Here is a 57,671-nt window from a genome sequence, read left to right as displayed (position 1 = left end):
AAGGTATATAAATAAATTTTTTGATCTGCTGCTAACAATACTTGATTACTAACGCCCCAAAGATATTGACCAATTGTACTTACAGAAATAGCTAAAACTAAAGTACTTGTATATACCATGCTATAGCTGTCATTTTGTGACACAGAATAATAAATACATAAAACAAAAACATATCCCAAAAGGAAATATGTAATAATGCGAAAATATTTTTCAATTGCACAATATATAAGTGAAATTTGATTGTTATTTCTTTTCTTTATTGGACCATATAAAGCAGCCTGTGCAACCGCTGAAATTCCAAAATCAAAATATGAAACTACCGATAACATTTGAGAAATAGAATACACTAATCCATTCACCTGTGATCCATATTCATTTAATATTAGTCTAGGTAAAACTAAACCAACTAAAACAGCCAAAATTTGATATATCAATATAGATATATTATTCCATTTTAATCTCTTATTCATTTAGGAATCCACACTCTCTTCCTCATTGCAATTATTTTATAAATCAGCATAATCGCTAAAGGATATAAAATACCCACTTGCACTAAGTTCTTTAGTAAAGAAAGACTTTCATTTCTAAATCCAGAGCAAATTATTGGAGTTATTATAATAGAAATATAGGCTTTAAAACTATATTCTTTTCCGCAATTGTCTCCAAGCAACAAAGCAAAAAAGGCTCCAAATAACACCATGTACAGCACACTACCATTTACATAAGTCTCTGCAAAAAGGTTAAAACCAGCTCCATACGTAATTTTTAAAATATTTTGTGACAAATAGTTACTTAAATATACTACCGGTACTCCTAGTATATTGGCGAGTTTTGTTGAAACTGATCCTAATAGAGCCGCTAAAAAACTATTTTTTACAGGAAAAGCAGATATATTTATCCCTAAAACAACAATAGTAACACCAAGACTTCCCCCCATTTCCATAATGAAACGTATAATCGGATTATTTCCTAGACTCATTGCACTTATAAATGTATCAACAGAAACATTTCCAAGTCCATATTGTCTTAAATCTACTACAGCACCAATTAAATATAATGCCAAAAAAGAAATCAAAAATAATTTTAGCATTTTCTTTATATCCATCTTTTTATAATAATTATGATGTAACCATAAAAGAACTAATAAATCATAGAACCAATTTCCTCTTTCTCCAGCAACACAATATAGTAATACAAAAGCTCCAAAAATTGTATAAATTATTTTTACAGTTTTATATTCACTTCCCAATAATATTCCTATAATAACAGGAAAGAACAATTTTTCTGCAAAATCTAAAATTGGGGGCAATACAAATCCTCCATAATAAAGAGAAGCATATCCATTTATCAAAGAGAATGAAATTGTAATAAAAATTTTTACAAAGGTCAATGGAACTACAACCCAGGCCAAACAAATAGATACCTTATAAACAACTAGCATTATATCTTTTCTTTGTTTCAAATTATTTTGCTTTTTAATTCCTAATATGAGTGTCATGCCAATTAATAGAGCTAAAAAGCACCATCCAGAATAAATAATTCCTCTATAGATTTCTACATTATTAGGAATTTTATAGTTACTGTATAACTTTGTTTTCCCAATTTCATTGTCTGAGTGAATCCCTAATGACCACATGAACGTCTGTCCAAAATTAAACAAAAAACATACCATCAAAATAATATGTTGAAGTCCTATTTTTCCTATTATTCTAAAAAAGCTATAGAAAGAAACCAAAAAAATGATATTAATCCACCAAGATACTAACACTATATTATAATTTTTTACATTTCTGATGGTATATAACACCCATCCAATAATACAGTTGATTAAATAAAAATATATAAGTCCAAACGACATATAATTCTTTTTCTTATTAATTACAAATTTCATTTTTTCTACCAACAACCATTCTTTATATAGTTTTAAATAATTCTATTTATAAATTCTTCCCACTGATTACAAATTTTAGTAACATTTAACAACTCATTAATTTTAACAGATGACAAAGAAAATCTATCTCTAATATCTTTATTCTCAATTAAACACATACATTTTTCATAAAGACTTTCTTCGTCTCCTACATTAATTAAATACCCATTATAACCATCTTGTATAAACTCTCGAGTTCCATATGCAGGACAATCTGTACATATAGACGGAATTCCTATCGCCAGTGCCTCTAACATTGCATTTGAAATCCCCTCATAATTTGACGGTAATACAAATACTGTAGCGTTACGAATCTCATCATGTATATTTTTTGAAAACCCTTTAAAAATAACTTTTTTTTCTATACCTAATTTTTTTGTTTCCGCTTTAAGTTCTTGTTCAAGAGGTCCTCTACCATACAAATGTAATTCAAAATCAGGCTCTTTATATGATATTTTTTTAAATGCTCGTAAGAGCATATCTATATTTTTCTCACTAACAAACCGTGCAACACAAACAATTTTTTTTTCACGTTCTTCTTTACATACTTTTGGTAAATTATTTTTTATAGGATTAAATATCACTTGACTTTTTTTTCTAATTCTACTTGAAAAACAACTTTGCGCATACTGCGTTTGAAATACAAAATAATTTCTTTTTCTAAGTCTAAATAAACAATTTCTAATCATTCTCCATTTAGTACTAGTTGGCTCATGATTTGGATCATTTCTCTCAGAAAGAATAAGATTGTGTTTAGTAAACATACAAGCTAAAATAGAAACAATGTTTGTCGCCCATAAGAAGGAAATAATTACATCAGGTTTTATTGTATTGAAATAATTACGAAGAGCAAAAATTCTAAAAAAATTTTTTTTGATTCCTTGTTCATTTTCATAATCATCCATTATATACTTGTACGTAACTTTATCATTTATTTCATAATCAATTTTATCTTCCATTGTTGTAACAATATGTACTTCATTTTTTTCCGCTAAAAAGTTTGTTAAAACAGATACAACTCTCTCTGCCCCACCATTTTCCAATGATCCAATTACAAATACTATTTTTTTCATAAACTTTTTTTTATCCTCCAAAATTTAGAAGTCAAAAATTGGTTTTTGTAAAAGAGCCAAAATTTTAATCTTTTTTTTATATCCAAACAACTAGACTTAACCAATAAAATATAATTATTTTTAAATTTCTTATAAATTTCTTTTTTTAATTGTTTTTGACTATTATCAGCCTGCATATATAATCCTATACTAAAATCGCAAATATTTCTTCGCATATATAGAGTAAATTCTGGATATTTTTCTTCGCACTTTTTTAACATATATTCTCCAGAAAAATAGGCATCTTCTACCTTTCTCTTCGTTAATTCCGAATGCATTATACTATTAGTATTAACATAATAATTATACAAAACATCATTAATCACTTGAATAGAATTAACTTTATCAATATAATCAGCAAAATATATTGTATCCTCGTTGTTCTTGCCTTCATGAAATTTAATTTTTCTAAAAATTTCGCTCTTATAAAGTTTCATGCATGCCATTGTTTGATAATTTTGTGTAACAAAAAAAGATTTCAATATTTTATCTTTACCATATACAATTTCATTCGTTAATGTACTAACATATACAACATTATCATCATTCTTTTTACAATATCCGCACTGAACTACATCAACTTTACTTTTAGATATAGCCTCAACCATTCTTTCAACAAAATTTACTTCAACCCAATCATCACTATCTATAAATGTAATGTATTCGCCTTTCATTTGCTCTAATCCGGCATTTCTGGCACTACTTAGCCCACCGTTTGGTTTATGGACTACCTTAACCCTTGCATCTTTTCTTTCAAACTTATCACATATAATAGGACAACCATCATTAGATCCATCATCAACAAGAATTACTTCTATATTGTTATATGACTGTTCCAATATAGAGCTTATACATCTTTCCAAATATTTTTCAACATTATAGATAGGTACAATTACAGATACCAAACTATTCATTATCCAATACCCCTTATCCAAAACCAATTGCTCTAAAATCAAATTTACACTCGCATTTTTATCAAAAATTATAATTCATTGAATCCAAAAACTCTCATCCGATTTTTCTAAATACATCAACCCATTTATTTATGATTTCATTATTATCCCATTGTATTATTGTTTCTTTAGCGCCTCTACTAAAATTTTCTTTTATGCTTTGATTGCTTGTAACATATTTATAAATATAATTAGAAAATTTCGACTTATCATAACATGGCACCAAAAAACCATTTACCTCATTATTTATAATGTCCCTGGGTCCACTAGGACAATCAAAAGAAATGCATGGAATACCATAAGACATAGCCTCAAGTAAAACCATTCCAAAACCTTCCATCTTAGATGTAAATACGAATAATTCTGCTTCCCTATAATATTCTTCTATTTTGCTTGTATGTGGAATTAATTCTACATTTTTTATTTTATTTTCTTCTATATAATTTATAATGTTTTCTTTTTCCTCTCCGCTTCCTATAATTTGTAATAAATACTCGTTTTGAGGAAATTTTTTATTAAACTCTTTCCATATATCTAATAGCATAATCTGTTGTTTATCTTTAGTTAATCTACCAACATTAATTACTCTATGACTTCTTAAAGAATTATCCACTATTTTATCAAAGGTCGTCATGTGTGGAATATAATAAGCATTGTATCCCTTTTCACGATATATCTGTGTATCCATCGTAGTAGGTACTGAAATAGCTTTTAACCGAGGATAGAGCCATTCTTTTATTTTTTTATATACGCTATTATATGCATAATAAGATGCATGCTCTGAAGCAACAATTCTTTCCCTATAACATTTGTTGGCTAAATATACCTCTAAACCATTTATCACAAACGCTACATACACATAATCAAAACTATTCTTTTTTAAATATCTTTTTAATGCACCTACAGATTTACAAATATTAATTGGCAAACTACAAATTCGATCAAATCGAGAATTCATATTCATATTTAATTTTGTATTTATTGATTGTAATTTCACCTTTTCGTTTAACTTATATGCAGAAATCGGTTCATCTTTAACTAAAATTGTCACATCATAATAATAGGATAATTTATCTGATAAATTTGCTATTACTCTTTCAATTCCACCATAAGCATTCATACTGTTAACATACATCAGTAGTTTATTCATTTTTTCTCCATTTTACAAATAAAGATTCGTCGAAGATACTTTAGTTGACTAAATGCCACTATACAAACATAAAATACAAAACTTATAGAATTTCGTTCATACAATTCTCTAAAATTTTGTAATCCTCCTTTTTGCATTTCTTTCAAGTTTCCTGAGAGACCACTTATCCCAAAACCTCTCCTTCCACCATCAAAACTTATGACCTGATCGGGGCTATAATAATAGTTATAATTCTCACATATTTTATAAAAGAATTGTCCGTCTTCACCATATTTACGATATTCATCAAAGCCACCAATTTCTTCAAAAATTTTCTTTTTAAATACTACCGTAGATGTTTGCGGAAACATCTTTATACACAATTCTTTTACCGAAGGTCTATACATTTTTTCAATTGGTTTTCCCAATATTTTAAGTACTTGACTTGTATGATTTCCCCCCAAAAAATCTATACTACTATTTTTTTTCAGAATTTCTACCTGTTTGGCAATTTTATCTTTAAACCATTCATCATCAGAATCGAGAAGTGCAATCCAATTCCCCTTAGCGAGCTTAATTCCTGTATTTCTAGCCGAAGAAACTCCTCCATTTTTCTTATTTATTAATTTAACTAAAAAAAAAGGAAACTTTTTCTTATACTGTTCTATACATTCTTTCGTGTTATCAGTTGAACCATCATTAACCACTAAAACTTCTTCAATATATTCACTTGCAGTTTGCTGTCTTACAGATTCCAACGCCCTTATAATTGTTTTTTCAGCATTATATGCTGGAATAATAACAGATATTGAAAAAGAATTTACTGTCGTTCCCATTTTCCAGTCTCCTTATTATATCTTTTAACAACCTTTGCAGGAACGCCAACAATCACAGAATAATCTGGATATGTTCCTCTTACAACTGCATTAGTACCAACCACACATTGCTTTCCTAAAACTGTTCCTGCCTGAATTGCAGCGCCAAAACCTATAAAACAATTTTCCCCTATTACTGTCTTTTTACAAATCATAGGTTGCTCCATTATATGTTTATCGATTTTTTGATATTCATGGTCAATATTAGTAATAAAAACATTTCCTGAAATTGTTGTTTTTTTCCCAATCACAAGCGGCGAATCACCCGAGGTAATATGAAAATTCTGTGCAATTGAGCAATCATCTTCAATGATAATCTGCCCACCTTTATGAGTTTCCATTCTGCATCCCGGATAAATTCTTACCCTATTACCCAATGAAATATTTTGAGTTCCAACCAAAGAAAGCGGTTTCCCCATATAACAATACGATCCTATATGTTTAAATTTATAAGTACGAAATAAAAGATTTAAATGCCAAAACATTTTCTTTATATCCATAATCGTCCACCTTTCATCCGATTATTAATATACTAATAATTTCATATACTTGCCAACTTTTAATATTATATATTGACATTATACTTTTTCTTTTCTATTGCCTGAATTTTAGAATCATCCCCCCATATTGCTTTTGAATCATATGGACGATCTGGAAATGCCCCATATTTTAGTTTAATGTCAAAATCATTTTCTTTGATAAATCTTTCAACCCGATCAGATAATCTTTCAGGACGTCCACAACAAATATTGATAATCCCAGTTACTTCTGTTTGTTCTACTGCCGAAGCTACTCTTTCACAAAAGCACTCATAATCAAGGAAATCAAACTGATTTAATCCCTGAGTAAATGGAAATTCTTTTTTACCCGCTTTACTAGCTTGAACTATTTTGGAAAAAATTGAGCATCCATCTTCTGTATTTCCAACAATATAAAATCCTCTCAACCACTGAAATATAACATTGTTATTCATACATTCTAACTCTACTATTCTCCTTAAAGCATTCTTACTTATTCCATACAAACTTTGAGGATTGCACGGTGTATTCTCATTTATGCTTCCTTCAAAAAAGCCCACCTCATGCATACTTCCCATTACAGCAACATGTTTTATCCCGCCTTTAATCATTTTAGATATAAATGACATATGATTCGGAAGATCGTTTATATGATTTTCCGATCCATGCACAAATCCATCACGCCAAGCCATATGTAATAAAACATCTGGTTCACCTAAAGTTTGATATGGATTTTCCATTGAAAAGATATCCCCAATCACAATCGTAGCCCTTTTATCTATAAAATTATCCTTAAAATCAGTCGCTATAACATTATAATTTTCATTCAAAAGCTGCCTTACTACACCTTTTCCCAAATATCCATTTGCACCAGTTATAAGAATTTTCATATCAACTTTTTCCTCCATCACTTTAAAACTTCTAAAATCCAATTCTCCAAAGAGTATTTTTTATACACCTCTTCACTTAGCTCCTCATATGGAGTATAGAAAAAATCCATGTCCAATTGTGGATCGTCACGTTTAATAACCAAAATATTCCTAGGATTATAGAAATCATAATTTACAATATCCTCATTCGTAGTAATAAATTTTCTTTTTAATCCCAAAATTTCAATACTACGCATTGTAAGACCATGTTGCCCACGATTTTCCACATCAATAACACATCTTGAATTAGCATAAATATTATATAGCTTCTCAAAGGGAAGCATTTCATATTTCAAATCATCAGAATTGACCTCTTTAAAAGATTTATTAAATAATTTATTTTTTATATATACTAATTTATGTGGCATATAAAAATAGCTAAAACAGTTTAATCCATTTTTATTTCCTTGTTCCATCAACCTTTTAACAATTGCTACTCGATCATCATGTCCAGTTCCTATAAAACTTAGATCATATTCTAACGCTGTATTATTTGCACTTTTTATATTCTTCGGTAAATATTCATCGTAATAATACAATGGAAGAAAAAAAATATTTTCCTTATTAGCTTCATAATCAATTCTATCAAATGTATACACTTTATCATAAAAACACCATTTTTTTTCTATGCCACGAGTATTCTGCTTATGCAATCCGTCCCACATATATAGTATTAATTTAGCACTAGAATACTTTTCCTTTAAAAGCTCTAATGTTTCTTTGGGTGTATATTCTCCACGAATCACAAGAATAAAATCATATTCTTTCTCTTTTAAAGCCTCCAAACTTTTTGCATAATATTTGTTTAAAATATTTTGATAAAATCTAAAGCCTAATCTCCCTAATGTTTTCGCTATAAATCCTTCATTAGGTTTATCATGGATATAATCAACTTGAGCTCCCATTTCCTTCATTTTACTAATTATTCCATTTGAATATCCTGGCAACGCAATTAAAAGTATTTTTTTCTCCTGGAGATTTTCTAATTTATTATCAAACACTATTTTTTTTTTATCATTCTCACTTTCTGTTTTCACAATCGAACCATTAAAATCAATAGCCCAATAATTTATTCCTTCATACTTCGAAACTGTATATGAATAACAATTATTTCCAAATGCCTTATTAACCAATCCACCAATTTTTCCAGGAATCACACTAGTTATACCCACTAATGGATTGAGCATACTGCTAACCACTATGTTTTTGTTATAAGAATCAGCAATCATTTTCACCATATTAGAAGTTCTTACCCACTCTTCATTCTGCGGAATTAATACAATAGCTTTTTCACGCCAACGATTAACTAGCATTATTTGACACAAAAACTCACAAAGATTATCAATATGTAACATTGATCTCTGATTATCTATATTAGGAAATACAGGTAACTTCTTCGCCAATTTTGCCAAAGTAGGATAATTTCCTTTACTTCCTCTACCATATATCATCGGTGGACGAAGTACTATTACTCGAAACGTCTCATCCGCCAAACATCTTACTGCTACATCCGCTTGAAGCTTTGAATCGCCATAAAAGTTTGCAGGCGAAGGCACTGTATATTCATTAATAATTTTCTCTTTTCCATATGGAGCTGAATCTCCATAGACAATCATAGATGACATAAATATAAATTCTTTTACACCATCTTTTTTTGCTTTTTTGGCAACTTCTACAGCAAGATCTGTATTCACAACATAATACTTTGCTTTCACAGCTTCTGATACATTTCCCACATCTGCATGAGCAATTCCAGCCACATGGTATACAATATCATACTCCGAGAAATCACACTCACGCCAAGTATCATCAAGCATATCTATTTCTTCTATTTCAAAATTATTGCCATATTTTTCAGATGCATAATTTTTAAACGATTCTCCAATGTAAGAGCCAGCACCAGTAATTAAGACTTTTTTCATTGCAGATAAATCAACCTCTACTGGTTCTCCAAAGCCAATATGACCAATTAATTCTTTGTCTGTCTTTCCGTCAGTATAGTGCCGTTCCGCCTTTGCCATTTCACCAGTTCCGCCTTCAACCACTGAATCATCGCCGCCAAATACCCCAACTGACCCCAAGAAACATTTCAAATCCATCGCAAAGCCAATTTTCTGTGCATATTCTCCATCAAGCTTTGCTTTATCCGAAATTTCCAGTTCGTCACGTCCATTAATCTGTGCCCACCCAGTAAGTCCTGGTTTTACATCATTTGCTCCATATTTATCTCGCTCTGCTGTCAACACATCCTGATTCCAAAGTCCTGGACGCGGTCCAATAACGCTCATATTGTTCACAAAAATATCCCAAATCTGAGGCAGTTCATCCAAACTATGTGCTCGAATAAACTTTCCAACTTTTGTAATATACTGATCCGGATTATCAAGCATATGGGTTGGTACATCATGGGGTGTACTCATTTTCATGCTTCTAAATTTATGCAATTTAAAATACTTCTTATTTTGTCCAAGCCGTTTTTGAGTAAAGAATACAGGACCTGGATCATCAATAAAAATAGCAATAGAAAGTCCGATAAAAATTGGTGACAGTACAAGTAATCCACCAAAAGACAATACTACATCAAGTGCTCTTTTTACATACTTCTCATAAAACCCCGGATGACACTCACTATCTCCAATTGCTTCAAAATGTCCTCTTACTCCATCAGCATTTTCTAAGTCATTGTCGTCTTCTATAAAAACAACTTTTTTTCCTTCCATTGGATTTTGTTCAGAAGGTTCATCTTTATATACAGAGTCATCTTTTTTCATCTTTGCCCATATTTCCATTCCTGCAAATACAGTTCCAAGCATTGTTGCTGTAATTCCTATGAATTTCTTTATTTTCTTGTCACCAGACATAGCCGCATTACTCCTTGTCGCTTCCAATTTTTACATTTACAAATCAATACCCCTGAATTATTTCTCCCGCTTCTACTTTATAATTTGATTCAACATGCGCACCAGATTTTATAATTGCGCCTGCATTTACATGCACGCATTCTTCTAGTACTACATCATGATCTACAATTGCACCAACAGAAATGATGCAGCCTCTTTCAACTACAGTATTTGCATTTATAACAGCCATTGGTTCCACTATAGTTCCCTTTGAAATAGATGCACTTTTACTAACATAAGCAGTAGGATGAATCAACACTGGAATGGGATATCCGGTTTCAATTAATCTCGTAATCATTTCATTTCGAAATTGATTGTTTCCTATTCCTACAAATGCATTTGGGAATTCCTTTATAAAAGAAGCCATATCTTTTATCTTTCCAATTGCCTCTGGGCTATTGTCATCTAAAAATTTAACATTATCATACCCACACGCAGCAGCCACCTCTGCTACAACTTTTCCGTGACCGCCTGCGCCTATAATCAATAACTTTTTATCCATATATTTTTTTTATTTATTTCCTGCTGCTTTTTCATACAGCTTCTTGTATGTCTCCCCATGCAGTTTCAAATCATCCTTCGCCGCATGATAAGTCGGCACAACCTCTTCCACATAACTTCTGATATCCGGATCATTTCCATAAGCCACAACAGCCAGTTTCTCCATCTGCCGCAGGAACTCATCCGTATCAAACGGAATCGGCTTTCCAATATGAATCAGATCATTATCCGTCTTCGTCAGACCTTCCTCTGCCATCAGCTTCTCTTCATAAAGCTTCTCGCCAGGTCTAAGTCCTGTATACTCAACTTTAATATCCACATCCGGAGTCAATCCAGACATCTTAATCAAGTTTCTAGCCAGTGTATCAATCTTCACCGGAGCTCCCATATCAAGTACGAAAATCTCGCCACCTTTTGCATAAGTTCCAGCCTGAAGCACCAGACTTACCGCCTCCGGAATGGTCATAAAGTAACGGATAATATCCGGATGGGTAACTGTTACCGGACCTCCCTTGGCAATCTGTTTCTTAAACAGCGGAATAACAGATCCATTACTTCCCAGCACATTTCCGAAGCGCACTGCCACAAACTCAGTCCTGTATTTCCGCTCACCATTTGCCCCTGGATTTTCACAAGTCGCTGCCACCTGAGCAAGTGCTTCCTCGCTGTCTTCATAGTGGCTTCCCAGTAATGGAAGCAGATCTTCTCTTCCGGTTCTGCTGATCTTATCCATGGTCTGGATAACCATCTCACAGAGACGCTTGCTGGCTCCCATAATGTTGGTTGGATTTACAGCTTTGTCTGTACTGATCAGTACGAAACGCTGACAGCCATTTTTCAGAGCTGCATGAGCAGTTTTATAGGTTCCCATTACATTGTTCTTGATTGCTTCACATGGGCTTGTCTCCATAAGTGGTACATGCTTATGTGCAGCTGCATGATAAACAATGTCTGGCTTGTATGTTTCAAATACATCATTAATCTTTCTGGTATCGCGCACGGAACCGATCAGTACCACCAGATCCAGATGTGGATATTTGGAACGAAGCTCCTGTTCAATGTCGTAGGCATTGTTCTCATAGACATCGAAGATTACCAGTCGTTTCGGAGCGTGGGCTGCGATCTGACGGCAAAGCTCACTTCCAATGGAACCACCACCACCAGTTACCAGAATGGTTTTTCCACTGATGTAGCGGAAAATTTCTTCCATATTTACCTTAATAGGATCTCTTCCAAGAAGGTCTTCCACTGCCACGTCTTTCATTTTGCTAAGAGACACTTCTCCAGTGACGAACTGATACATACCTGGAAGAATCTTCATTTCACATTTGGTTTCTTTACAGATGTTCAGGATATCTCTTCGCTCTGCCGCACTTGCGCTTGGAATTGCCAGAAGGATCTGGTCGATTTTATATTTCTTTGCACTTGCGAGAATGTCATCACGACCGCCTACAATGGGCACACTCTCCATATAGCGTCCCCATTTGTTCGGGTTATCGTCAATAATACAGCAGACCTTTCCCTTTGGCTCTTTGGCACGTTCCACGTCGCGGAGAATGATCTGTCCTGCCTGGCCGGCACCGATCAGCATAATGTGATGCAGCGGACCTTCCTCTTCCTTCTGTTTCCGTGTTCTTTCCAGAAGGATAAATCTGTATGAAAAACGGATTCCTGTAATCAGGCAAAATTGAATAATGGTTCCGAAAAGATAATAGGACATTGGCATTCTCTGAATGACAAATGTGATTCCAATTATCTGGAACAGGAATGTAATTACAGTAGATAAGCAAATTCTTAACAGCTCACTGTAGCTTGCGAAGCGCCATACGCTGTTATAGAGACGCAATGCCCAAAAGACAAAAACAGAGAATACTGTATACCATGGTGCAAATTTCAGATAGGCAGACAAATATTCTCCGGGTATTGCGGAGTATGTACAATCAAAGCGGAACCACAGTCCGAGAAAGTATGCGGCGTTTACGGCGATCACATCATAAATCATCAGGTAAAGTGCGATTACCTGCCAATGCTCCAACTTTCTTTTTTTGCGTTCGGTTTTTTGTTTTCTCGTTGTCATTTCTTAATCATACGGACGGAGTTACCTCCCCCCAGTCCTTTCCTCCCATTTTTTCATAACTTTGACCACTTACCAGATAGCTTCCTGTCTGGTGCTTCGGCGACTCCCAGGATATCTTGGGGAAGTCCGGAACCCGCACCGGCGGTGGTCTGCCGAAAAGCCTGCGTCACTGGCGCAGCCTCTTTGCCCGGTTACCCGGTTTTATAGATAAGAGCGTTCGTAACGCTGCTTATTATCATTTTTATCTTTGTTGTCAATAATTATTTTGTTCTACTTCCGCGAAAAAAACTGTCCTGGCATTTCCTGCCAAGATTTCTGGCGTCATTCAGGAAGCGGTTTCCCTGATGACCATTTTCACAGAGGAATTCATTTCCCTTCCGGCGAACCTTGCCGCCGCAGATGGCACATTTGTCTTTCAGTCCGTCTGTTCTGGTTTCCAGTACCAGAATTCCTTCTGCCCAGGCTTTGTACTGCAGGTTGGTCCGGATCTTACTGCTTAAGTGAAGCGGAGAAAAATTGCCGCTTTTTACCATTGCCATCCGGGTGAAGTTCTGGTCGTAATCTGGGAGGACAATGATTCCTGCCTGATTCTCTTTGCAGAAGTTCAGGATTTCACGGCTGACCTGGTGGGCGTAGTGCTCGGACAGGTTCTTCAGGTGCATGTAGTACTTCCGGTTGGGCTGTGGGCTATTGTCTCCCACTGTGTTTGGTCTGGATTTCTGTATTCTGGTCTCCAGCAGCTTGCAGCGGTGGCGGTACGCATCTCCGCCCCGGCAGGTGTGTACAGCCAGCTGATTTCCCTGTTCATCCAGAATGCAGCACACTGCGAAGGTGTCTGTGTTTGTAAAGCGGACACTGCACAGGTTCGTGCCTTCTGCCATTCGTTCTTTGGCAGTGCGGGCATCGCTGTTCTCCTGTTTCACCGGGATATTCAGCAGGTAGTGCCTGCCCTCTTTTACCAGGGTGGGCGACATTAGCTGGCCATCTTGGGGAAAGGGGCGTCCTTTCAGGTTGCAGTCTGTCCAGATCCATTTCTCACCGTTCCACAGCTTCAGGCAAATGGATCTGTCGGTGAGGTCGGAATACATTCCTTTGAAAAAAGTAACCTTGGCTTCCAGCTTCTCAGGGAATCCGGACTGAAGCTCCTGTGTGCTTTTCACTGTGGCTGATGCTTTGTTGATGGCGGCGCGTCTCAGGTAGACAGGTACTTTCCCCATTGGTAATGGGTTGGTGGGCTGTCTGCCGTCCCGACCGGTCAGGGTCAGGAGCTCCAGGCTGCGCTGTATGTCGAAGAGGCTGCTGTTCCACAGTTCTTCATGCTGTCTCAAAAGGTGGTAGTAAAACTCCACCACGTTCTGAAAATATTCTTCTGTTCTGTCCAGCCATATAGGCTCCGGACAAACCAGGCGCATGCGCCAGGTTCGGATGCTGTATCCTGTTTTCATAAATTTTGTCTGTGATTTCTGCTGGTTTCTTTCGTAATATTTCAGTAATGCGACGGTCATCCAGGCAGTTTTTCTGCTTTCTTTCCCATCGTCGTTTTACATTCTATCGCGAATAACAGGGAAAGTCAACCAATTATAGCGACTATAGACTTTTTTTGTCGAATTATACCATAATTTGTTCCAAATTCACCTTTTTCCCATTAGTTTTTCAAAGGGATTTTTTCGATATAAAATAATTGAGTGGTCAAATAATTGGTACATACTTATAGAATAAGGAGGCAGCTATGTGCAGAAAAGGTGAAAACATACGCAAACGCAAGGACGGGCGCTGGGAAGCCCGTTATATCAAATACCGTGATCCGGAGGGAAAAATCCACTACGGTTCCCTCTATGGCAAAACATATGGCGAAGTAAAGGACAAGCGAAACAAAAAAATTGCAGAAGTGCCAGGCTATGGATATCTGGTGCGAAATACTGGCATTTTGAATTACCAGGCTACCTTCGAAACAGCCGCAGAACATTGGAAACAGGAAATCCGCTATACCATCAAGGACAGTACTTTTTCCAATTATGAAGCGATCTTGAAGAATCAGCTTCTTCCGGAGCTTGGCAGCTCCCAGATACGGAAAATCAGCAATTCTCAGATCACGCAGCTTATTCATAAGAAAAAAGAGCTGGCATTGTCTGCAGGAACCATTCATGTAATTTTAAGCGTACTCCGCAGCATTTTGAACTTTGCAGCAAAGGGAGGCGTCTATACCAGTGAACCAATCCGCTACCCCCATTTGGCTGGCACCAGCCAGGAGGTGCAGATTATGAAGCTTGCAAACTATAACCAGCTGGAGAAATTTCTTATTGACAATATCAGCGATTTTCATTTCGGTCTGCTGCTTTGCATGCATACCGGCATCCGTGTAGGCGAACTCAGCGGCCTGCGCTGGGAAGATGTGGATTTCGCCCAGCACAAAATCCGCATACAGCGTACTGTGATCCGCATCAAAAATCTGGATCAGACCGCCAATCCGGACACTGGAAAAATCCCAAAAACCATTCTGTATATCGGTCCGCCGAAGACAGAACATTCCAACAGGGAAATTCCATTGCCAGACAAGCTGCTTTTTTATGCGAAACGTTTTCGCAAAGATGGCTCCGCATATATTTTGTCTGGAACTGCCAGATGCATGGAGCCGCGGGTCATCCAACGCAGATATGCAGCGCTGCTAAAAACATGTGAAATTCCCCCCATTAAAATCCATGCTCTCCGGCATCAGTTCTCCTGTCGCTGGGTGGAACATGGCTTCGATACCAAGTCCCTGTCCGAAATACTTGGACATACTTCCGTGCGAACCACACTGGATCTGTATGTGCATATCCAGGCGGAAACGAAGCGACAGTATATGAATCAGATGATGGAGCAGGCAATATAACAGAATAAACAATTTCAGAAAAGGCAGTTATACCAGAGAATTCTCTTGTGAGAGACCTCTGGTGTGACTGTCTTTTTTGCTGTCTGGAAAAGGTGACCGGATACTGAAAAATCTCAATTTCTAAAATAAGGGGTCTTTATTCGGGGTCGATAGTCCAAATTGTACTGATTTTCTGCTTGTTTGTAGCGCAAATACGCATTACTGAAATAATGCGACTTGGAGGTCATCTTTTTTATTGTTTCCGGTTGGGTGGTGGGTTATTCAAATTCGCTTTTAAACCACCCATTAAACATAGTTAGGGCCGGGAACGATCAGGTAAGTGATGTCCCGGCCTTTTGTGTTTAACTCATCTTTCAGTAGCCTTTTCAAACAGGCTCTAATATTATTTTATACCTAACTCATCCATAATTTTTTTCCGATAGGCAGCATCTTTTGAAGCTTTCAGACAGTCATCTGTTCGATTCGATGTCAACAAAATATTAATCAAAGAATCCATCCTCTTTTGAGTTTCTTCGCTTCCTTCATTTATACCAGCTTCACGTCCGCGCAACTCTCCAATTCTAATTCCATCATCCAATATCATCTGTCCCAGTCTCGTCATAACCATCGCCTCCTTAATCTCATCAAGCTCTATTCCATCCAGAAATTTATCTGCCAGAGTATACAACATAGCCATCACTTTATCCGCCATATCATTACGCTCTTCTTTCGCCATTAGAATTCCTTCTTTAATCTTATCCTTGCGGCTCATCTGGCCACCCATAAGTGGTGTCATACCAAGCTGTGCGATGTCATCTTCTGTAAAATCCAAGAATGTAAACTCAGATTCACCCGCCTTTCCTTCTTCTATATCCTCATTTTATCACAATATAATATAAAAATCATCTTAAAAGTTTATAAATTCATCAAAAAAAGAAGCAAACCACGTTATATAATGATTTGCTTCTTTCTATATTGATATCCCTCTCACCAGAGGAATCTCATTCTCTTTACTGCTGTGTAGTAGTACCAGCTGTGCCTTCGGTTGTAGTTCCATCTGCAGCAGTGGTATCTGTCGCAGCCTGTGTCTCGGCTGCTACTGTACCTGGCTCGGTCACAGCTTCTGTGGAGGTGCTGTCAGTGCTTGTGCTTCCACTAACCGGTGCATCAGCCTCCTCCTGCGTTACCACCTCGCCGTTGCGAACCTTTTCCATAAGGCTCTTAGCCTTATCAACAGTGTTATAATCCGGAACCATAACATATGCCTTCTGGCTCATGGAATATGGCTTCTCAGTAGCACCGGTACCATTTACACTGTAAGAAACGATTGTCCAGTCGCCGCCGTTGGTAAGCTGCTGCTGAAGGATCTGTGCGATCTCCTCATATGTGATGTTAGTACCGAAGCATCCATCCAGGCTGGAAAGAATGGAGGAATAGCTGGTAAGGATTTCCGGAGAAAGTGCCTTCTTCACAACACCACGGATAACCTCCATCTGGTTCTTACCACGCTGGCGGTCACCCTCCTGGAATGCGTAACGCTCTCTTGCAAAGATAAGCGCCTGCTCACCATTCACATAATTCTCACCCTTGTTAAAATGATAACCCAGAATATTCTTGGAATCAAAATCATAATCTGAATTAACGGTAATTCCGCCAAGTGCATCGATTACCTTCACAAATCCACCGAAGTTAATTCGGAAGTAATAATTAATGTCAATATCATACAGCATTCCCAGAGTATCCATACACACATCGATTCCATAAATACCGGCATGTGTCAGCTTATCCGGTGCACCTCCGGAAATAGAAAGCGGTACAAAGTAATCACGAGGTGTGGAAACCAGCAGGATCTCATGTGTATCTGTATTCACAGTGGCAATAATATTTACATCGCTTCGGCTCTTAGCTGTCATCTCACCTCTGGTATCAATACCACTGAGATAGATGGTGTAAACCTTACCGCCATTAGCAGTGGTGATCGGCTCTATAGGGGTGGACTCTTCTGCGGACTGAATTGTGGATTCAACATCTACCGTTCCAACCTCTTTTATCTTGGTGCTGAAATCTGTGTATCCGTCCATATCCTCGTATACACTGAGATATCCGCTGTTCAGCAGCATGGCATTTACTTCGCCGTTTAGGATTCCGTCAGCAAGCTCGGTCAGACCTGCGTACTCTTTCGTCTGTACCTCTGTGCCGAATTCGCTGTTCAGGTGTGCTACAGCGCCATCTGTGTTCTCACGGTCAAGTGAGGAAAGAATACCATAAGTATATCCGGCAGTTGCCTCTACAGAATCAGCGGCATCATCGCTCTTTACGTAAACAGCCATCTGTGTGACCTCTGTAGTCTCACCGGAAATATTGCTGATGGCAGATCTTGTCTTATTAATATAAAAACCGCCGAATGCCAGAATGGCAATCATGATCACTGCCAAAACAGTTCCGCCAATAAAGCGGCCTGTGTATCTGGTATGCCATACCAGCAGCCAGATTATCGCTGCGATCACCGCAAGTACAATGCCGATGATCAGCATATAAATGGTCGGGATCATCTTGGTCATTGCCAGAAGTCCCATAAAAACAACAGAAAGCATAATGACGATGATGGTGATCACCGCGCCTGGTATCCAGTCGTTTCTTCTTCTCCTTCTACTCATCTTTTAGCTCCTTTTTTATTTCTTTTGTCATTAAGGGCTGCTGCTTGCTTTATAGCCAGCCCCATCAAAAGCATATCTTATATTTTATACGCTGACAACTGGAAAATCAAGTTAAATAGTGTTATAATACGAAAGATTTATAAAATTTTTTTATGAAAACGTTATAACTTCCAGGACGCGGACAGGAATATGACGAAATCAACCGTATCCGGCAGGATAAATATTCGCCAGATGGTTGCAGACCACAATGGGCGGCATGTTATGCAAATATCTTTTAAATGCAATATTCTGCCAATTTAAGGAGGAATTACAATATGACAAAACAAGAGTTTCAGGAACTGACACAGAATATTGTTCTTCTGGACGGCGCTACAGGTTCCAACCTGATGGCAGCCGGTATGCCGAAGGGTGTATGCACAGAGGAATGGGTGCTGGCGCATAAGGATGTGATCCAGAATCTTCAGAGAGCTTATGTTGAAGCGGGAAGCAATATTATCTACGCTCCTACTTTTGGCGGCAACCGTGTAAGCCTTACCATGCATGGTCTGCAGGACCGTATGGAGGAGATCAACCGCACTCTGGTTTCCTATTCAAGAGAAGTCGCTGATGCGGCAGACCATAAGGTTTACGTTGCTGCGGATATTACCACCAGTGGTAAAATGATGGCTCCTGCCGGGGAGATGACCTATGAGGCAGCTTTCGAAATGTATCAGGAGCAGATTGGAATTCTGAAGGATTCCGGCGTGGATCTGATCGTTGCTGAGACCATGATCAATATCGAAGAGACTCTGGCCGCTGTGGATGCTGCTTCCACAGTTTGCGGGCTGCCGATTATGTGTACCATGACGGTAGACGCAGACGGAAGTATTTTCAGCGGTGGAAATGCTATCGAGGCTGCTGTTTCCCTGGAGGCTGCAGGTGCAGATGCTGTGGGCGTGAATTGCTCTGTTGGTCCGGATCAGCTGGTTTCTGTTATCCGCAATATTAAGGAAAATGTTTCCATCCCGGTCATTGCCAAGCCGAATGCCGGCATGCCGTTCATTGATGATAATGGAAACGCCGTTTATTCCATGAAAGCGCCGGATTTTGCCAGACATGTGAAAGCTCTGATTGATGCAGGTGCCGGTATTGTAGGGGGCTGCTGCGGTACCACACCGGAATATATCAGGGAAGTAGCGAAGATGATCGGACGATAAAATACATAAGCCACTGTAGAACGTCACAACTTAGTTGACGCTCGGTAGTGGCTTTTCTTCTTGATCTCCGAAATCACTCTGATGTTTCTTCGATATTTTCTCCGACGTTTCTCCGATGTTTCTCCGATATTCCCTTCGGAGTATTTTACACTCACTTCACCTTAATCGCTTTCTTCGGGCACATTTCCTGACAGCAGAAGCAGCGAATACACTTCTTATAATCATAAACAGGCGGATTATTTTTGCCATTTCGAAAATCTACCGCCTTGCCAGGCACAGGACAGCTGTTTACACAGATTCCACAACAGATACATTTGTCAGGCTCAATGTATGGTTTCTTCTGAAAAATATTCAGAGCCTTGGCAAGCTTTGTCCAGACATTGTTTCGTACTTTCGTGCGGTCCACATTGAAATTGGGATTGCCGTATTTTTCTATTAAGGCTTCCATCGAAATTACATTACAAACCACATCAATACCAATCTGCTTTTTATCTACAGAAACCTTTGCATTCTGGCGCTGCTTCTCGCGCCCAGTTATTTCACTTCCTTCATCACGCACTGCTGATGCCGAAGGATTCTCCTCAACTACCACAACCTCAATATTTTCTTCCCTGCAATTTCCCAGTCCCATCTTCTCTCCATGGTAATTGGTAGGAACCATCTCCGGTTTCAGATAAACCAGTCTTGCAAACACACTGTCCAGTGCCACCGGATCTGTGGACATCAGAATCAGGTTCATGGCTACCGGATCTCCGGAGCCCGGTCCATTTCCCTCCATTGCAGTAATTCCATCCATAATATAAAATCTTGGCTTCACATACTGGTTCAGATCAATAAGCATCCGGGCGAAGCTGTCCGCACTGGGGTATTTGGTATGACCAATGGCCTTATTTTTCCCATATACAAATCCATAGCTGTTTTTCACTGCTCCTGTAATTCGCTCCAGAGCGTGGGTTTTCATTTTGGAAAGAGAAATCACACACTCTGCTTCCAGCAGTTCTTTCGGAAGGATAAATTCTTTCGCCTGGACACCATCCGGATTTTCCACACGCACGCCTTTCGTATAATCAATAGCCGGAATCTGGTATTTTTCCAGATAAGTGTCCATTCCGGTGCCCTGGATCACCTGTTTCGTAGTTCCGTGGCCACAGGAATCTGCAAGCACAATATTCTTATAACCTTCCTCACGTAGAATCCTGGCAAAGGCACCCACCACAACCGGATGCGTGATGACCGCTTTCTCCACTTCTGCTTTTTTCAAAAGGTTAGGCTTCAAAAGGATTTTTTCTTCTTTATTTATAAGGTTGTCCAGACCTCCCAGCTGAGACAGACCATTTTTCATAAGTGTATAAATTCGTTCTTCGTCGTAAGCTTCACAGGGAAGCACAATTACTTTGCTTTTTGTGTTCATGTTTCTACCCATATTTTCAAACATACAGCCTGTAATCTGTATCTGCATGTCTGGTGCTCTCGTTTTATTTTGTAATTATTCTGCAATTCTTCACACATACATGCACGCCTCAATACAGTCGCAGAAGATAAGCTAAGATCACATTTCTGCGATGCAAACCGCCCTCAGTGCCTTCCTCACTGGTAATATACATGCCGGTACCACAGACAATGCATCTACCCCCATCTGCAAAAATGTCTCCGTCAATCTGGTATCTGCCGCCAGTTCCCCACAGAGACATACTTTGCAATTCTGCGCGTGTCCTGCATCTACAATCATCTTTATCATTTTCAAAATTGCAGGATGATGATCATCATATTTCTTCTGTAAAAGCGGATTCTGACGATCCATGGCCAAGGTGTACTGAGTCAGGTCATTGGTTCCGATTCCCAGAAAATTCACCCGCTTCGCCAGTTCTTCCCCGATCATCACTGCTGCCGGAGTCTCCATCATAATTCCAGTCCGGATTTCCTTAAATGGTACACCTGCTGCCTTCAGCTCTTCTTTTACTTCCGTCACCAGAGCTTCAACCTCATCCATTTCCTCTTCCGAACAGATCATAGGGTACATCATCCCCAGATTGCCATACCAGCTCGCACGGTAAATGGCACGGATCTGGGTTTTAAACAGGTTCTTCCGATCCAGACTGAGACGGATTCCCCGATTACCCATAAGAGGGTTGGTTTCTACCGGAATTTCAAGATAGGAAGCCTGCTTATCAGCCCCGAGATCGGCGGTGCGGATAACTACCAGGCGGTCGCCCATAGTCTCAGCAGTTTTCTTATATGCCTGAAAAAGTTCTTCTTCCCCGGGATAATTCTCCCTGCCAAGATACTGGAACTCGCTTCGTAGCAGTCCGATTCCCTTTGCCCCATAATAAAGGGCGCTGTTTAAATCATCCAGACTGCCAATATTCGCGTAGATTCCCACTTCACGTCCATCTTTCGTAATATCGCCCTTGTCTTTCAGCTTCAAAAGGGATTCCCGCTCTACCAGATCTGCTTTTCGGCGAATCTCGTATTCTTTTCGTACCTCATTATCCGGTTCCAGATAGATGGTTCCCGTATATCCGTCAATAATGGCAATGCTGTCTTCCCACTCTTCTTCTGACTGTGGAATCCCAATACCTGTAACACAGGGAATATCCATATTTTTCGCAAGGATCGCAGCGTGAGAGGTAGCAGAACCTTTGCGGGTGACAATACCCAGAAGCTTCTCCTTATCCATTTCCATCAGTTCTGCAAGAGAAAGGGCATCTGCTGCCAGAATGACTGGTTCCTCTCCCAGATCAATTTTGTTCTCATCTTCCCCGAGAATTTCCAGAAGGAGACTGGAGATGCGGCTTACATTGTGGATTCGTTCCTTTATGGTCGGATCGTTCAGCCTGGAAAAAGTACTCTGCATCTCATCTCTTGTGGTCTGCACTGCATAAGCAGCAGTCACCTTTTCCCCTGTGATCATACTCTGTACCGCACGGAGAAAGCTGCCAGAGCCCAGAAGCTCTGCCTGCTCCAGGATCTGATTTGTTCCATTTTCCCCATTCACTTTCACAATTCTATCCAAAGGTTGGGGTTCCATATCCAATTCAGGATCAGCTGTGTCCATTTGCTTTTCTGACATTCTGTCATACTCTTCCTTCAAGGTCTGCATCACATGCCGACGAGCCACATCAAAATTCTTCAGTTCCTTTTTTACATCATCTGCCTGATGCTGTCGGATCTGATATTCACCTTTCCGATAAAACCTGATTTTCCCAATAGCAATCCCCGCAAAGGCGGAAGCTCCCTTGTATATTTCCATTTTGTTTCTCCTCTAAAAAACTCATTTATTTCTGTAAATAATAATCACACACTGGCGAAACTTTGTCAATATCAGTGTTGTTTTCTCTGGCCCCGGAAACATATATGTGCAAGCATTCTCCACCTCCAGCGACCTCTCTCCTTTCTCCGCAGTGCAATCCTGCCCGGTAGGACTTTTCTATTACACAAAAAAAGAGCCTGCACAGTGATTTATCCGTTTTTCTCCCGAATGGTTCACTCACAGGCTCTTTCCTGATGTTATCCTTTTACTGAATTAATTCAATTAATCGCAGGCAGCCTTAAACTCAGTCCAGTTCTTATTATACTGTTCCTCAGCTTCCTGACTTACATTCTTAATACTCTCACCGCTTGTTACACTGTCCGGAACCACCAGGCTCTCGTCTACCAGCTCGTCTGCTGCCTTGTTGGTGCAGTAGTAACCGATATAATTGAAGCACTGTGCAGCAACCTCCGGTCTTAAAATGTAATCTACAAACTGGTAAGCTGCATCTGCATTGGGAGCCTCGCTTGGAATAAACATTCCCATAACACCGAAGCCAAGACCTTCCTCCGGATAAACCACTTTCAGATCCGGGTTCTCTGCCAGAGCTGCAGTTACCTGGGAGGTGTAAAGGAACGCTACAGAAGCCTCTCCGTTCAGCAGTGCATTCTGGGTGTTGTCATCCTGGATCATACGCACATTGGGTGCCAGCTCTACCAGCTTTTCACCAGCTTCTGCAATGGCATCCACATCTTCTTCATTCATACTCTTACCCATGGTGAGAAGAGTAATGCCGTTGATCACACGGTAGTTGCCAATCAGCGCTATGCTGTCCTCCAGAGACGGATCCCACAGATCAGAATAGCCCTTAATGTCAAGATCAACCTCCTCCGGATCGTATACGATCAGCGGAATACCTGCACCATATGGTACGGTGTACTCGTCCTTCTCATCATAAAACTGTCCCTGATAAAGAGGATTGATGTTGCCCCAATTGGAGATTTTGTCTTTGTCAAGCTTGGTGGCAAGACCCTCTTCCACGATTTTCTCGAGAATGTAGTCATCTGCGATTACCACATCATAGTCTCCGCCTTTTGCCATGGAAACCTTCTCCAGCATGGTCTCGTCAGTGTCAAAGTTGGAATATACGATCTTACAGCCGGTTTCTTCCTCAAATCCGTCCAGAACCTCCTGCGGGAACATTCCTTCCCATGTATAGAGGACCAGCTCGGAGTCAGCTGCGTATACAGGTGACAGACTGCCACAGATTGCTGCTGCAGCAAGAATTACCGCAAATACCTTTTTCTTCATAATCATTCTCCTCTTCTTCAAAAACACAGCCGGCTTCTGCCAGCCACGTTTCCGTTTTTATAAATTTCCATGTTTACTCTGCCTTGATCTTCGTCCACAGCTCCGCATATTTCTGCTTGATTTTCGGTTCCTGATAGCGGAAGATCTCGCTGTTTGGATTTTCAAAATCCGGGATGTAGGAGGAAACGCCCTCATACTCTCCGGTGATCATAGTTTCGTAAACACTCTTTACAGGAGAAGTATAACCTACTTCTTCCGTATTGGAAAGAGCAGATTCTTCATTTAGCATAAAATTAATAAACTGATGGGCAAGCTCTGTCTCATTGCAGTCCCTTGTGATAACCATTGCATCATACCAGTTGTTGGTTCCCTGACTCGGTGTGAAGTAATCCATATTCGGATTTTCGCTTATAATATAAGAAGCATCTCCGGAATAAACAACTGCCATAGCCTTGTTTCCGGAAATCATATTGTCAATGACGTCATCACCTGCGTAAATCGGGTCCATGGTATTTCTCTGGTCAACCAGCCACTGGTAAGCTTCCTGAATCTGATTCTCATCTGTAGTATTCATGGAATATCCAAGAGCCTTCAGTGCTATCATAAAGGAATCCCGCTCAGAATCATACATGTAAATATTTCCTTTATATTTGGTATCCCTAAGAAGATCCCAGCCCTCCTGAAGATCTGCCGGATCAACCACAGTCGTATCATAAAGAATACCAACCGTTCCCCAGAAGTACGGGCAGGAATAACGATTTCCCGGATCATAGCTTTTATTCATGACCTCATCCATCAGGCTGCCCTTATTCGGGATCAGATCCCAGTCAATATACTGTAAATAATCCTCTTTAATCAGACGCTCGATCATATAATCCGAAGGGATCAGCACGTCATAGGACTCACCGCCTGAAAGCTTGGTGTACATCATTTCGTTGGATTCGAAGGTTTCGTAAACTACTGTACAATTATATTCCTGCTCAAACTGTGTCAGAAGATCCAGATCCATATATTCTCCTGCATTATAAACCTTCAGGACATGGTTCTCCGCTGCACTGCCTCCGCACTTGATCAGTCCGAAGCCAAGGGCGAAAATCAGCAGAAGAGCGATCACGCGCTGAATCTTTTTCGCATGCTTGCTGGCATGCTTTTCCAGGAGCTTTGGAAGCACGTTGGCAAAAACCATGACAAGCACAATGACCAGGATTACAATTGTGGACAGGGCGTTGATGGTAGGGTTGATTCGCTTGGTCATATTATAGACCACAATGGAAATATTCTTTACACCGTTTCCGGATACAAAGTACGAAATTACGAAATCGTCAAAGGACATGGTAAATGCCAGCAGCGCACCGGCGAAAATGCCATCCTTGATCATGGGCACGATTACCTTGGTCAATGCCTGAAACGGGGTTGCTCCAAGATCCATGGCTGCATTTGCCAGGTTCGGGTCAAGGCTTCGCACCTTAGGATAAACACTGGTGATCACATATGGCGTACAAAAGGAAATGTGCGCCAGAAGCATGGTAAAGTACCCTTTCCGGAAGCCCAGTGAAGAAAACAGAAGCATCAATCCGATTGCGGTAACAATATCTGGGTTCAAAATGGGCAGGTTGTTGATATTTAAAAGTGTTTCCTTTAACACCTTCCTGGACTTGGAAAGACCAATTGCAGTGATGGTTCCCAGCACTGTGGAGATCACAGTTGCCAGGATGGCGATGGTCACAGACACGTAAACCGCTTTACTGACTTCTGTATTATGCAGCAGCTCTGTATACCATCTCATGGAAAATCCCGTAAACCTGGTCAGGGATTTGGAGGAATTAAAGGAAAAAATCATGGTCACCAGGATTGGCAGGTAAAAGAATACCAGACAGATGGCCACATAAAATCTCTGAAAAAAGCTTGTTTTTTTCTGCATGATACTCTCCTATTCTCCTTTTTCCTTGTCCATCCGCTTCATCAGACTCATGGAGATCAAAATGATCACCGCCAGAATCATGGAAATGGCACTTCCAAAATTCCAGTCTCCAACTGAGATAAACTGGGACTCGATCAGGTTACCGATGAGCATGTACTGTCCACCTCCCAGAAGCTTCGGGATAACGAAGGAGGAAATGGCAAGAAGGAAAACCATCATAATACCATTTACCACCCCTGGCAGGGACAGCTTCCAGATTACCTTCCAGAAGGTCTGGAAACGGTTGGCTCCCAGATCGTAGGCTGCCTCGATCAGGGATTTGTCCATTTTATTTAAGGAAGTATGGATAGGAATGATCATAAAGGGCATAAAGTTGCAGATCAGACCTACCATTACGGAAAAATCCGTATACATCATGCTGATAGGTCCCAGTCCGATTTTTGCCAGAAGATTGTTGATGATTCCGTTATCTGCAAGAAGATTCATCCATGCATAGGTACGAAGAAGCATGTTGATCCACATTGGGATGGTTACCAGCATAATGAGAAGTCCCTGGACTTTCTCAGAGCATCTTGCAATGATCAGGGCAAGGGGATAGCCAAGCACCAGGCAGATAAAGGTGGTGAGAAGTCCCAGCCAGAAGGATTTCAGGATTACATTCAGGTAGGTAGCTTCCAGGAATTTGGCAAAATTCCCCCAGGTGAAGGAAAGTGTCATTACTTCATTTCCTTCTGTGGTGAACGCATACAGGGCAATGAGAAACAGTGGGATCACAAGGATAACAATTGCCCAGATAAAGTAAGGAATGATCAGTCGCTTAAACTGTTTCATCAATAAGCTCCCATTCTGTACATGACGTGAATGTCTTCCGGTCCGAATTTCAGTCCTACCTGGCGGCCCACTTCCGCATAATCGGTGGTCTGAACTTTATAGGTGCGCAGTTCTGTTTCTACGAGAATTTCGTAATGAACGCCTTTGAAGGTGACGTTTCGGACAACACCGTTGATTTTCGCCTGAGATGGTTCCACAATGTCAAGGTCCTCAGGACGAAGCACAACCTCGATTTCTTCATTATCCTCAAAGCCTTTGTCCACACATTCGAATTCAAATCCGTCAAACTGAACCAGATAATCTCTGATCATAATTCCTTCTATAATATTGGACTCTCCAATGAAGCCTGCTACGAAACGGTTTTCGGGCTCGTTGTAAATATCGGTAGGAGAACCGATCTGCTGAATTTCACCGTTATTCATAACGACCACGGTATCAGACATGGAAAGGGCTTCCTCCTGGTCATGCGTAACATAAATAAAGGTAATTCCAACCTCCTGCTGGATTTTTTTCAGCTCGATCTGCATCTGTTTTCGTATTTTCGCATCCAGGGCACCAAGAGGCTCGTCAAGAAGAAGGATTTTCGGCTCATTTACCAGAGCACGGGCAATGGCAACTCGCTGCTGCTGTCCGCCGGAGAGCAAGGTGACATCTCTTTTTTCGAAACCCTCCAGACCTACCATTTTCAGCATTCTGGTGACTTTCTGGGCAATCACGTCCTTGTCCACTTTTTTCAGATTCAGACCGAATCCAATATTCTCTGCCACATTCAGATGGGGAAAAAGGGCGTATTTCTGGAAAACGGTGTTTACCTCTCTCTTATATGGAGGCAGCTTGGAAATCTCAATTCCGTTAAACAATACTTCGCCGCCGCTTGGCTCCTCGAAGCCTGCAATAATACGAAGGGTTGTGGTCTTTCCACAGCCACTTGGTCCCAGAAGGGTGAGAAACTCGTTCTCATAGATGTCCAGATTGATTCCGCGGAGAACCTGCTGGTCATCAAAATTTTTTGTGAGGTTTTTCAACTCTATGAGTTTGTTCATTCGTGTGCTCCTTTCCGTCCCTAAGTGGAAATATCCATATATTTCCTCATGCCGTGAAAAAAACGGCTTTTATCAGGTGATTTTTTTCGCTGATTCCTGTGAGCAGACTACTTATACTTCCTCTTTAACTTCTTTATAAGAGAGTAAACAAGAAGGATCACCACTGTAAAAGCCAGCATAATCGTACACAGGGCATTGATTTCCGGCGTGACACCGGTTTTGATCTGAGTGTACACCTTAATTGGCAAGGTAGACAATCTCGGACCGTTAATAAAAATACTGATTACCACGTCGTCCATGGACATGGCAAAGGCAAGCAATGAGCCGGACGCAACAGCTGGCATGATCAGTGGCAGCGTAACGTCAAGAAAGGCTCTCATGGAAGTAGCTCCAAGATCCCGGGCAGCTTCCTCAAGGGAAGGATCCATGCCCACAAGTCTGGCTTTTACTTCCATCAATATATAAGGAATGCAAAATACCGTATGTCCGATCAGCAGAGTAAGCATTCCGAAGGGCAGGTTCAGCATGTAGAAAAATGCCATCAGCACCATACCCAGAATAATTTCCGGTATCATAAGGGGCAAAATGGAAATGTACTCCAATGCGCCTTTTGTTTTCCAGTGAATCCGTGACAGGCCTACAGCGCCTAAAGTTCCGATAACTGCTGAAACCGCGCAGCTGGCCACGCCAAGGATCAGGCTGTTTACCAGTGCTTCCATCATGGCACTGTCTGCGAAAAGCTTTTCGTACCACTGGAGGGAAAATCCGGTGAGACGGACAGGCAGCTTGGACTCATTGAAGGAGAAAATGATGACTACGGCTACTGGGAGGTACATTAAGAAGAAAATGATACCAAGGTATATCTTCTCAAAGCGGGTGCTCCTTTTCATGCCAGAGCCTGTATTTCTCTTCTTTCCAAACTTTTTAACTAATGTATCGTTTTTAGCCTCGGCGCCTTCACCTTGCATTTTCGGATCCAGCACTTCTATTTCATTATTTTGTATTTTTATCATCCCAGCCCCTCCACTTCTTTCGCATTGGTGACCTTGCGGTATAGCAGGATCATCAAAGTGGTAAGGATCATCATGATCACTGCCAGAGCTGCCGCAAAGGGCCAGTTATTTCCCCGGGTCATCTGGTCCTGGATCAGGCTTCCTACTAGCACAACTTTGTTTCCGCCCAGAATATCTGCTATGAAAAACAGTCCCATAGATGGAATAAAGGTAAGGATCACGCCGGACAAAAGTCCCGGCAGGGTCAGCTTAAAGCTCACTGTCCAGAAGGCCTTCGCCTTACCTGCCCCCAGATCACGGGCAGCTTCTACCAGTGACCAGTCCAGTTTTTCCGCACTGGAATATACTGACAGAATCATAAATGGCAGTAACACATATATCATACCAATGACGATTGCCGGGTAGCTGTACATGATTTTCAGCGACTTCTCGATCAGGCCAAGCTTTTTCAGCACAAAATTCAGAACGCCTTTTTTCTGAAGGATGATGATCCAGCCGTAAAGTCTGATCAGGGAATTCACCCAGAAGGGAAGCATAAGAAGAAGCATAGCTTTCTTTTTGCCGCCTGCTGGTAATTTCGCCATAAAATAGCCAAAGGGATACCCGATCAGGGTAATAAAAACAGTACTTGTAATAGCCAGCTGGAAGGACTGGACAAAGGTATCCAGGTACACTGGTTCCAAAATCTTCCTGTAATTATCCAGTGTAAAAATCCACTGTACACCGTGGACTTCTCCGGGAGTGGCAAAGCTTAAGGCAACCATATAGATAAGAGGACAAGCCACAAAAATCAGGGTAAAAATGTAGAGTGGCAGAATCATCCAGATGGTGGCGCGGGTATGCCTGGTGGATGCAGCACTCTTGCTATTGCCGCGGATATTCTTTGCAGATGCAGATTCCTGGCTGTTGCCGTGGCTGTTCTTTACAGGTGCAGATTTCTGGCTGTTGCCACGGCTGTTACTGAGACCGCCCATCACTGATTTCCTCCTGACATATCAGCAGGCTCTTTCGTCTTAAACTCCCGATCTACTACAATTGCATTTCGCGGATCAAAATACCATTTTATCTGCTGACCTGGCTGAATGTTTGCATTCATGCCAAACCGGCTGGCTGTGATTTCTGTGCCGTCAGACAAAGCAAGCAGAACTCGCAGCTGACCTGCAGCGAAATTCTTCTCCTTCACAGTTGCGTGAAGATGTCTGCCAGTTCCCTCAGCTTCATTTTGCTCAACTACATTTTCCATTTCAGCTTCATCCAGCAGAATATTTTCACTTCTCACTGCAAGGGTGAGCTGCTCTCCCACCTTTACAATCTCTTCTGTATAAACGGAAACAGTGTCATTACCTATTTGAACCTGTGCATAAGAACCATTTATTTCTACAACTTTTCCTTTTAAAATATTGGCATTTCCCACAAAGGTTGCCACATAACTTGTCTTCGGATGGTTGTAAATCTCATCCGGAGTGCCGATCTGCTCAAACTGCCCCTGATTCATTACCACGATCCGATCGGACATATTAATGGCCTCTTCCTGGTCGTGGGTGATATAGATAAAGGTAATTCCAAGCTTCTTCTGCAGTCGCTTCAGTTCCAATTGCATCGTCCGTCGAAGCTGCAGATCCAGAGCTCCGAGAGGCTCGTCCAGAAGCAGTACACGTGGATTATTTGCCAATGCTCTTGCAATGGCTACACGTTGCTTCTGTCCACCGGAGAGCTCCGCAGGTTTTCGTTTCTCGAAGCCTTCCAGCTGAACCAGCTCCAGCATTTCCTTAACCTTTTTCTTTATATCCGCTTTTGGTACTTTTCGTATTTTCAGACCATACCCGATGTTATCCGCCACGTTCATATGGGGAAAAAGGGCATAATTCTGAAATACCGTGTTCACATCTCTCTGGTTTGGCTCCAGATTCGTCACATCTTTCCCCTCCAGCCATATACTTCCGCTGTCCGGCTGCTCAAGTCCTGCGATGATGCGAAGAGTGGTCGTCTTGCCGCAGCCGGAAGCACCCAGCAAGGTGACGAATTCCCCCTGATCAATTTGCAGATTGATTCCCTGTAGAACATATTCTTCTGATGTAAAACTTTTTTTCAGATTTCTTAATTCAAGAAATGAGTCAGACATTTGTCTCCTCCTTTCTGGAGCGTGTTTGAAAATTATTCCTGCAGGCTTCCACAAATTGTGACACGCATTTTGAAGAAAGCCTTTTTTAACACGCTCTGCTGTAATGTTAAGTGAAGTACGAAAAAAATACGGGATACCCCTATAGCCATACATTCAGAAAATCTCTATATAAACACGGTGCATGTTTATATAGCGCCATTACTGTATATTGCTATATCGGTAACCCGTATTCCCATATAATTCTTCAAAAAAAGGTACAACTTTTCAAAAAAGCCTGGGGCGGAATAACCTGACATGTACCTCATCTCCTTTGTTTGCAATCAAGGTGTATTCTATCATAGAATGAATCATTTGAAAATAGTTATTTTCCCATTGATAACATATTTTTTCATTTTCATTTAACAGATCAGGAGCAGAACCAAATTGGCTCTGCTCCCTTGCAAAATGTTATCCAATATTATATTTTTTACGTATTTCTTCTTTATCTTCTTCAGATATTTTAAGTGCATCCATAGCCTGATCCACAGACCAGTTCATTGTTTCTGTAAGAGTTTTAATTGAAGAAACCAAACTCTCGCAAACTCCTTTTTCATAATTTCTCTGTGCTACATCGTCAAGAACATGTCCCACATCTGTTACCTCACTTTCTAAATCCATTTCCATTTGGATTCCAAAATCGTCCTGCAAAATCATCCTTTTCTCTGAAGCATTCCGTTTATCTGAAAGTAAAACTTCCAACATTCGCAGGATGCCAGACGCTTCTTTATCATATGCATCCCCAAGGCATATAATCACATTTGTCAGAAGATCGTAATTTTCTTCTTTTTCATGTACATTTCCCATCATATTTTCCTCTTTTAGAGAATACCGATTAATTGTATTTTTTCGGTAATTTGGAGGATTTATACATATGAATACGTTATATACCTTCTTTATCTTTTCGTAATGTGAGTTTGTAAAAACCGTTCCATACTGTGAAGAAACCATCCTACAACAATAATAAATGCTACGCTTAATGATGGGATACCCAGGATAATAATTATTCTGAGGTTCCACATTAATGATCAGACTCAATCGATTGTCAGTGCCTGGTATCAATGCACTAAAGCGAATATCATAGGTTACTGTTCCTTCCGCTATGGTCGTATCTTCAGTAGATAGTCCTTTTATCAATTCGGGAGTTTCTTCATCCGGATATACTGGAATTTCAGAAACATACAAATCTCCTTCTATGTATTTCTCTGCAATTTCCTGTATTGCACACTCCCTGTACTCCTGCAGACAGCTTTTCATAATCCATGCAAGAATAATCTTGTTTGACAATAATTTCTTACATGCGTTATCATACGCTGCCTTTTCTCCTGCGGTAGAAAGCATTTTTGACAATTTGTTTGGTACTTTCATTCACCACAAGCCTTTCTTTATGAACTTTATCTACATTTTTATAATAACACATACTGCGTTCTTAAATCTATAAAACTTTTATTAAAAATATTAACCGCCTTTCTTTATTCACACTATCCATTTAAAGATATTTATTGAGCTTTTTCCAACACCATGATACAATAGCTTCAAGGGTTTTTACTACATTTGAGGAGGTTTACCATGAAAGAAATTACAGCTGTAAAAATTAATCCAACAGATTTTGCGCCCTTTGGCACCTACTGTTCCATGACTGAACCGGAAGGTTATCCTTTACAGGGCGAAATCCACAAATTTTATCCCGATCGTATCTCAGGTACCTGTATGGGAAGTATGGGATTTTCTCCCATTGCCGTACGCAAAGATGAGCGAATCGTTAAGATGGCAGAATACCACACAACCACCTGGGAAGGCATCGTAGCTCTGGATGATGATATGATCATTCATGTTGCTCCTGCATCTGCCGGTACACCAGTCCCGGAACTTACAAAGGCCTTCCTTGTTCCCAAAGGATGTATGGTAAAGATCAATGCCGCTATCTGGCATTTATGTCCTCTGCCAGTAAACAACGATGTCCTTCATGCAATGATCATTTTACCGGAATGTACTTATGCCAATGACTGTACGGTAGTTGAGTTTGAGGAAAAAGACTGGTTTAAAATCGTATAATCAGAATTTTCACCCACGATAAATCAGAATTTTTACCCAAGATTTTCAGAATTTTTACCCAAGATTTTCTTGACAAATGGCTGCTTATAACTTAAAATATCTTTTGTGTCTGATAAGTGTATAAATTTTTATACACTTATCATTCCATAAGCTGGAATAGCTCAGTCGGTAGAGCACTTCACTCGTAATGAAGGGGTCGTGAGTTCGAGTCTCATTTCCAGCTTTTTTTATTTGCATCAATCGGATATTTCTGATCTGCTTCGCTACTTGCTTATTGTAAAAAGATTCAAAAAGACTGCATTCCTCACATCTGAAATTCAGATATGTAAATACAGTCTTTTTTGCTATTTTATTACTTATTGGCTATTTATTTCTCATTTGCTATTTCTGTCTGCTTTGTTATTGTCATTTTTTACTGTGGCTCTTTTCTTCACTGTTTCTGCCTTTTTCTCTGCCTTGACAGCTTCTTCTACTTTCGTAGCTTTTTCTTCCTTTACTGACTTCTTTGCTGGAGTTTTTGCCTTCACAGTCCTTACCATTTTTCCTGCAGTCTTATCTTTCGCAGTCTTATCTTTCGCAGTTTTCGCTGCGGTCACTTTCTTCCTGGCTGGGGCTTTCCCGGGAGTGCAGCTGTAAATGCTCACACCAAGTGCCGGCAGCTTCACCTTAATAGAATACTCCCGTTCATCGCACTCTTCTGCTTTTGCTGTCTTCACACGAGAATTCACTACACCCTCTCCGCCGAATTCTACTGCATCGCTATTAAAGATTTCTTTATATTTTCCTGCAAAAGGCACGCCCACCTGGTAATTCTCGTAGGGTATTGCGGCGAAATTACAGATTACAAGCAGCGTTTCCTCTGGTTTCTCTGTCTTACGCAGGAAAGTGATCACATTCTCCTCGTATTTCATCAGCTGAACCCACTCAAATCCGTCATACTCATCATCCATCTGATAAAGAGCAGGCGAACTCTTATAAAGGGTATTCAACGCCTGAATGCATTTGGCAAGTCCCTCCGGCATATCAGTCCCCGGTGCCATCATTTTACAGCCAGGATGCACCATCATATAGGAATAAGCCTCTCTCACCTGTGCCAGCTTCTGCTTCTCATCTCCCGGAAGTTTCGCCATAAACTCATTCAGGCTTCCCACATCTCTGTTTCCAAGAGTCAGAATATAATGCTCAGAATATGCATATAAGGTGGACAAAGTCAGCTGGTCATGATAATTCTTCCGCAAAATCGGATCTACTGACAGATAGAATAGGAAATCTCTTGTCCATCCGCCACTCCACTTATAATCAAACCCAATGTGATCATTCTCCACACTGTCAGTCAGCTCCGGCCACAGACCATCCTCCTGTGCGATCAGAAGTGCTCCTGGATCACGCTTCTTCACAATGGAATTCAGATGCTTCAGAAATTCAATGGCAGGAAGGTTCTCATTGGAGCCATACATATTCGGCGTCCATCCATCCTTTCTTCCATAATCCAGATAAAGCATGGCATCCACATCATCCATACGAAGACCGTCCACATGGAAAACCTCCAGCCAGAAACAGGCATTGGAAATCAGGAAATCCATTACCATAGGGCTGTCATAATTATAAAGCATGGTGCCCCACATCGGGTGGACTGCCATTTCCGGGTCTTTCACTTCATAAAGGGGCGTTCCGTCAAATTTCTCCAGACCACCTGCGTATCTCGGGAACTGAGCCGGTGACCAGTCAAGGATCACGCCTATTCCCACCTGATGAAGCTCATCTACCAGCGCTGCAAAATCTGCTGGTGTGCCATAACGTGTGCTGACTGCAAAGTATGCAGATGTAGGGTATCCGTCTGAGCCATCCTCCAGAAATTCCATAACCGGATGAAGTTCCACATGAGTATATCCCTTTTCTTTCGCAAAAGCCACCAGCTCTTTTCCTGATTTCCACTGTCCCAGACTTGTCTCATAAATGGAAACCGGCTGCCTGCGGTCATCGTATTTCTTACGTTCAGCCATCCAGCCGCTGTCGTTCCATGTAAAATCAGAAACATCTGCCACAACAGAATTCCACAACGGTGCAGGCTGGGTTCTGTTTCCATAAGGATCTGCCTTCTGAAGGAGCACATCCCCTTTCGCCTTAATTTCATAACGATAGGCATCTCCCGCCTTTACTCCCGGGATAAAAAGTTCAAAAAGGCCTGACATGGGCATCTTATGCATGGGGAGTGCTCTGCCATCCCAATTATTAAATTCACCAACCACACTTACCCGAACTGCATTTGGCGCCCACACTGCGAAATGAGTGCCTGCTACCCCATTCATCACCATGGGATGTGCGCCCATTTTCTTATATGCCTCATAATAAACGCCGCCAAGAAAAGCCCTCTCATCATCCTCTGTAAGAAGCCCGCCGAAAGCATAAGCGTCCTTAAACTTCTTCGTCTCTTTCTCAAATTCTATCTGAAATTCGTAATCCGGAATCTTTCTTCCCGGGATCAGCACTGCATAATAGCCAGCCTCGTCCTCCAGCTCCATTTCATATTTCTTGCGCCCTATAACCACTGCCGCAGCTCTGGCTTCCGGAAAAAAGCCCTGTATCAGCACACCATCCGGTGTCAGTCTCGGTCCCATCACATCTCTTGGCGCTGTCTCTTCCCCGTATACAACCGCTTCAATTTCTGGCCAGTCCATATAATCATATACTGTTTTGCTCATAAGTCTCTCCATTTCCCCGCCAATTTTCACGGACTGTCGGATTTCCAGAAAATATGTTAATATTGTTATATTTTTTCCGTCGATCCGACCATAATTTTGATATTTCTATTTTACCATTTTAAGCTGGAAAAAGAAAGAAATTTGTTTGACAAATACACCCCTCTGCGTTAAATTATTGGTATATGATTTTGAAAACACCTAAGGAGGATTTTTCAATGAGTAATCGAAACTACGACGTAACTGCACTTGGCGAGCTTCTCATCGATTTCACAGAGAATGGAACCAGCGCGCAGGGCAACCCGATCATGGAAGCGAACCCGGGCGGAGCTCCATGTAATGTTCTGGCTATGCTTGAGCGCCTTGGCAAGAAGACCGCTTTTATCGGAAAAGTTGGAAAGGATATGTTCGGAAACCAGCTGAAGGCTGCTGTTGAAGAAGTTGGAATTGATACAAGAGCTCTTATTATGGATGAAGAAGTACATACCACACTGGCATTTGTCCACACCTATCCGGATGGAGACAGAGACTTCTCTTTCTATCGTAATCCAGGTGCTGACATGATGCTGACTATGGATGAGGTTCCAGACGACCTGATCCGCGATTCCCGCATTTTCCATTTCGGAACTCTCTCTTCTACCCATGAGGGCGTACGTGAAGCTACACGTCATGCCATTGAGGTAGCAAAAGAAGCCGGCTGTATCATCACCTTTGACCCCAATCTGCGCCCGCCACTCTGGAAATCCCTTGAGGATGCCCGCGTCGAGATTGAATACGGTCTTACCAAATGTGACGTTCTGAAGATTTCTGACAACGAAGTGGAATTCCTTTTCGATACCACAGACTACGACAAGGGTGCTGCACTGATCGAAGAGAAATATCACATTCCGCTGGTTCTTATCACCATGGGTAAAGACGGAAGCCGTGCTTATTACAAGGGACGCCGCGTAGAATGCGCTCCATTCCTTCAGGAGCACACCATTGAGACCACAGGTGCCGGAGACACCTTCTGTGCCAGCATCCTGAACTATGTTCTGGAGCACGGTCTGGAAGACCTCTCCGACGAGAACCTGATGGAAATGCTTACCTTCGCAAACGCAGGCGCATCTCTTATCACTACCCGCAAGGGTGCTCTCCGCGTAATGCCAACTCGCGAAGAGGTTGAGGAATTTATTGCAAAGAATGGCAGATAATCTACATAAAAAATAAAACATATAAACAATAAAAACAGGAACAACTAATTCTTCCGAATTAGTTGTTTCTGTTTTTATTATTAAAATATTTTTTATTCTATTGTTAAATATCCAGGTTGTGTTTCCTTACCAAAGCTGATATAATTATTATATGGGTGTTGCCATAACGGTAGGCGGTTAGTCCTTCAACAGAGGGACTGTGACCCTCTGATTACATAGAAACCCTAAAAGGGAATTCAGTGGAAAGGAGGGCTAAGCCAATGAGTATTATTGACTTTATAGCAGTTGTAAGCTTCGGCTTAACCTGCTTTACAATAGGATACACATTGGGTAAAGATGTAAATAATACACAAAAATAGCCGCCCTGTCTGTAAACTAAGCGGCAATTTTTGCTAACCAGTATATGGACTAACCGTCTATCGGCAACACTCTTTTTCTATACTTATATTAACATTCTGTTGTCTTAATGTCAATTATCTGTATTTGAATTTATTTCACCACGCGAACCTTTGAAACACCTTCAATAGCCTTCAGCGCATCTAGCGCCTCTGCGGAAGCTGCACTCTCCAGATCGATCAGAGTATACGCATACTCACCTTTACTCTTGTTGGTCATGTCTGCAATGTTCAGGCCCTCAGCACCAAGGATCTTGGTCAGCTGGCTGATCATGTTAGGAATGTTCTTATGTGTAATGGCAATACGTCCTACTGCTACGCAGGTACCCATATCACAGTTCGGGAAGTTTACGGAGTTTTTGATATTACCATTCTCAAGGAAATCACGAACCTCCTTCACAGCCATAACTGCACAGTTCTCCTCAGATTCCTCTGTGGATGCTCCAAGATGAGGAGTTACCAGAATGCCCTCATGACCTGCAACTGTATGGTTGGCAAAGTCCGTTACATACTTTTTCACCTTGCCGCTGTTCAGCGCCTCAATCAGCGCATCCTCGTCAACCAGAAGGTCACGGGCAAAGTTCAGAAGTACAACACCGTCTTTCATCTTATCAAAAGCCTCTTTGTTGATCATCTTCTTTGTGGAATCCAGAAGCGGTACATGTACAGTGATATAATCGCACTTGCTGTAAATCTCATCTAAGCTCTTGCTGTGCTTAATAGTACGGGAAAGGTTCCATGCTGCATCGATGGAAATGTATGGATCATATCCATAAACCTCCATCCCAAGGGAAGCTGCTGCATTTGCCACCATGCTTCCGATAGCACCAAGACCGATGATACCAAGCTTTTTGCCCATGATCTCACAGCCTGCAAACTGTTTCTTCTGTTTCTCAGCAAGCTTATCAATATCTTCCTGGTCTTTTTCTCTCTGTACCCACTCAATACCTCCCACAATGTCACGGGAAGCAAGAAGCATACCGGCAAGAACCAGCTCCTTTACACCATTTGCATTGGCTCCAGGAGTATTAAATACGACGATGCCTTTCTCTGCACACTCTTTCACCGGAATGTTATTGACTCCGGCTCCGGCACGTGCGATCACAGCAACACTCTCCGGCAGCTCCATGTCATGCATCTTGGCACTTCTTACAAGAACTGCCTGGCAGTCATCCAGAGTATCTGCTTTTTTATAATTATCATCAAAAATGTCCAGGCCTTTCTGGGCAATAGGATTCAGGCAATGATACTGAAACATCAGGCATTTTCCTCCTCAAACTTTTTCATGAATGCAACCAGCGCTTCCACACCAGCCTTTGGCATTGCGTTATAAATACTTGCTCTCATACCGCCAACGGTTCTGTGGCCTTTCAGGTTCACAAGACCTGCCTTGGCAGCCTCAGCAACGAATTTCGCATCCATCTCTTTATCTCCTGTTACAAAAGGAACATTCATAAGAGAACGGTCTTTCGGAACAACGGTGCCATGGAAAAGCTTGCTGGAATCAAGGAAATCGTAAAGGATCTTTGCTTTCTCCTCGTTGCGTTTCTTCATCTCTTCCAGACCGCCCATTTTCTTCAGCCATTTGAAAACTTTACCGCATACGTAGATGCAATATGCATTCGGTGTATTATAAAGGGAACCAGCGTCTGCATGTGTCTTATAGGTAAGCATGGTAGGTGTTCCCGGAAGAACATCTTCTGTGATCAGATCCTCGCGGATAATGGCGATTACCATACCTGCAGGTCCGATGTTCTTCTGAACGCCGCCATAGATAATACCATATTTGCTTACATCAACCGGCTCGGAAAGGAAACAGGAGGATACATCTGCCACAAGTGTTTTGCCCTTTGTATTTGGAAGCTCTTTGAACTTGGTTCCATAAATGGTGTTGTTCTCACAGATATAAACATAGTCTGCATCCGGGCTGATCGGCAGATCGCTGCAATCCGGAATGTAAGAGAAAGTCTTATCCTCGGAAGAAGCAATCTTGTTTGCTTTTCCGTATTTCTGTGCTTCCTGGTATGCTTTCTTTGCCCACTGACCGGTTACAATGTAGTCAGCAACCTTATTTTTCATAAGGTTCATTGGGATCATGGCAAACTGCTGGGAAGCGCCGCCCTGAAGGAAAAGTACCTTATAGTTGTCCGGAATATTCATCAGCTCACGAAGATCCTTCTCAGCTGTGTCAATGATTTCCTGGAATGCAGCACTTCTGTGGCTCATTTCCATAACGGACATGCCGGTACCATTGTAATCCATCATTTCATCTGCGACTTCTTTCAACACCTCTTCTGGAAGGACCGCCGGTCCTGCGGAAAAATTGTACACTCTGCTCATTTCTTCACATCCTCCTCATCAAATACCTCGTCTAAACTTGCTCCTGCAGGAACCATAGGATATACGCTTAAATCCTGGTCGATCCAGCAATCGAGAACTACCGGACCCTCTGATGAAAGCGCCATCTTAAGTGCAGGCTCTACTTCTTCCATCTTCGTAACACGGATTGCTTTTGCTCCCATTGCTTCAGAAACTTTCACGAAGTCCACACCATCATTTAAGATGGTCTGAGAATATCTTTGTTCATAGAACAGAGTCTGCCACTGACGTACCATTCCCAGAACATGATTGTTCAGAATGATCTGGACAAGAGGTTTGCCGCAGCGAACTGCCGTGGCGATCTCGTTCATGTTCATACGGAAACAGCCGTCTCCTGCTATATTTACCACGGTTTTGTCCGGGCAGCCCATCTTTGCTCCGATTGCTGCGCCAAGGCCGTAACCCATGGTACCAAGCCCTCCTGATGTCAGGAAGGTTCTCGGCTCCTTAAATTTGAAATACTGGGCAGCCCACATCTGGTGCTGTCCTACATCTGTGGAAACGATTGCATCTCCACCTGTCAGTTCATAAAGCTTCTGGATCACGTAGGGTCCGGTAAGCTGGGAATGATCGTAATTCAGCGGATACTTAGCTTTCATATCCTGAATATGCTGTACCCATTCATCATGGCGCTTTTCCGGGATTTTCACAAGGAGAAGCTTCAGCACTTCCCTCAGATCTCCGATCACGGAGGCATCAACTGCAATATTCTTGTTGATCTCCGCTGCATCTACATCAATCTGCAGGATCTTTGCCTTCGGTGCGAAGGTCTTTGTATCTCCTGTCACACGGTCGCTGAAGCGTGCACCAAGAGTGATCAGAAGGTCACACTCACACATTGCGTAGTTGGAAGTTTTGGTTCCATGCATTCCAACCGGACCTGTGTAAAGCTCATCCTCTCCGGAAAAAGCCCCTTTTCCCATAAGGCTGTCGCAGACCGGAGCCTGGATCTTGTGGGCAAGTGCACGGACTTCTTCAGATGCATCTGCGATCACAGCACCGCCGCCAACAAAAATAAATGGCTTTTTCGCTGCTGCGATCATCTGGGCTGCTGTATCCACATCCTTCGGACGGATGGTGTCAACCTTCGGCTCTACGGCTGTGATGGTGTGACGGATATATTCACATTTTGCTGCGGTTACGTCCTTTGGCACATCTACGAGTACCGGACCAGGACGACCGCTTTTGGCGATGATAAAAGCTTTGCGGATGGTGTCTGCGAGCTTTGTTACATCTTTGACAATATAGCTGTGTTTTGTCACAGGCATTACAATGCCTGCGATATCAACTTCCTGGAAGGAATCTTTTCCAAGAAGGGCAGTTCCAACATTACAGGTAATTGCTACCACAGGAACAGAGTCCATACACGCGGTGGCAATTCCGGTTACCAGGTTGGTTGCACCTGGGCCGGAAGTTGCCAGACACACTCCGACCTTTCCTGTCGCACGGGCGTAACCGTCTGCCGCGTGGGAAGCTCCCTGCTCATGGGAAGTAAGTACATGTTTGATTTTATCACTGTATCGGTAAAGGGCGTCATAAACGTTCAGAATAGCTCCGCCTGGATATCCGAAAACGGTATCCACACTTTGCTCCAGCAAACATTCTATGATGATCTCCGCTCCTGTAAGCTGCAATTTCATTTCCTCCTGGTATATTATACTGTAAAATCCCGGACATTTGCTATGAAAGAACCATGCTTTCATGAACCATAATTCTATTCACATGTCCGGATAAGAATCTTATTATTTCGCTTTCGGAACCTCGAGGATCGCACCGCGGTTTCCGGAAGTAACCATTGCTGCATATCTTGCCAGGTATCCGGTTGTAACCTTCGGCTCTCTCGGCTGCCATTTTGCTTTTCTTGCTGCAAGCTCTTCATCAGAAACCTTCAGTTCCAGCTTCAGTTCCGGAATATTGATGCTGATGATATCCCCTTCCTCAACAAGGGCGATGGGACCGCCTACTGCTGCCTCTGGTGAAACATGTCCGATGGAAGCGCCTCTGGATGCACCACTGAAACGTCCATCTGTAATAAGGGCTACAGAAGAACCAAGTCCCATACCTGCGATTGCAGAGGTAGGATTCAGCATTTCTCTCATTCCAGGACCACCCTTCGGTCCTTCATAACGGATGACAACAACGTCACCTTCTACGATCTTGCCGCCTTTGATTGCTGCGATTGCGTCTTCCTCGCAGTCAAAAACTCTTGCAGGTCCTTCATGAACCATCATCTCCGCAACAACTGCAGAACGTTTTACAACGCTTCCGTCTGGTGCAAGATTGCCCCGAAGTACAGCAAGTCCGCCTGTGGTGCTGTATGGATTGTCGATCGGGCGGATTACTTCCGGGTTCAGGTTTACACAGTCCTTGATATTCTCGCCTACTGTTTTTCCGGTTACAGTCATGCATTCTGTGTGAAGGAGTCCCTTCTTATTCAGCTCGTTCATAACTGCGTATACGCCGCCTGCTTCGTTCAGGTCTTCCATGTAGGTAGGGCCTGCAGGTGCAAGGTGGCAGATATTCGGAGTCTTTGCACTGATTTCATTTGCAAAGCTGATATCGAAATCCCAGCCAATCTCATGTGCAATTGCCGGAAGATGAAGCATACTGTTTGTGGAACAGCCAAGAGCCATATCTACCGTAAGGGCATTCAGAAGTGCCTCTTTTGTCATAATATCTCTTGGACGGATGTTGCGGCGGTACATTTCCATAACCTGCATTCCTGCATGCTTTGCAAGACGGATACGCTCGGAATATACAGCCGGGATGGTTCCGTTTCCTTTCAGTCCCATACCAAGAACCTCAGTAAGGCAGTTCATACTGTTTGCAGTGTACATACCGGAACAGGAACCGCAGGTCGGACATGTTTTGTTCTCACACTCAGTCAGACCTTCCTCTGTAAGCTTGCCTGCTGCGTAAGCACCAACAGCCTCAAACATGCTGGATAGACTTGTCTTGTGTCCGTTTAAGTGACCAGCCAGCATCGGGCCTCCGCTTACGAATACGGTAGGAACGTTGATTCTGGCTGCTGCCATCAGAAGTCCCGGTACGTTCTTGTCACAGTTCGGGATCATAACAAGAGCATCAAACTGGTGAGCCAATGCCATGGCCTCTGTGGAATCTGCGATCAGGTCTCTTGTTACAAGAGAATATTTCATACCGATATGTCCCATTGCAATACCGTCACAGACAGCGATTGCAGGGAACATGACCGGAGTTCCTCCAGCCATTGCCACGCCAAGCTTTACGGCCTGTGCGATTTTATCCAGGTTCATGTGGCCTGGTACGATCTCATTATAGGAACAAACGATTCCTACTAATGGACGCTCCATTTCTTCTTTTGTCATTCCAAGGGCATTGAACAGGGAACGGTGAGGTGCCTGCTGTGTGCCTGTTTTTACTGCGTCACTTCTCATAACTTGTATCTCCTTTTTGCTTCATAGCCGGGAAAAATGATCCATTTGCTTTTTGTTTATTTCGAATTCTAAATTTCCTTAGCGATCAGGTCACCCATCTCTTTCGTTCCAACCAGAGTGCATCCCTCAGACATAATGTCACCGGTACGGTATCCGGCAGTCAGAACCTTCTGTACAGCAGTCTCAACTGCATTTGCTTCCTCATCCAGATCCAGGGAAAAACGAAGCATCATGGCTGCGGAAAGGATGGTTGCGATCGGGTTGGCCTTATTCTGACCTGCAATATCAGGTGCAGAGCCATGGCTTGGCTCATAAAGACCAAATTTTGTCTCGTTCAGGCTGGCAGAGGAAAGCATTCCGATAGATCCTGTCACCATGCTGGCCTCATCAGAAAGAATATCGCCGAACATATTCTCAGTGAGAATAACATCAAACTGCTTGGGATCTCTCACCAGCTGCATTGCACAGTTGTCAACCAGCATATGCTCAAGAGTAACTTCCGGGTAATCCTTCGCTACCTCTTCTACTACTTTTCTCCAAAGTCTGGAGGAATCCAGAACATTTGCCTTGTCAACGCTTGTTACTTTTTTGCGGCGTTTCATGGCAATGTCAAATGCCTTGATGGCAATTCTGCGAATCTCGTTTTCGTTGTAGGAAAGGGTATCGATGGCTTTCTTTACACCGTTCTCTTCTACTGTTTTTCTTTCGCCAAAATAAAGACCGCCTGTAAGCTCTCGTACGATGATCATGTCAAATCCGTCTCCAATGATCTCATCGCGAAGAGGGCATGCTGCACGAAGTTCGTTGTATAAATATGCAGGGCGAAGGTTTGCAAAAAGATTCAGTGCCTTACGAATGGCAAGAAGTCCTGCCTCCGGGCGTTTGGATGGCTCCAGCTTATACCATGGGGATGTCTTGGCATCTCCACCGATAGAGCCCATAAGAACTGCATCAGAAGCTTTCGCTGTAGCGATTGCCTCGTCTGTAAGCGGTACTCCATGTACATCAATGGAAGCTCCGCCTAAAAGTACTTCAGAATAAGAAAAAGTATGTCCATATTTCTCACATACTTTGTCCAGAACTTTTTTTGCTTCTGCAACGATTTCCGGACCGATTCCGTCTCCGGGGATCAGTGAAATGTTGTAATTCATAATAATTTCCTCTCCTTCGTTTCTGAATGCCAGCGGAAAATCACCTCTCGCCTGACACCAATGGATAATTGTTATTATAATAACGCACTTTCTTTAATATTTCAACATGTTAAAGTAAAAAACTGTCAAAAAACTGCCTTTTTTCCCATTCTCAAAAAACATTCACGGAAGAAAAAAGGCCCCATCCCTTTATGGAATGAAGCCTGTTCTTAGTTTCTGTCATATTCGGATGAATCTGATTATGCAGAAGCCTGCTCTGCTTTCTCAACTTCGGCAATTGCCTGTTTCCTCATAGGGATACGGCAGTTCTTATTGTTACCGAACTCTACGATCACGTCTTCTTCTGTCATGTCGATGATGACACCGTAGAAGCCGCTTGTAGTTACAATACTGTCACCTACAGCCATATCGCTGAGCATCGCCTGTACTCTCTTCTGCTCTTTCTTCTGAGGTCTGATCATCAGAAAATACATAATACCGAAAAGTACAACCAGCCATACGATGGTAAATCCCATACTCATTCCGCTTGATGCGTCCATTTGCTATTCCTCCTGTATCTTACTATCACGCCCTGTCTTTTTCACCAGCGCATTATAGTATATAATACACAAAATAATTTGATTCTTCAAGTATTTTTCCGATTTTTTATATTAATTTCATTTACTATATCTGCTGTTAATTTTTCCCTCTTCAAAACCAGCCAGTCGCATTTCTTTATATTCTGCAAAATTGCCCTGATCCAGTGCATCCCTGATTTCCTCCATCAGGTGATTGTAGAAGTAAAGATTGTGAAGCACGCAAAGGCGCATTCCCAACATTTCTTTCGCTTTCAGAAGGTGGCGGATATAGGCTCTGCTGTAATGCTGACAGGCAGGACACTGACATCCCTCTTCGATTGGGGACGGATCCAATTCATATTTCGCATTAAACAGATTCAGCTTGCCGCGATTGGTGTAAACATGTCCATGACGTCCGTTACGGCTTGGATATACACAGTCAAAGAAGTCGATTCCTCTTGCGACTCCTTCCAGAATATTAGCAGGAGTACCTACTCCCATCAGATAGGTAGGTTTGTTCTGCGGAAGGTGAGGCACGACTTCGTCCAGAATATGATACATCTGCTCATGAGTTTCCCCAACTGCAAGACCGCCAACTGCGTAGCCGTCCAGATCCAGTTTGGAAATGGTATCTGCATGTGCAATACGGATATCTGCATAGATAGCCCCCTGATTGATTCCGAAAAGCAGCTGTTCTTTATTCACTGTATCCGGCAGACCGTTCAGTCTGGCCATCTCCGCCTTGCAGCGCTCCAGCCATCTGGTAGTGCGGTCTACAGAAGCTTGTACATATTCTCTGCTTGCCACACTGCTTGGACATTCGTCAAATGCCATGGCAATGGTAGAGCCCAGATTAGACTGGATCTGCATACTCTCCTCTGGTCCCATAAAAATCTTATGACCGTCAATATGGGACTGGAAATAAACGCCCTCTTCCTTGATCTTACGAAGTCCTGCCAGGGAAAACACCTGAAAGCCGCCGGAATCAGTGAGAATCGGTCTGTCCCAGACCATAAATTTGTGAAGTCCGCCAAATTCCTTGATCAGCTTGTCTCCTGTTCTTACATGGAGATGATAGGTATTGGAAAGCTCAACCTGGGTTCCGATATCCTTCAGATCCATGGTGGATACTGCACCCTTGATGGCTCCAACAGTTCCCACGTTCATAAACACAGGTGTCTGGATAGTTCCATGTACTGTCTCAAACTGGGCACGCTTGGCACGGCCTTCTGTTTTCATAAGTGTATATTTTGCCATATGTGAATCCTTTCTTTTTTAAGTCTTTATCTTCAAAAAAATTTCTGTTTCTGCTGCCCTGCAAAGACATTTTTCTTTTTACACTTACAAAAGAGTGTAAAACCACGGCAGAAAACTTCATATATTATAGCCCGAAATAACCGAAAATTCAACACTTGTGCGAAGAATCCTTGTTAAACTTTTACATTGTCATTTAAGCCGGGGTATCGTATAATATTACGGAATATTTGCATTTGAATTTTTCACATATAAATAAGAAGATTTAAGATTACTGTTCACTGGTAACATTCCGCGAGGTGTTTTTTGTGAACAAAGTTCACAGAAAACCCGAGAGTTGCGGCGCGAAATCATGCAAAGCATGATTTCTGTGCATCGCGAAGCGTGTTACTGTGAACGGAGTGAACAGTAACGATTTAAGCACATATGCAACAGATGAGGAGGCATATTCTTTACATGAGCAACAAATACACATTAGGAATTGACATTGGTTCCACCACTGTCAAAATTGCAATACTTGATGAAAACGACACCCTGCTTTTCGCAGATTACCAGCGTCATTTCGCCAACATCCAGGAAACACTGGCAGAGCTTCTGGCGAAAGCTTATGGCAAACTTGGAGAACTTACCCTTCATCCGGTAATCACAGGCTCCGGCGGACTTACCCTCGCCAACCACCTTGGCGTTCCTTTTGTACAGGAGGTAATTGCGGTATCCACTTCTCTTCAGAAAATTGCGCCCCAGACTGATGTTGCCATCGAGCTTGGCGGTGAGGATGCCAAGATCATCTACTTCGAGGGCGGCAATATTGAACAGCGTATGAATGGTATCTGCGCAGGCGGTACCGGTTCTTTCATTGATCAGATGGCTTCCCTGCTTCAGACAGATGCCACCGGACTGAATGAATATGCGAAGAATTACAAGGCGCTTTATCCCATCGCAGCTCGCTGCGGTGTATTTGCCAAGACTGACATCCAGCCTCTGATCAACGACGGTGCCACCAAGGAGGATCTTTCCGCTTCCATTTTCCAGGCAGTTGTAAACCAGACCATTTCCGGTCTTGCCTGCGGCAAGCCGATCCGCGGTCATGTTGCATTTCTCGGCGGTCCCCTTCACTTTCTGGATCAGCTGAAGGCTGCCTTTATCCGTACCCTGAAGCTGGATGACGAGCACGCTATCACACCTGAGAATTCCCATCTTTTTGCAGCCATGGGTTCTGCTATGAATGCGAAGGATGAGGTAACCGTTTCCCTTACAGATATGACAAACCGCCTGAAGAACTCCATCAAACTGGATTTCGAGGTGGAACGTATGGAGCCTCTTTTTGCTACGGAGGAAGACTATGAGGCATTTAACAAGCGTCAAAGTGCCTATCAGGTAAAGAAGGGTGACCTTTCCCAGTATCACGGCAACTGCTATCTGGGTATTGATGCAGGTTCCACCACCACCAAGACTGCTCTTGTAGGTGAGGACGGAACCCTGCTTTACTCCTTCTACAGCAATAATAACGGAAGCCCGCTTAAGACAGCCATCCGTTCTATCCAGGAGATCTACAGCATTCTTCCTGAAGATGCACACATTGCGTTTTCCTGTTCCACAGGTTACGGCGAGGCGCTGATGAAGGCTGCTCTGCTGCTGGATGAGGGGGAAGTTGAGACCGTTTCCCACTACTATGCGGCTGCTTTCTTTGACCCGGAGGTTGACTGTATTGTAGATATCGGCGGACAGGATATGAAATGCATCAAGATCCGTAATCAGACCGTAGACAGCGTACAGCTGAACGAGGCATGTTCCTCTGGCTGTGGTTCCTTTATCGAAACCTTTGCCAAGTCTCTGAATTACTCCGTACAGGATTTTGCCAAGGCTGCCCTGTTTGCAGAGCACCCCATTGACCTTGGAACAAGATGTACTGTATTTATGAACTCCAAAGTAAAGCAGGCCCAGAAGGAAGGCGCATCCGTAGCTGATATTTCTGCAGGTCTTGCATACTCTGTTATTAAGAATGCGCTTTACAAGGTTATCAAGGTTTCCGATGCCAAAGAGCTGGGACGTCATATTGTGGTACAGGGTGGAACCTTCTACAACGACGGTGTACTTCGAAGCTTTGAGCGTATAGCAGGCTGTGAAGCTATTCGTCCTGACATTGCCGGTATTATGGGGGCTTTCGGTGCTGCCCTCATTGCCAAGGAGCGCTACCACGCAGAAGGCCGTGAAACCACCATGCTTTCCATTGACAAGATCAACGAGCTGAAATATACCACCTCCATGGCCAACTGCCACGGATGTACCAATAACTGTCGTCTTACCATCAACAAATTCACTGGCGGGCGTCAGTTCGTAAGCGGTAACCGCTGTGAGCGCGGTATTGGTAAGGAGAAGAATAAGGATCATATCCCCAACCTTTACGAATACAAGTACAAACGGCTTTTCTCCTATCCTCCTCTTTCACCGGATAAGGCTACCCGGGGAAAAGTTGGTATTCCGCGAGTTTTAAATATGTTTGAGAATTATCCTTTCTGGTATACCTTCTTTACTGAGCTGAAATATCAGGTAGTGCTTTCTCCTACCTCCACCAGAAAGATTTATGAACTGGGCATTGAATCCATTCCAAGTGAATCCGAGTGCTATCCGGCCAAGCTTGCCCACGGACATGTGACCTGGCTGATCAAAAATGGTGTGAAATTCATTTTCTACCCGTGTATCCCTTACGAGCGAAATGAATTCCCGGATGCAGTCAACCACTACAACTGCCCTATCGTTACCTCTTATGCAGAGAATATTAAGAACAATGTGGACGAGCTTCACGATCCGTCCATTACCTTTATGAATCCGTTCCTGGCCCTGACCTCTGAAGAGATCGTTACAAAGAGACTGACTGAGATTTTCCCGGATATCCCGGAATCTGAGGTGAAGGAAGCCGCTCACAAGGCATGGGAGGAAATGGCTGCCGTACATAAGGACATTGAGAAAAAGGGTGAGGAGACGCTTCAGTATCTGAAGGAGACAGGCCGCCGGGGCATCGTTCTGGCTGGTCGTCCTTACCATATTGACCCTGAGATTCATCACGGTATCCCGGATCTGATCAACAGCTATGGAGTTGCAGTTCTCACTGAGGATTCCGTTTCCCATCTCGTACCTGTTGAGCGCCCGATCCGTGTCAATGACCAGTGGATGTACCATTCCAGACTGTATGCAGCAGCAAACTTTGTGAAAACCCATGATGATCTGGATCTGATTCAGCTGAACTCCTTTGGCTGCGGACTTGACGCCGTCACCACTGATGAGGTTTATGAAATTCTGGATGGCAGCGGCAAGATTTATACCTGCCTGAAAATTGATGAGGTTAACAACCTTGGTGCCGCAAGGATCCGTGTCAGATCCCTTCTTGCAGCCCTCCGTGCAAAGGATGCACAGAAAAGGGAGCGCACCATTAAACCGTCCTCTATTGAAAAGGTTGCGTTTACCAAGGAGATGCGCAAGGATTACACTATCCTCTGCCCGCAGATGTCACCGGTGCATTTCTCCTTACTTGAGGCTGCTTTTAATGCAAACGGCTATCATCTGGAGGTGCTTCCAAATGACAACAAGCATGCAGTTGACGTAGGTCTGAAATATGTAAATAATGATGCCTGCTATCCTTCCCTGATCGTTGTGGGACAGATTATGGACGCTCTTTTATCAGGCAAATACGACCTGAACAAGACTGCAGTTATCATGTCCCAGACAGGCGGTGGATGCCGTGCATCCAACTATATTGCTTTTATCCGCCGTGCCCTTAAGAAAGCGGGAATGGAACAGGTTCCGGTTATCTCCCTTAACCTTAGCGGTCTGGAGAGCAACCCTGGATTTAAGCTTACTCTTCCGCTGGTGAAGGCTGTTGTGTATGCCGCTGTGTTTGGTGATATTTTTATGAAATGTATTTACCGCATGCGCCCATATGAACTGGAGAAGGGCATTGTAAACCGCAAGCACAAGATCTGGGAAAAACGTGTGATTGCATTTCTTACCGGCAGCTCATTAAGCCACAGCCAGTTTAAGAAAATGTGCCGGGAATTGGTTCACGATTTCGATACCATCCCGATCAGTGATGAGAAGAAGCCTCGTGTTGGTATTGTAGGTGAGATCCTGGTTAAATTCCTTCCGGCTGCAAACAATCACCTTGCAGAGCTTCTGGAAGCGGAAGGAGCTGAGCCTGTGGTACCGGATCTGATCGACTTTATGTCCTACTGCTTCTACAATCAGAATTTCAAGGTCGACAATCTTGGATTTAAGAAATCCAAGGCATTCTTTGGAAATATAGGTATTAAGGCAATCGACTGGGTTCGTAAGACTGCAAATGAGGCACTTGCGGAAAGCCGTCATTTCCATCCTACTGCAGATATCCGTGATCTGGCGAAGATGGCACGCCCCATTGTTTCTGAGGGTAACCAGACTGGCGAGGGATGGTTCCTGACCGGTGAAATGATGGAGCTGATCCATGATGATGTTCCGAATATTGTTTGTATCCAGCCGTTCGGCTGCCTGCCGAACCACATCGTTGGCAAAGGTGTTATCAAAGAAATCCGCCGTCAGTATCCGAAGGCGAATATTGCAGCCATCGACTACGACCCGGGTGCAAGCGAGGTAAACCAGCTGAACCGAATTAAATTAATGCTTTCTACTGCACAGAAGAATTTGAAGGCAGAAGAGGCGAAAAATAACAACTAGCCTCGGTTCGTATTCCGAAAAAATACAACACGAAAGCCCTCAGAGTTGCCGCTCTGAGGGCTTTCGTGTTGCATACATTGAACATATCGCTTCTTTCTTGCCGAATGGCATTATAACCTATGCATATCTAAAAGTCAATATATTATAATTTTAATAGCATATTTAAAAACCATGTTCTAAAACGGCAGTTTCCCTGCAATTTTCTTCAGGTAGGCACCGCCTGGCATCATGGCAAACTGCTCATCAGATGGCTTGCTCACTGCCAGATATACAATAAAATAGGCAACCATTCCAAGAACCACTGCGATTCCAAGGCTGATAAAATTGGAATGGATCAGCTTATAAATTCCATAATAGGAAAATCCAGCCACTACAGCCATAGGCACAGATGCCAGAAGTGGATTCAGATAAGCACTTCTCCATGGATTTTTGTACTGCATATACTGTTTCATCGCCCGCTCGTTCAACAGACACATAACAACCGCATAAATAATCATAGCCACTACAATGGCATATACGCCAAGGTCAGTTGCAAACAGCAGAATTGCCATGGCGATCACATCCACCACCAGGGCAATTGCCGCATTGATCATGGGGATATTGGGCTTTCCGATTCCCTGTAGCACACCATTGGAAATATTGGAATTTCCATTGAGGATGATGGTAATGACACCAAGCATCATCAGCTGAGCTGCTGCCCCCTCCGTCCGTGGGAACAGAAGCCTTGTGATCGGGCCGGCAAGAACTGCAAGTCCAACTGCACATGGAATGGAAATAAACATACTGATCCAGGTTGCGCGGTCGATCTTATCTCTGGCACTGTCCATGTCCCTCTTGGCATACTGGGCAGAAACCTCCGGAATCATGGATGTAGGTGCTGTACTTGCAAGCGTAAGGGGAATATTGATCAGGGTCATATAATAGCCATATTCCGCGTAGAGACTTGTAATGGTATCATGGTCAATTCCCTTAAAGCCCTGAATGCCGGAATACATATAACTGTTAATAAAGCCGTTTACATTGTAAATAAAAGAGCTGAGGATGATCGGCATTACGATGAGAACGATATTCTTCATAACCTCACCGGTGGCCTCATCACGGGAATGAGTATCCCTTGCCAGTCTCTTTTTGATATTCTTTCGATTTACCCAGTATACAAAAAGCATGAAAAGCAATGCTGATGCAACTCCTGCACCGGTTCCCATAGTAGCTCCGGCAGCCCCCCAGGCATTTCGTACAGATTCTTCCGCACTACTGAATTTATTCAGCATGACAGTAGACATCAGGATTGCAAAAACCGCTACAAAACACTGTTCCACAATCTGGGACAATGAGGTAGGGAGCATGTTTCGATATGCCTGAAAATAACCTCGGAAGGTACCAAGAATTCCTGACAGGAAAATGGTTGGTGCCAGCATTTTCAGTGCAAGTCTGGCTCCGGACATGGATTCCGGCACCAGAATGGACGAACCGAAAAGACAAAAAAGTGCTACTACGCCTCCCATTATGATTACATATAACAGCGCACAGTGAAATACCTTCTGGGCGTCTCTGTAACGTTTAAAAGCCAGCTTTTCTGCCATAATCTTGGATACTGCCTGCGGAATGCTGAAAGAAGCGATCATCAGCAGGATAAAGTAAACATTCTGGGCATAATTGAAAAGACCCATACTGTTATTTCCAAGAGTATTGGAAAGCGGACTTTTATAGAGCATTCCGATGATCTTGGAGATCAATGCCGCGATCATCAGGAATGAAGCATTTTTTACAAGTGTGTTATCGTTCTTTTTCCCCATTTCTTATTGTTCCTTTTTGATATTTTCAATCTGCCAGTCAATGGGGGCAAGCCCGTTTTTCTCCAGAAATTCATTGGTCTGGCTGAAATGCCTGCATCCGAAAAATCCTCTTGACGCAGACAGCGGGCTTGGATGTGCAGCTGTGAGTACCAGCTGCTTCGGATTGTTCAGCATTGCTTTTTTCATCTGGGCAGGTCTTCCCCAGAGAAGATATACGATCGGGCGGTCCTGATCATTCAGGGTCTGGATAACCGCATCGGTAAACTGTTCCCAGCCGATTCCTCTGTGTGAAAACGCCTGGTGGGCGCGGACAGTCAGTACTGTGTTCAGAAGAAATACGCCTTGTTTTGCCCATTTTTCCAGGCAGCCGTTGTCAGGAATATAGCAGCCCAGGTCGCTGTGGAGTTCTTTATAAATGTTTACCAGAGACGGGGGAATGTCTATATCTTCTCTTACAGAGAAGCAAAGGCCGTTGGCCTGTCCATCGTTATGATAGGGATCCTGACCCAGAATAACTACTTTTACATCGTTTAACGGGGTGTATTCGAAAGCATTAAACATATCCTGGGGCGGTGGGAATACTTTTCTGGTGCGGTATTCTTCCATTATTGTTTTATATAGTTTGGCATAATAGGGCTGATGAAATTCATTCTTCAGCGCGACCTGCCAGTCTCCTGATATCTGGCCCATTTTAATTACCACCTCATCTTGCGTATTTTATCGTAACTAGAGCCTTTTTCAAACACGCTCTAGTGAACTACCTTCGCAGCTGCATCGCAAAATAACACCTGCTGAATAGTTATTTTCTATCGTCTTACCGGAACACCTTTTTCAGCCAGGTAATCCTTCACCTGAGAAATTTCCAGTTCTTTATAGTGGAACAGGGAAGCTGCCAGAACTGCATCGGCACCGCCGTCGGTAAGGCCTTCGTAGAAGTGTTCCAGGGTACCGGCACCACCGGAAGCGATGACCGGGATGGATACGGCATCAGATACTGCGCGGGTTAATGGGATGTCGTAGCCAGCCTTGGTACCATCACAGTCCATGCTGGTAAGGAGGATTTCTCCTGCACCAAGGGCTTCTGCTTTCTTCGCCCACTCAATGGCATCAATGCCTGTATCCAAACGACCGCCATGCTTATAGATGTTCCAGCCGCCGTCAGGACGACGCTTAGCGTCAATGGCAACTACTACACACTGGCTGCCGAATTTATCTGCTGCCTCACGGATTAATTCCGGACGGTCAATGGCTGCGGAGTTTACAGAAATCTTGTCTGCACCTTCGCGGAGCAGCTTCCGGAAATCATCTACAGTACGGATCCCGCCGCCAACTGTAAATGGAATGAATACGTTGGCTGCAACTTTTCGCACCATATCTACTACTGTGTCACGCTGTTCACAGGAGGCTGTAATGTCAAGAAATACCACTTCATCTGCTCCTGCTGCGTCGTATGCTTTCGCAATTTCCACAGGATCTCCTGCATCCTTCAGGTCTACGAAATTAACACCTTTCACTACTCGTCCATTATTTACATCCAGACAGGGAATAATTCGCTTTGTAAACATAATTATGCCTCCTTCCCAAACTTCGCAAAATTCTCCAGTATTTTCAGACCGTACTTGCTGCTCTTCTCCGGGTGGAACTGGCAGGCAAATATGTTGTCCTTTTCAACGGAGGCATGAATAGTTACGCCATACTGCGCAGTCGCCTTCACGATTTCAGGTTCTTTTGCCTGAAGGTAGTAGGAATGAACAAAGTAGACGTAAGTCTCTTCCGGAATTCCTTTAAACAGGCGGCCATCATTCTGAAGGTGAAGAGAATTCCATCCCATGTGAGGAATTTTAAGTCCAGGAGCCGGGGGAATCTTCACGATCTTACCTTTCAAAATTCCAAGTCCCTCCACTCCCGGAGTTTCGTCACTGGATTCGAAAAGGAGCTGCAGACCCAGACAGATTCCAAGGAATGGAGTTCCTTTCTCTGTAAGCTCCCGGATCACAGGAACAAGTCCGAATTTATTCAGATTATTCATGGCATCTCCAAAGCTTCCAACACCTGGAAGGATTACTTTATCCGCACTCAGTAATACCTGAGGATCTCTGGAAACTACAGTTTCCTCTCCAAGGTAATGAAGGGCTTTTTCCACACTTTTTATATTGCCTGCATCATAATCGATTATTGCTATCATTCGGGCTCCTCCTGTTGTCTGTTTTTCGTCAATACTGCGTCTATTGTGTGCAGCATTTTCTGCCATCATATAAATGCTTTTAATCAGCAAATACTGCCTTCCCAAAGCACAATATTGCTGAACATACACTTTCATATTCTTACAGTATAACGCAAAAACAGGCGGTTGCAAAGAGCTAATTCCATGCTGCCGCCTGTTTTGTTAGTTTGTATTGTCTTTCCCGATCAGCACTGCTTTTTTTATGAAAAATTACAATTATCTTCTCTTTCAAGCACCAGATTTCCAGCCTGAAGATTGACTATTTTTACTTTATTTCCGATCCAGGGTAAACCAGAATTCCACCCCGTTATCAAAGTTCTGAACACCGTACTGCTGATTCATACCTTCCATAATAGCCTTTACAATAGAAAGTCCGATTCCGCTTCCGCCATACTCTCTGGTACGTGCTTTGTCTACCTTGTAGAACTTGTTCCACAAATTCGGGAGATCGGCTTCCGGGATTGGGGTTCCGGTATTAAATACCGTTACTTTCACTCTGTCTTCCTGTTTCTGGACTTTGATCTCCACGATTTTTTCTCCATCCAGATGATGCAGGGCATTGCTTACATAATTCGTCACAACTTCTTCTGTCTTAAACTCATCTGCCCAGACATAAAGAGGCTCTGTCTCATTAAAAATCACCCGGGCTTCTTTCTGCCTGATCATGATATCCATGGTGGAAAGAACGCCTTTGATCAATGCAGTCAGGTCAAAACGCTCCATAACAGCTGCGTCTTTTCCGGATTCCAGCTGATTCAGCGTAAGAAGATTCTTTACCAGCTTATTCATCTTGGCAGCTTCATCAATAATGACGTCACAGTAAAAATCCATGCTTTCCGGATCATCATTAATGTTCTCCTTCAGACCTTCTGCATACCCCTGCACAAGAGCAATGGGTGTCTTCAGCTCATGGGAAACATTATCCAGAAACTCTTTTCGCATTTCATCGATTTTCACCTTATTCTCAATATCCTTCTGCAGCTCATTGTTTGCAGATTTCAGCTCGGAAATGGTATGCTCCAGCTGACTGGACATCTTGTTAAAATTATCTCCCAGCACATCAATTTCATTGCCGGCCTTGCTTTTATATCTGGCTTCAAAATCAAGATCTGTCATCTTACGGGAAAGCTCCGTCAGCTCGGAAATAGGTCTGGTCAGCTTTCTGGTTACTGCCATAATACACATTCCACTTATAACAATAATGACAATTCCTACAAAGAAATAAAACTTATTGGAAATATTTGCGCTTTCCTGGATACTTTCCAGAGGGCTTCGGATCAGGAAATAATTGCCGTTGTCAAACTTTCCCCAGCACTCTACATAATCCATGCCAACGAAACGGTCATGTACCTGCTGAACCACACAGTTATCTGTCTGTTTCAGAATTGTGCCTTTTCCGTTATCCATGTCAAGATCACTGGCATAACCAAAAAACAGCTTGCTTCTCAGCTGATCTTCATTCTCCGGCCAGCACAGATATTTCGTATTATCCTCATTGACAACCACCCAGGTCAGATTATTCCTGGAGCTTTCCTGAATGATCTCAGAAGACAATTCTTCCTGCTCGCTTTCCACATCGTCCTCTGTCATAGAATCCGTGTTGATCTGACTCAGCACTTCCCTTGCTTCCAGAAGAGTTTCCGTCTTTTTTGACACATAATATTTTTCCAGAAATGCTCCGTTGATCATGGAAATCGTGAGAATGGAAAGGAATAAAAGACCTATAAATGTAAACGTGATCTGGTGCTTTATGGAGCGGATTTTCTTTGGCTTCTTTGATTTCTTCATCACTCTACCTCAAACTTGTAACCCATTCCCCATACGGTCTTGATGTACTCACCTTTATCCCCCATTTTACTTCTTAATTTCTTCACATGTGTGTCAATGGTTCTGGCATCTCCGAAATAATCATAATTCCAAACAGAATTAAGGATTTTTTCCCTGGAAAGAGCAATTCCCTGATTTTCCAAAAAGTAAGTAAGAAGCTCAAATTCCTTAAAGCTAAGATCCATAGGCTTGTCATCGACTGTTGCAAGATGGGCAGCCTTATCGATCACAATTCCCCCTGCGCTGAGCACATCTTCCGCTCCGGTCTGTCCGGTACGGCGAAGGATAGCTTCTACTCTGGCTACCAAGATCTTCGGGCTGAATGGCTTGGAAATATACTCATCCACACCCAGGTCAAAACCAAGAAGCTCATCACGCTCATCTCCTCTTGCTGTCAGCATAATGATCGGCACTTTGGAATTCTTGCGCACCTCACGGCATACTTCCCAGCCGTCCATCTTTGGCATCATTACATCCAGGATGATCAGGGCAATATCTTTTTCTTTATAAAAGATATCCATGGCTTCCTCTCCATCTCCTGCTTCCAGCACCTGAAAATTCTTCTTTGTTAAAAAGTCTTTTACAAGCTTTCTCATTCGGCTTTCATCATCCACTACAAGGATTTTTAATGTATCCATATCTTGTCCTCCCTTTTTGGTCAACCTCATTTATCGCATGGTTTTTATACCTTTTTGTACGATTCACCTGTATCTTAACACAGGGGTATGATGATTTTGTGAACGCCAGCACATTTTCTGACAGATGACTTTTTTTCTGTTTTGTGCTATGCTAGAGCGTGTTTGAAAAAGGCTTTCTGCAAGATGTGCGTCACAATTTGTGGGAGATTTCGCTCGGATGAGGGC

At 42.3% G+C, this 57,671-nt stretch carries 43 protein-coding genes and 1 tRNA gene (1 of these 44 running past the window's edge); 6 read left to right on the top strand and 38 right to left on the bottom strand.

Annotated elements, in window-relative coordinates:
- From I2D69_RS04580 to I2D69_RS04525, 12 genes are all read right to left on the bottom strand, one after another.
- Positions 1–470, bottom strand: the 5' end (the start) of a protein-coding gene (locus tag I2D69_RS04580; RefSeq protein ID WP_195379460.1) for a polysaccharide biosynthesis C-terminal domain-containing protein. 1,009 nt of this gene lie to the left of the window's left edge; the window shows 470 of its 1,479 coding nt (coding positions 1–470); it begins with the start codon at positions 468–470; its stop codon lies beyond the left edge, outside the window.
- Positions 467–1,891, bottom strand: coding sequence for an O-antigen polysaccharide polymerase Wzy (gene wzy, locus I2D69_RS04575; RefSeq protein ID WP_195379459.1), 1,425 nt, complete (start codon positions 1,889–1,891; stop codon positions 467–469). Before wzy ends, I2D69_RS04580 begins: the two co-directional genes overlap by 4 nt.
- A 32-nt stretch (positions 1,892–1,923) precedes the next feature.
- Positions 1,924–3,003 carry a glycosyltransferase family 4 protein gene (locus I2D69_RS04570; RefSeq protein ID WP_195379458.1) on the bottom strand — a complete coding sequence of 360 codons (1,080 nt, stop codon included), beginning with the start codon at positions 3,001–3,003 and terminating at the stop codon, positions 1,924–1,926.
- The gene (locus I2D69_RS04565; protein WP_195379457.1) at positions 3,000–3,956 is read right to left on the bottom strand and encodes a glycosyltransferase family 2 protein; all 957 of its coding nucleotides are present in this window, start codon (positions 3,954–3,956) and stop codon (positions 3,000–3,002) included. The genes I2D69_RS04570 and I2D69_RS04565 overlap by 4 nt, the downstream gene beginning before the upstream one ends.
- Positions 3,957–4,050: 94 nt before the next feature.
- Positions 4,051–5,145: a glycosyltransferase gene (locus I2D69_RS04560; protein ID WP_195379456.1), complete on the bottom strand. Its 1,095-nt coding sequence runs from the start codon at positions 5,143–5,145 to the stop codon at positions 4,051–4,053.
- A complete protein-coding gene (locus I2D69_RS04555) occupies positions 5,142–5,960 on the bottom strand; it encodes a glycosyltransferase family A protein (RefSeq protein ID WP_195379455.1) in 819 nt (272 codons plus the stop codon). The genes I2D69_RS04560 and I2D69_RS04555 overlap by 4 nt, the downstream gene beginning before the upstream one ends.
- Positions 5,945–6,499, bottom strand: coding sequence for an acyltransferase (locus tag I2D69_RS04550; protein ID WP_195379454.1), 555 nt, complete (start codon positions 6,497–6,499; stop codon positions 5,945–5,947). Before I2D69_RS04550 ends, I2D69_RS04555 begins: the two co-directional genes overlap by 16 nt.
- Positions 6,500–6,564: 65 nt before the next feature.
- Complete coding sequence (locus I2D69_RS04545) at positions 6,565–7,425, bottom strand: NAD(P)-dependent oxidoreductase (protein WP_237963106.1); 861 nt, start codon at positions 7,423–7,425, stop codon at positions 6,565–6,567.
- Entirely contained in the window at positions 7,425–10,307 is a 2,883-nt protein-coding gene (locus tag I2D69_RS04540; RefSeq protein ID WP_195379453.1) for a sugar transferase, read from the bottom strand. The genes I2D69_RS04545 and I2D69_RS04540 overlap by 1 nt, the downstream gene beginning before the upstream one ends.
- A gap of 43 nt (positions 10,308–10,350) precedes the next feature.
- The gene (locus I2D69_RS04535) at positions 10,351–10,848 is read right to left on the bottom strand and encodes a hypothetical protein (protein WP_195379452.1); all 498 of its coding nucleotides are present in this window, start codon (positions 10,846–10,848) and stop codon (positions 10,351–10,353) included.
- 9 nt (positions 10,849–10,857) lie between these two features.
- The gene (locus I2D69_RS04530; protein WP_237963110.1) at positions 10,858–12,924 is read right to left on the bottom strand and encodes a nucleoside-diphosphate sugar epimerase/dehydratase; all 2,067 of its coding nucleotides are present in this window, start codon (positions 12,922–12,924) and stop codon (positions 10,858–10,860) included.
- 260 nt (positions 12,925–13,184) lie between these two features.
- Positions 13,185–14,429: a transposase gene (locus tag I2D69_RS04525; protein ID WP_243243763.1), complete on the bottom strand. Its 1,245-nt coding sequence runs from the start codon at positions 14,427–14,429 to the stop codon at positions 13,185–13,187.
- A gap of 224 nt (positions 14,430–14,653) precedes the next feature.
- On the opposite strand from I2D69_RS04525, the gene I2D69_RS04520 reads away from it, so the two are divergent.
- Entirely contained in the window at positions 14,654–15,796 is a 1,143-nt protein-coding gene (locus I2D69_RS04520) for a site-specific integrase (RefSeq protein ID WP_195379451.1), read from the top strand.
- A 382-nt stretch (positions 15,797–16,178) separates the two neighbouring features.
- Here the strand turns inward: I2D69_RS04520 and I2D69_RS04515 are convergent, their stop codons facing one another.
- Together I2D69_RS04515 and I2D69_RS04510 are read right to left on the bottom strand one after the other, a co-directional pair.
- On the bottom strand, positions 16,179–16,607 hold the full coding sequence (locus tag I2D69_RS04515) for a hypothetical protein (RefSeq protein ID WP_195379450.1): 429 nt from the start codon (positions 16,605–16,607) through the stop codon (positions 16,179–16,181).
- 178 nt (positions 16,608–16,785) lie between these two features.
- On the bottom strand, positions 16,786–18,432 hold the full coding sequence (locus I2D69_RS04510; RefSeq protein WP_195379449.1) for an LCP family protein: 1,647 nt from the start codon (positions 18,430–18,432) through the stop codon (positions 16,786–16,788).
- 314 nt (positions 18,433–18,746) lie between these two features.
- Between I2D69_RS04510 and I2D69_RS04505 the strand changes: the two genes are divergently transcribed.
- A complete protein-coding gene (locus tag I2D69_RS04505; RefSeq protein WP_195379448.1) occupies positions 18,747–19,628 on the top strand; it encodes a homocysteine S-methyltransferase family protein in 882 nt (293 codons plus the stop codon).
- Between the two features lie 151 nt (positions 19,629–19,779).
- On the opposite strand, the gene I2D69_RS04500 is transcribed toward I2D69_RS04505, so the two are convergent.
- The 10 genes from I2D69_RS04500 to I2D69_RS04455 all read right to left on the bottom strand — a co-directional run bounded on the left by I2D69_RS04500 (position 19,780) and on the right by I2D69_RS04455 (position 32,523).
- Positions 19,780–21,087 (bottom strand): DUF362 domain-containing protein, encoded by a 1,308-nt coding sequence (locus I2D69_RS04500; RefSeq protein WP_306467809.1) that lies wholly within the window; start codon positions 21,085–21,087, stop codon positions 19,780–19,782.
- Positions 21,088–21,177: 90 nt separating this feature from the next.
- Positions 21,178–22,878: a phosphoenolpyruvate--protein phosphotransferase gene (gene ptsP, locus I2D69_RS04495; RefSeq protein ID WP_195379447.1), complete on the bottom strand. Its 1,701-nt coding sequence runs from the start codon at positions 22,876–22,878 to the stop codon at positions 21,178–21,180.
- Positions 22,879–23,160: 282 nt separating this feature from the next.
- Positions 23,161–24,189 carry a spermidine/putrescine ABC transporter substrate-binding protein gene (locus tag I2D69_RS04490; RefSeq protein ID WP_173716826.1) on the bottom strand — a complete coding sequence of 343 codons (1,029 nt, stop codon included), beginning with the start codon at positions 24,187–24,189 and terminating at the stop codon, positions 23,161–23,163.
- Between the two features lie 73 nt (positions 24,190–24,262).
- Positions 24,263–26,110, bottom strand: a complete 1,848-nt coding sequence (locus I2D69_RS04485) for an extracellular solute-binding protein (protein WP_195379446.1) — start codon at positions 26,108–26,110, stop codon at positions 24,263–24,265.
- 9 nt (positions 26,111–26,119) lie between these two features.
- Entirely contained in the window at positions 26,120–26,941 is an 822-nt protein-coding gene (locus I2D69_RS04480; protein WP_148461825.1) for an ABC transporter permease, read from the bottom strand.
- Positions 26,941–27,984: a spermidine/putrescine ABC transporter ATP-binding protein gene (gene potA, locus I2D69_RS04475; RefSeq protein ID WP_195379445.1), complete on the bottom strand. Its 1,044-nt coding sequence runs from the start codon at positions 27,982–27,984 to the stop codon at positions 26,941–26,943. Before potA ends, I2D69_RS04480 begins: the two co-directional genes overlap by 1 nt.
- A gap of 107 nt (positions 27,985–28,091) precedes the next feature.
- Positions 28,092–28,997 carry an ABC transporter permease gene (locus I2D69_RS04470; RefSeq protein ID WP_347708378.1) on the bottom strand — a complete coding sequence of 302 codons (906 nt, stop codon included), beginning with the start codon at positions 28,995–28,997 and terminating at the stop codon, positions 28,092–28,094.
- Complete coding sequence (locus I2D69_RS04465; protein ID WP_330656159.1) at positions 28,994–29,971, bottom strand: ABC transporter permease; 978 nt, start codon at positions 29,969–29,971, stop codon at positions 28,994–28,996. The genes I2D69_RS04470 and I2D69_RS04465 overlap by 4 nt, the downstream gene beginning before the upstream one ends.
- Entirely contained in the window at positions 29,971–31,119 is a 1,149-nt protein-coding gene (locus tag I2D69_RS04460) for an ABC transporter ATP-binding protein (protein ID WP_195379444.1), read from the bottom strand. Before I2D69_RS04460 ends, I2D69_RS04465 begins: the two co-directional genes overlap by 1 nt.
- Before the next feature lie 447 nt (positions 31,120–31,566).
- Complete coding sequence (locus tag I2D69_RS04455; protein ID WP_173716830.1) at positions 31,567–32,523, bottom strand: hypothetical protein; 957 nt, start codon at positions 32,521–32,523, stop codon at positions 31,567–31,569.
- Positions 32,524–32,724: 201 nt separating this feature from the next.
- On the opposite strand from I2D69_RS04455, the gene I2D69_RS04450 reads away from it, so the two are divergent.
- The gene (locus I2D69_RS04450) at positions 32,725–33,210 is read left to right on the top strand and encodes an ureidoglycolate lyase (protein WP_118578965.1); all 486 of its coding nucleotides are present in this window, start codon (positions 32,725–32,727) and stop codon (positions 33,208–33,210) included.
- Positions 33,211–33,360: 150 nt separating this feature from the next.
- A tRNA-Thr gene (locus I2D69_RS04445) sits at positions 33,361–33,433 on the top strand.
- A gap of 151 nt (positions 33,434–33,584) precedes the next feature.
- On the opposite strand, the gene glgB is transcribed toward I2D69_RS04445, so the two are convergent.
- Complete coding sequence (gene glgB, locus I2D69_RS04440; protein WP_195379443.1) at positions 33,585–35,912, bottom strand: 1,4-alpha-glucan branching enzyme; 2,328 nt, start codon at positions 35,910–35,912, stop codon at positions 33,585–33,587.
- A 215-nt stretch (positions 35,913–36,127) separates the two neighbouring features.
- Here glgB and I2D69_RS04435 point away from each other — a divergent pair, with 215 nt between their 5' ends.
- Positions 36,128–37,102, top strand: a complete 975-nt coding sequence (locus tag I2D69_RS04435; RefSeq protein WP_148461830.1) for a carbohydrate kinase — start codon at positions 36,128–36,130, stop codon at positions 37,100–37,102.
- A 489-nt stretch (positions 37,103–37,591) separates the two neighbouring features.
- On the opposite strand, the gene I2D69_RS04430 is transcribed toward I2D69_RS04435, so the two are convergent.
- The 7 genes from I2D69_RS04430 to tgt form a co-directional block, all read right to left on the bottom strand.
- Entirely contained in the window at positions 37,592–38,755 is a 1,164-nt protein-coding gene (locus I2D69_RS04430) for a phosphoglycerate dehydrogenase (RefSeq protein ID WP_173717452.1), read from the bottom strand.
- Positions 38,755–39,837, bottom strand: a complete 1,083-nt coding sequence (gene serC, locus I2D69_RS04425) for a 3-phosphoserine/phosphohydroxythreonine transaminase (protein WP_148461832.1) — start codon at positions 39,835–39,837, stop codon at positions 38,755–38,757. The genes I2D69_RS04430 and serC overlap by 1 nt, the downstream gene beginning before the upstream one ends.
- Positions 39,834–41,516, bottom strand: a complete 1,683-nt coding sequence (gene ilvB, locus I2D69_RS04420) for a biosynthetic-type acetolactate synthase large subunit (RefSeq protein ID WP_173770363.1) — start codon at positions 41,514–41,516, stop codon at positions 39,834–39,836. The genes serC and ilvB overlap by 4 nt, the downstream gene beginning before the upstream one ends.
- A gap of 102 nt (positions 41,517–41,618) precedes the next feature.
- Positions 41,619–43,292: a dihydroxy-acid dehydratase gene (gene ilvD, locus I2D69_RS04415; RefSeq protein WP_148461834.1), complete on the bottom strand. Its 1,674-nt coding sequence runs from the start codon at positions 43,290–43,292 to the stop codon at positions 41,619–41,621.
- Positions 43,293–43,360: 68 nt separating this feature from the next.
- On the bottom strand, positions 43,361–44,443 hold the full coding sequence (leuB, locus tag I2D69_RS04410) for a 3-isopropylmalate dehydrogenase (protein ID WP_148461835.1): 1,083 nt from the start codon (positions 44,441–44,443) through the stop codon (positions 43,361–43,363).
- A gap of 239 nt (positions 44,444–44,682) precedes the next feature.
- Positions 44,683–44,982 carry a preprotein translocase subunit YajC gene (yajC, locus tag I2D69_RS04405; protein ID WP_118584184.1) on the bottom strand — a complete coding sequence of 100 codons (300 nt, stop codon included), beginning with the start codon at positions 44,980–44,982 and terminating at the stop codon, positions 44,683–44,685.
- Positions 44,983–45,099: 117 nt separating this feature from the next.
- Complete coding sequence (gene tgt / locus I2D69_RS04400; protein WP_148461836.1) at positions 45,100–46,257, bottom strand: tRNA guanosine(34) transglycosylase Tgt; 1,158 nt, start codon at positions 46,255–46,257, stop codon at positions 45,100–45,102.
- A gap of 453 nt (positions 46,258–46,710) precedes the next feature.
- Between tgt and I2D69_RS04395 the strand changes: the two genes are divergently transcribed.
- Complete coding sequence (locus I2D69_RS04395) at positions 46,711–50,961, top strand: 2-hydroxyacyl-CoA dehydratase (protein WP_148461837.1); 4,251 nt, start codon at positions 46,711–46,713, stop codon at positions 50,959–50,961.
- Between the two features lie 176 nt (positions 50,962–51,137).
- Here I2D69_RS04395 and I2D69_RS04390 read toward each other — a convergent pair whose 3' ends face one another.
- The 6 genes from I2D69_RS04390 to I2D69_RS04365 all read right to left on the bottom strand — a co-directional run bounded on the left by I2D69_RS04390 (position 51,138) and on the right by I2D69_RS04365 (position 57,446).
- Entirely contained in the window at positions 51,138–52,757 is a 1,620-nt protein-coding gene (locus I2D69_RS04390; RefSeq protein ID WP_173736498.1) for a polysaccharide biosynthesis protein, read from the bottom strand.
- Positions 52,758–52,760: 3 nt separating this feature from the next.
- A complete protein-coding gene (ung, locus tag I2D69_RS04385) occupies positions 52,761–53,447 on the bottom strand; it encodes a uracil-DNA glycosylase (RefSeq protein ID WP_195379442.1) in 687 nt (228 codons plus the stop codon).
- A gap of 116 nt (positions 53,448–53,563) precedes the next feature.
- Positions 53,564–54,322: an imidazole glycerol phosphate synthase subunit HisF gene (gene hisF / locus I2D69_RS04380; protein WP_173717557.1), complete on the bottom strand. Its 759-nt coding sequence runs from the start codon at positions 54,320–54,322 to the stop codon at positions 53,564–53,566.
- A 2-nt stretch (positions 54,323–54,324) separates the two neighbouring features.
- Positions 54,325–54,942 (bottom strand): imidazole glycerol phosphate synthase subunit HisH, encoded by a 618-nt coding sequence (gene hisH, locus I2D69_RS04375; RefSeq protein WP_195379441.1) that lies wholly within the window; start codon positions 54,940–54,942, stop codon positions 54,325–54,327.
- Positions 54,943–55,251: 309 nt separating this feature from the next.
- Positions 55,252–56,769, bottom strand: a complete 1,518-nt coding sequence (locus I2D69_RS04370; RefSeq protein WP_173770362.1) for a HAMP domain-containing sensor histidine kinase — start codon at positions 56,767–56,769, stop codon at positions 55,252–55,254.
- Positions 56,769–57,446 (bottom strand): response regulator transcription factor, encoded by a 678-nt coding sequence (locus I2D69_RS04365; protein ID WP_118584277.1) that lies wholly within the window; start codon positions 57,444–57,446, stop codon positions 56,769–56,771. Before I2D69_RS04365 ends, I2D69_RS04370 begins: the two co-directional genes overlap by 1 nt.
- Positions 57,447–57,671: the final 225 nt, after the last annotated feature.

This window comes from Ruminococcus sp. D54t1_190329_F1 (assembly GCF_015551645.1).
Classification (GTDB): Bacteria; Bacillota; Clostridia; order Lachnospirales; family Lachnospiraceae; genus Blautia_A; species Blautia_A faecis.
Note: the sequence above shows the minus strand (reverse complement) of the source record. Positions and strands in the feature narration are given on the sequence as shown.

Coding starts and splice junctions, on each gene's coding strand:
- I2D69_RS04570 (WP_195379458.1), bottom strand. CDS start 3,003: ATGAAAAAAATAGTATTTGTAATTGGATCATTGGAAAATGGTGGGGCA.
- ilvD (WP_148461834.1), bottom strand. CDS start 43,292: ATGAGAAGTGACGCAGTAAAAACAGGCACACAGCAGGCACCTCACCGT.
- I2D69_RS04460 (WP_195379444.1), bottom strand. CDS start 31,119: ATGTCTGACTCATTTCTTGAATTAAGAAATCTGAAAAAAAGTTTTACA.
- I2D69_RS04530 (WP_237963110.1), bottom strand. CDS start 12,924: ATGACAACGAGAAAACAAAAAACCGAACGCAAAAAAAGAAAGTTGGAG.
- I2D69_RS04550 (WP_195379454.1), bottom strand. CDS start 6,499: ATGGATATAAAGAAAATGTTTTGGCATTTAAATCTTTTATTTCGTACT.
- I2D69_RS04510 (WP_195379449.1), bottom strand. CDS start 18,432: ATGAGTAGAAGGAGAAGAAGAAACGACTGGATACCAGGCGCGGTGATC.
- ung (WP_195379442.1), bottom strand. CDS start 53,447: ATGGGCCAGATATCAGGAGACTGGCAGGTCGCGCTGAAGAATGAATTT.
- I2D69_RS04500 (WP_306467809.1), bottom strand. CDS start 21,087: ATGCAGATACAGATTACAGGCTGTATGTTTGAAAATATGGGTAGAAAC.
- I2D69_RS04480 (WP_148461825.1), bottom strand. CDS start 26,941: ATGAAACAGTTTAAGCGACTGATCATTCCTTACTTTATCTGGGCAATT.
- ptsP (WP_195379447.1), bottom strand. CDS start 22,878: ATGGAAATATACAAGGGAGCTTCCGCCTTTGCGGGGATTGCTATTGGG.
- serC (WP_148461832.1), bottom strand. CDS start 39,837: ATGAGCAGAGTGTACAATTTTTCCGCAGGACCGGCGGTCCTTCCAGAA.
- I2D69_RS04520 (WP_195379451.1), top strand. CDS start 14,654: ATGTGCAGAAAAGGTGAAAACATACGCAAACGCAAGGACGGGCGCTGG.
- I2D69_RS04365 (WP_118584277.1), bottom strand. CDS start 57,446: ATGGATACATTAAAAATCCTTGTAGTGGATGATGAAAGCCGAATGAGA.
- I2D69_RS04430 (WP_173717452.1), bottom strand. CDS start 38,755: ATGTTTCAGTATCATTGCCTGAATCCTATTGCCCAGAAAGGCCTGGAC.
- I2D69_RS04395 (WP_148461837.1), top strand. CDS start 46,711: ATGAGCAACAAATACACATTAGGAATTGACATTGGTTCCACCACTGTC.
- I2D69_RS04545 (WP_237963106.1), bottom strand. CDS start 7,425: ATGGAGGAAAAAGTTGATATGAAAATTCTTATAACTGGTGCAAATGGA.
- I2D69_RS04465 (WP_330656159.1), bottom strand. CDS start 29,971: ATGGGCGGTCTCAGTAACAGCCGTGGCAACAGCCAGAAATCTGCACCT.
- I2D69_RS04560 (WP_195379456.1), bottom strand. CDS start 5,145: ATGAATAAACTACTGATGTATGTTAACAGTATGAATGCTTATGGTGGA.
- I2D69_RS04565 (WP_195379457.1), bottom strand. CDS start 3,956: ATGAATAGTTTGGTATCTGTAATTGTACCTATCTATAATGTTGAAAAA.
- I2D69_RS04435 (WP_148461830.1), top strand. CDS start 36,128: ATGAGTAATCGAAACTACGACGTAACTGCACTTGGCGAGCTTCTCATC.
- I2D69_RS04485 (WP_195379446.1), bottom strand. CDS start 26,110: ATGCAGAAAAAAACAAGCTTTTTTCAGAGATTTTATGTGGCCATCTGT.
- I2D69_RS04450 (WP_118578965.1), top strand. CDS start 32,725: ATGAAAGAAATTACAGCTGTAAAAATTAATCCAACAGATTTTGCGCCC.
- I2D69_RS04390 (WP_173736498.1), bottom strand. CDS start 52,757: ATGGGGAAAAAGAACGATAACACACTTGTAAAAAATGCTTCATTCCTG.
- I2D69_RS04535 (WP_195379452.1), bottom strand. CDS start 10,848: ATGGATAAAAAGTTATTGATTATAGGCGCAGGCGGTCACGGAAAAGTT.
- I2D69_RS04525 (WP_243243763.1), bottom strand. CDS start 14,429: ATGACCGTCGCATTACTGAAATATTACGAAAGAAACCAGCAGAAATCA.
- I2D69_RS04555 (WP_195379455.1), bottom strand. CDS start 5,960: ATGGGAACGACAGTAAATTCTTTTTCAATATCTGTTATTATTCCAGCA.
- I2D69_RS04490 (WP_173716826.1), bottom strand. CDS start 24,189: ATGAAGAAAAAGGTATTTGCGGTAATTCTTGCTGCAGCAGCAATCTGT.
- I2D69_RS04455 (WP_173716830.1), bottom strand. CDS start 32,523: ATGAAAGTACCAAACAAATTGTCAAAAATGCTTTCTACCGCAGGAGAA.
- leuB (WP_148461835.1), bottom strand. CDS start 44,443: ATGAATTACAACATTTCACTGATCCCCGGAGACGGAATCGGTCCGGAA.
- wzy (WP_195379459.1), bottom strand. CDS start 1,891: ATGAAATTTGTAATTAATAAGAAAAAGAATTATATGTCGTTTGGACTT.
- I2D69_RS04470 (WP_347708378.1), bottom strand. CDS start 28,997: ATGATAAAAATACAAAATAATGAAATAGAAGTGCTGGATCCGAAAATG.
- hisF (WP_173717557.1), bottom strand. CDS start 54,322: ATGTTTACAAAGCGAATTATTCCCTGTCTGGATGTAAATAATGGACGA.
- I2D69_RS04370 (WP_173770362.1), bottom strand. CDS start 56,769: ATGAAGAAATCAAAGAAGCCAAAGAAAATCCGCTCCATAAAGCACCAG.
- yajC (WP_118584184.1), bottom strand. CDS start 44,982: ATGGACGCATCAAGCGGAATGAGTATGGGATTTACCATCGTATGGCTG.
- ilvB (WP_173770363.1), bottom strand. CDS start 41,516: ATGAAATTGCAGCTTACAGGAGCGGAGATCATCATAGAATGTTTGCTG.
- glgB (WP_195379443.1), bottom strand. CDS start 35,912: ATGAGCAAAACAGTATATGATTATATGGACTGGCCAGAAATTGAAGCG.
- hisH (WP_195379441.1), bottom strand. CDS start 54,942: ATGATAGCAATAATCGATTATGATGCAGGCAATATAAAAAGTGTGGAA.
- potA (WP_195379445.1), bottom strand. CDS start 27,984: ATGAACAAACTCATAGAGTTGAAAAACCTCACAAAAAATTTTGATGAC.
- I2D69_RS04540 (WP_195379453.1), bottom strand. CDS start 10,307: ATGTCTGGTGACAAGAAAATAAAGAAATTCATAGGAATTACAGCAACA.
- I2D69_RS04505 (WP_195379448.1), top strand. CDS start 18,747: ATGACAAAACAAGAGTTTCAGGAACTGACACAGAATATTGTTCTTCTG.
- tgt (WP_148461836.1), bottom strand. CDS start 46,257: ATGGCAAAATATACACTTATGAAAACAGAAGGCCGTGCCAAGCGTGCC.